Genomic DNA, 57,671 nt, shown 5'->3' with positions numbered 1-57,671 from the left:
CCGATATCAAAAATTGACACATCAATAACGTCAATTATGCCATTGTCATTGGCTTTTTGTTGTATGCCAATATATTCAATACCCTGTTTTCTTTTTGCAATTCTGAACTCATCCAGCATATCTTCAATCCCCTGAACCTGCTTAGTAAACGCCTCTTCACCGACTTTACCATAGCGAGGGTCTTTTGTGAGTATGCGTAGTTTATCGTTATAATTTTTTATCACTGAATCCATGTACTCAGGAGAGCCTTGCTGGGCACGCTCTGTTCCTGCCATTCTGCTGCCCCATGTTGCATTACCGCCTTTGGCTTCCATGATAAGGACTTTACCATTTTCGGTGACATACACTTGGTCAAACTCACCTTGTTTGCCGTTACCGGGTAATTTGGTGTTTAACGGTTTGGCGTTAGGGTAGTTTTGTTGTACATAAATACGGGCGGCTTCTTCACCTAAATCTTCGCTGGCTAGCCGCATGGCTTTTTGTGCATCTGTTAACGCATCAGCGTCTCCTGCAAGCAATGCGGCGTCACGTTGTGCAACGGCTTTATTACGCGCTGTTTCTAATGTTTTTAAACGTCTTCTTGCGGCTGAGTCTAAGTTGCTGTGTTTAATTTTTAATTTTTGTGACAGGATGTTAAACACATCGATTTGGTCAGATACTGTAACTAACGCGCCATTTTCATAACGCAGTTTAGGTGGTTTACTCCCATCTATGCGCTGTATGATGACTTTACCGTCTGCATTGGTGTATGCACGGTAGTTGCCACGGATATCATCACGTAGGTTTTGTAACAAATAGTCAGCATGGGCTTTGGCTGACACCTGCGTTGTTACGCCTCGGGTGGTACCTGGTTGTAATGTTGCATCGGGCTTAGCAATGTGCTCAATTAACTTAGGTTGTTCAGGCGATACGGTATGCGAGATGGTTTTGTTAAGTTGCTCTCGTTTGAGTATCTCGGCCGTTTCAACTAATGAGCGATGCGCATTGGCAAGGTGTTTTGATTTACTTGCTGCAGAAGCCGCCGCCCCTGTACCCCCTGTTAACAGCGCTAATAATATCTCAAACGCCATAACACCGGTTAAGCGTTCTTTATCAACGTAAGAATGGGCTTCAATATAATCATAAGGAAAGCGCGCCAGTGCACTGCGTGTTTCATCATCGCCCATTAAGGCAAGTAATAGCTCAAAGGCTTGTGATAATGCGTTGGTTGTTTTTTGGCTAAAGGCTAAAATGGTTTCAAGCTCGTGTTTAACCGCTTGTTTATCACCACTTGCAACGGCGTCAATCATTCTAAAGCAGGCCGAATACACACTGATATTGATATCAATGCCCAGGACGATTAAATCGGCGATACCCGTTACAAGGGATTTGGCGCCTTGGTACAGGCCCGTTGCCCTAGCGCCAGTTTCAATCATCCATTGGGTAAAAAAGTCTTCTTGCTCAAAAATGGCATCACCAATCGCGGCTTGCCTGCGAATTTCATCAAGCATGGAGGTAAGGTGTTGATTGAATTCTTTGCGCAATTGAATAAGGCGCTGCTCATCGGCTTGGGTGGTAGCTGATAATGTCACTTGGCTTTTACCTTGCGGTAAATTAGTCAAGGTTGCTACGCCGTTCGCCAGTGAGCCGGTGTGTTCAACGCCATCATTATCAATAATATGGTAGTCAATACCTTCAACGGCGGAGCCATCATCGTAAAAGTATTCAAGTTCAAGCTGAGCTAATGAGCCTGCAGATAGCGTATTGTCACTTAAATCAAACGCGGTGATTTGACTAATACTCGACGGCGTCGTGGCACTTGGACTACTGACGGTTTGTGGACTTTCAATGTCGTAATCAACCGGCCCATCAAAGGTGATGAGGTTACTGTCGAGGGTGAGTATGTTAGTGGCAATGATGGTGGCGTTGCCTTGGCTGTCGAGTTTAATTTCGCCACCGGCGTTATGAATAATTAAATCGCCATCCCCAGAGCCGGTAATGTTAATTGACTTGCTGGTTTGTAAAAAGGTGGAGCCTGCGGCGACATTAATGGTTAAATCGCTGTCTTCAGTTTTTAGTAAAATATCGCTTTGGGCGTTTATTTTAACTGCACGCCCTGACACGAGCGATATTTCTTGGTCGGCTTTTATTGTGGTGTTTTTACCTGAAAAAGTGTGAACCCCCGCACTTTGGTAATTGATATTAGCGCTGTTGGTTGTGTGTTTAAAGTCATTTTTAACATCAATAAATTGATTGTTTTTAATAACAAACTGTACGTTGTTGTTTTCGGTTTCTAGGCACAAGTCGCGACCAGCGTGTAAATTAATAGTCCCGAGTTGGCTGATCCATTCAATAAATTGGCGGCCTGATTGTTTGGCGTTTAGCTCTAGGTAATGCTCGCTGGCGAGTGTTTGTAAAATAACTTTGGGTTGTTGGTCGTCGTCATCAAAAAACAGTTCGTTGTGGGCTGCGCTCAATATTCGGTTATGAGTCGGGTTTGCAGCTGTGACTACGCTGGGTTGATTTGCGTTAAGGGCAAATCCCATAATATAAGTATTGTTAGGATCATTATTTATACAGCCAATCAGGACTTCTGAATCGCCAACTAGTGGAAAATGCCAACCGGTGGCTTGCGCTTGATTTTGGCACGCGTACAAGGCTAGTTTTTGTAGTGCCGGACTTGATTGGGCTGTTGGTCTGGCGGTTTTATCAAAGTCTGCGCGAGCGCGGTACTGCCCATTGTCATCAATAAATGCGCCACCGGTGAGTGATTCAACTTTCGCTGGGAACACCATGGGCTTGGGATCATGAACAGGTGGCAGTGGTTTAAACGCAGTACCACGTTCAATAAATTGGGCCGTGCAGCTGTATTTTGTAAGACCTTCGTGGCTATTTTCATCACTGGGTTGTTCGCTGTTGTGCTCAATAGCAATGCAGAGTAGATCACCACTGGCGGCAGTGCCTGTTTGATCGTCGAGTGAAATAGAGCTACCCGCAAATAAGTCGCATACATTGCCTGTTAGCGTGACCCGTTTTGCAAGGCTTGACAGTGCATTGCTAAAATTTTGCGCTTGCAATGTGGCTTGTGAGTGAGTGGGTGCACATGGCTCAAAAAAAGATTGGCTGTTACTTGCTACAGTTTCAAATTGGCCATAACTATTGCTTATTGCGGCATTATTATGTAGTGATTCACTCACTTGAGCATGCATAAAACCAACAAATTCATGCTGGTATTGATTATTCATACCGGCACTGTTTTTTACCTGCAACACGCCTCGCTCTAAATAAGGGCTATTTAAGTTGCTGTCACTGATCACGAGCGTTTCGCTGGTATTTTTACTTTCAAACCAATAAAACAAGCCATGTTGTGCCAGTAAGCGGTGTAAAAACTGCCAATTACTTTCCATTGCCTGCACGCACTGGGGCATATCAAGCAGTGAATAGCTTATTCTAAAGTCAATTTGTCCTAAGGAATATCCGGCTTGTAATGCTAAATGACACAGTACGTCTTTTAAGTTTGTATTAATAAAAACTTTACTGTTACAGGTGTTTTTTAATGTGCTCAACCGATCTTTTATTATGACGTGATAACGACGTTTTTTGTGCCCCTGATCTTGGTATAGACCTAAATCAGTACTTTGGGTTACAAGACCTGATTGGTGACGATAATAGTTGTCTTTATTTACAAATGTAATTAAAGCCGATTGCAGTAAAACATTATCAAGGGGAGTGTCTGAGAGTGTGTCGAAGATGAGCGAGAACTCAAAGCTGTTATTAAGGCACTCAAATCCTTTTACTTGTGTTACGTTCATTGTTTTATTGTTTAAATCTAACAATAATCGTGATCGAGACATTTCCTTGTCCTCTTCCTTGGTGGATCTATTATCGGGGTAAAATACATCGTTGTATTGTAATAATCAATTTTTAATTTTTCTATTGAAGCGTTTTTTTGAGTTTTAATGATTTTAAATTGTTTTTATAAACTAAATAATAATTTGTTATTATTTTTAACTGAAGTTATCAAATAGTTGTATTTTTGAACATTATTGAGTTGACAGAATAGGGGGTTACTTTGTATTATGCGCCCAATCTATGGACAGATGTACGGTTATGTTAGCAATAAATGGCTAACTGATTGGCAATCAAGGACGATTTATGACAAAAAAAGACTTTATAAATCAAGTTAATAGCCTTTACTCGCTGGCTTGGTCTTTGACGTGCAATATTTCTTCATTACTTGATCAAATGGGTATTCCGCCGCATCGTGTTTTTTCTGACTCCGTTATGGAGCAGTTTTTTTTCTTTCTTAATAATCCTCCTAAAAACGACGACAAACTTATTTTAATTGATGAAAGTATTTCTGATTATATTCAGGAGCTTTTTTTGTTGAATTCAAAAATAATATCCTCGGTAGATCATGTTGTAATAAAATCAATTACCATAGAAAATCAAGAAAAAAAATCTAATCGTTTTTTATCGAAAATCTTAAATAGGGCAAGCTGGTCTGACTGTGCATCCGTTAGATTTAATCGTGTTATTTGTCCTGTTTATGAAGAGATTCTTTGTAAAAATCAAATTAAAATTAATTAATATATAATATCGAATGAGGCATTAAATGCGTTGTGCAATACAAAAAATAATCTCTGTTTTGTTATTTGTTTCTCTTGCTGCGTGCATGAGTACTAAAGTTGAGTTAGATATAACTGCAACAGATAACTTAAATTTAAATCAGTTTGATGAAGCATTGCCTGTTGTTTTGAGAGTCTATCAATTGTCAGATATTCAAAGCTTCAAAACAGCCACCTTTGAGGAATTATGGAAGTCAGATAAGTCAGTACTAGCAAATTCTTTAATTACGCTTGAAGAGAAAACAATTAATCCTGCGGAAAAAACCACAATTGAATTTGAGCAAGCTGAAAGTGCCCGTTTTGTTGCAATAGTTGCGCTATTTAGAGATCGCCAGGGTGATAAGTGGAAAACCTTTTACCCGCTTGGAGATGGCCCTGTAAAACTATCTACTTCGTTAGATGTGTTAATTACTAATAACGAAGTACAACTGCCTGACGTTGATGAGGCGCAGTAAATGAATATAAAAACCCCTGCAAAACCTGTCTGGGCTGAAGGTGTTTTGTTAGCACAACAACATTTTCAGTTGTTTGATGAGTACCATGAGCAAAACCAAATCGTAAGGCAAAACCTGACTTCGTCGTTAGTGTATGGTTTGCAACATCTTGCACTTGATGAGTCTGCTTTGGCGCGTGGGTTATTAAAAATTACGAGCTTTAAACTGTTACTTGAGAATGGGCGTTTGCTTGAGTTTGATCGCCAACAACACGATGAACTAAAGCTTGAGTTAGATGCAAACACTGATGAAGTCGTTATTTATATTGCTATTGCGGCCAATAAGGTTGTTAGCAATATTGAGGGGTATGCTACCTCAGGCCAATTAAGTGCTTATCAAGCGGATTACATTGAGTTAGGTGATGATCACGATGCTGCGCGTAACCGCGAAGTGTTAATTGCACATCCTAAATATATTTTATTAACCGACAGTGATGTAAAAACGTACTTTGATACTCTGGCATGTTTAAAAATTGCAAGAGCAGAAGATGGTTCATTTGTAATAAATAAGCATTTTGTACCGCCATTATTAAATATCAGTGCGTCAAATTATTTAACCGAATTATTAAATCGTACTGCTAATTTAGTGAATGCAAAAGTTAATGTGTTACTTAGTCGGCGTAAAAACTTTGGCTCGGTTACTGATTTTGGCCCAAATGAGATGAATAGCTTTTTATTACTTAATGCAATGGCGCCTTCAGCTAAACGATTAGATCATTTAAAAAGTTTGGCTATTGTGCACCCTGAGCGTTTGTATTGTGAATTGGTGGATTTAATTAGTTCTGTGTCTATGTTTGAACACAGTGATTTAGTCAACCAAGTACCGCCTTATCAACATAAACAACTTAGCCACGTATTTGGCAAGCTAGATGAGTTATTGACCAAACTACTCGAAGGCGTGGTACCTAAAAAAATGGCTGGGCTTAAACTTGAGAAAGTATCTAATGCGATTTATCAAGTTGCGACCATTGATTCGGCTATTTTTGAAAGCAATGATTTTTACTTAGCCGTATATTTTGAAGCTGAAGATACTAAGTGGATAGAAACTTTTAGTGATCAAGTAAAAGTAGGGGCGACTGAAAAGTTAGACATTATGATTTCTTCAGCACTGGCTGGTGTTCAGTTAACGCATTGCCAACGTCCGCCTAATAAGCTAGCAATAAAAAGTGGTTATGAATATTTCCGTCTTGAATCACATGGCTATATTTGGCAACAAATTATTGAAGAACAATCGTTAAGTTTGTTCATTCCATATGGTTTGCAGGCTGCGCAAATTGAAATAGTTACTGTCGCACGTAATTAACAAGGCTTGATGATGCAACAACAAACAAATGAACAAGATTTAATCGCCAGCATATCGCCAGTTATTAATGCGTTGTCTCCGCTGAAGTTAAAGCAGTCAACTGATCTTGAATTAAATGATTTTCGCGAGTTATTAATCAATAGTTTTGATGAGTTTGAGCGTAATTGCTATGCACAACAGGTAACTACCAGTGTTATGCAAGAGGTCAAATTTGCGTTAACCGCAATGTGTGATGAGTTTGTGATGAGTTCAGGTGCACACTTTCGAATGGATTGGATGTCGCGTCCATTACAGCTGGAATTTTTTGGCAATAACCGCGCTGGTGAAGAGTTTTTTGAGCGCTTAGCCAAGTTACGTACCGGCGGCGAAAATAAGTTTGCAGCGCTCGAAGTGTATTACATTTGTTTGCAACTGGGTTTTGAGGGTATTTATAAAGTCAAAGGTATTGAGCAGCTCAAAGCATTAATTGTGGATGTACGTGCACAAATTGAAGATGTTAAAGGTATTCCTAACACTCAGTTAGCAGATAACGCTGTACCTGCTGAGGGCTTTGTAATGAAAGTAGGCCGTAATATTCCATATTGGGTTATTTTATCTATTTGTTTAGGTTCTATCGCCGCTTTATTTGCGGGCTTTCATTTTGTGATCAACAAGCATGCAACGCAAAGTACGCAAACGATTAATAATCAACTGGAAGTACTCACTCAGTTAAATAAAACCAACGAGACGAGATAAGGTATTACGATGCAAGGAAGAGTAAATAAAGCTGGTATGGTGCATTTTTTACTGGGCTTAGTATCATCGCGAGCGACAGGGCAATTTATTGGCTTAATCGCTGTGCTAACTATTGTATGGTTTGCAGGGCGTGTTGTTGGTTTAGATACAACAGATAAAAGACTTATCGCCATGGGTGCAGTAACCGCTGTATTTATTTTGTTTGTTTTTATTCGTTGGTTATGGACAAAACGCTCTGGTGATAAGCTGGCCTCAGAACTGGCTAGTCATAATGCCGGCTCAAGTGCTGAACTTGATGAAATAAAAGACAAAATGCAAGAAGCATTAGGCTCACTAAAAGCATCGCATTTAGGCGCAGGCTATCGTGGTAATACCGCGTTGTATGCGCTGCCTTGGTATATGATTATTGGCCCTTCAGCCACGGGTAAAAGCACGTTATTTGCCAACTCAGGCTTACATTTTCCGTATTCAAATTCAAGCGAATTACATATTCAAGGTTTTGGCGGCACGCGTAACTGTGATTGGTGGTTCTCTGATCAAGCAATTTTAATTGATACCGCAGGGCGCTACACCACCGAACAATCAGAAAACAAAGAGTGGCTGTCATTTTTAAATTTACTCAAAAAATATCGTCCTAAGTTGCCTATTAATGGCGTAATGGTTGCAATTAGTGTTGCTGATGTATTGACCTCAGATAGCGAAGAGATTCGTCAACATGTGAAATTAATTCGTGAGCGTATTGAGGAGTTGATAACGCAGCTGGGCGTCATTTTTCCTGTTTATATTACGTTTACTAAAACGGACTTAATTAGCGGCTTTGAACCTTTTTTTAATGACTTGTCTGAAAAAGAACGCGAACAAGTGTGGGGTGCTTATTTACTCGACATCAGTGAAGATCAAAAAAATGATCCAGCTGAAATGTTTGAAGTCAGAATGGATGAGCTTTATGAACGTTTATGTCAACAACGTTTAGGCAAAGTTGCGCGTGAGCGTAATGAACACCGTAAACAACTCATTCTTGATTTTCCAAACCAGTTTAAATCTGCATCTACTAAGCTAACTGAATTTGTTAATTTACTATTTAAATCAAACCCATATCAAGAAGTTCCTTGGTTTGCCGGCGTATATTTTACCTCAGGGACGCAAGAGGGCACGCCTATAGAGCGTATTGCCAATGGCGTACGCGATCAGTTTGGTGCAGTTGCTGTTGATCAAAAGCAAGAGAGTATTACGCAAAGCTATTTTATTAATCGTGTATTTAATGATGTGATCTTTAAATTGCAAGATCTAACGCGTGGCAACCGTAAAAAGCGTTTAATAGGTCGTTGGCTAAAAGGGTTAACAGTAACCACCAGTTTAGCGTCAATTGCGGCGATAACAGCACTTTTGATCACTTCTTATACGAGCAATCAATTGCTATTAAATCAGGGTGAAACACGCGTTAAAGCAGTTATAGAGGTCAATGTTAATAAAGCGAAAGATGATCAAAAATTAGCAGCAACTTTAGCTTTGTTTGATCATTATCAAGAACTTAATCGGTATGAAAAAGACTTACCGTGGTACTTTATATTTGGCATTTACGAAGGTGATGAAACCACGCAAAGCGTAGAGAACGTGTTATTTAACCAGCTTAATCAGCTGATTACTTTCCCCGCTGAAAAACACGTTTTAGCGCAATTAAAGTTACATGAAAACCAATGGGATACAGATGATGTTGATGCGCGTGCGAGTATCCGTCAGCCTTATTACGATGCACTTAAATTACACCTTATGTTAGGTGCTCACTCTGAGCATAAAGATGACGAATTTGCCAAAGCGCAGTTGCTCGAGTTTATAAGTGGTCATTTTAATATTGATTTATCAGCGCAAGAAGAAACGCCGATCTACATGCAATTGACTGCATTACTAGATTTATACTTAAATAATATTAGTGCTGATATTGAGCACCCAGGTGCCATTGTATTTTGGCAAGCAAACGAAACGGCCATTATCAATGCTCGAAACAACTTAAATACGCAGCCAGAAGCACAGCCACTTTACAAGCAGATAGTTGCCAGCTTTGCTGAGCGAAAAAAAGCATTGCAGTTAAATCAATTTATGTCGGCTAACAATCGAGATGTATTAAAAAGTAGTTACGCCATTCCTTATGTATATACCAACGCAGGGTGGCGCGAGTATGTTTACCCAGAAATAAAGCGCGTATCACGCTTGGTGTTCTCTGGCGATTGGGTTATGGGCACGAGCAATGAAGAAGGTAAAAATGCGGTTGATGAAGCACAAGCTGACACGCTTGCTAAAGCCATGCGCGCTTATTACTTTAAAGATTATGGCAATACGTGGTTTGAATTTTTAAAGAGTATTCAAGTGCCAGCGTTTAGAGATTTAAATGATGCCAGTATTGATTTTGCACGTTTATCTTCAAACGATGGTCCATTAATCGACTTAATGACGCTGGTAAATAATAACATTATCGTTGCTGATGAACCGTCAGTTGTGACGGCAAATAACGACAAAATAGCAACGTTGGTGGCTGGAGCTGCTGATGTTGCGCAGAAAAAAGCAGCTAAGGGCAAGTTAGCTAAACTTGATAGCCCAGATTTTTCAAAAATGAGCACAGTGAGAGCACCTGAACTTGAATCACGCTTTGCTGATTTACGCCGTTTTACGCAAAATGATGAGAATAAACGCAGCTCTGATTACATGGGGCAATATATTAGCTCGCTAAGCAGTATTCATTCAGACATTAAAGCAATGGCTGCCAGTAATGAAGACGATGGTCAAGCGATGATCTTTGTTCAAGATTTGCTCTCAGGTAATAATCAAACAAATGCACTGCAATCGTCGTGGATCATAATTGAAAGCCAAACACGTGCGCTAGACCCACAAACAAAAGAAACGCTAGATGCGTTATTTAAAGCACCTTTGCAAGCAGGTATCGCCACTATCATGGCTAAAGCGCGTAGCCAATTAAACGAAGAGTGGGAAAACCAAGTTTACACCATGTACAACAATAGTATTGCGGGTAAATACCCTTTTAATTTAACGGGACCTGATGCCGCAATTGCTGATGTATCTGAGTTTTTAAATAGCGAAACCGGCATTTTATGGAACTTTATAAATCATCAGTTAAAGCCGTTTATGAAAGTGCGCCGCGGTGTATGGGAAGAAAAACTATGGAATGGCGTGGGTATTGGCTTAAATAAAGAGTTACTAGATGGTTTAACAAGAGCGAATAAGGTAACTCGTTCATTATTTACCAGTGGCTCTGATGCAGCAGGTTTTAATTTCCAAATGATGCCCGTGCCGCAAAAAGGTATTCGCGAAACCTATCTTGGGTTTTCAGCACAAGGTTATCGTTATCGTAATGAGCCTGAAGAGTGGCGTAACTTTTCTTGGCCAGGACGTGGCGCTGCCGAAAAAGCAGTGTTGTACGGGTTAGACAATAAAGGTAACCGAATTAGCATTGAGCAAGAAGGTCCCTGGGCATTACTTAAAGTACTCAATAACGCGGATGTTAAGTGGGTAAAAGGCACTGAGTTTATCGCTACTTGGGATTTAAAAGATAAATCAGATAACGCTTTAACTGTGCAGTTTTCTTTGAAATCGGGGCGTAACAGCGGTGTGTTTTCTAAATATATGCTGACATCTTTTGCCTTACCAAATTCTTTATTTGTGCAGTCACCGCAATTTGCACAAGCTAATAAGCACTCGGTTCAGTAGGGGGAGGGATGTTTAATTTATTTTCTAAAAAGAAGACCCCTACGCTTGTAAAGCAGTATAACTATGGATACATGGGCAAAACTCCCGTGCGCCCTGATTTTGTAAAACTCAATATCTCATCGCGTGAATCCGTGGCGCTTGATCATTGGTTACAAGAAGGTTTTGCGCATCTAAATCGCGGCAGAAAGGTGAATAACATCTCACCACTCAATGGTGTTAAGTCGCTGTTTTTTATATCAGGTAATAGTGATGATGGTAGTTTATTGGGGGTGTTGCAGCCAAGTAAAGATAGCAGTGGTCGCTTTTATCCATTTAGTTCGTTTATTCACAGTGGATTAGACACTTATAAGCGTCATCCTGCATTTTTGTTTTTATATGCAAGCCATGTGATAGAGCATGTAATCGGTGTCAATGAACGCATAAAAGAGGCACCTTCAATTGATGCGATGACTACGCAAGCAAAAGCGTATGAAGCGGTGGCAGAAGCATTAAAACAACAGCCTAATCTAAATCAAGAACTCGATAAATTACGCCTGATCCCAATGAGTGTGTTTTGGCAGCATTTAGGCATGAATGATATACATCAGCGTGCGGTGTTAATTGAGTCACTCTCTGCAGTATTAAAATCGATAGCAAACAGGGGGTGTTTACGTAGCCAGTTTGGTATTCGTCTGCCAATGCCGCATTTTAGCCATGAGAGCTCTCTTGTAGCAGGGTTTTGGCTACATTTAGTTGCATCAGTTGTGGCAGATCATAATTGGCAACCTTGGTTTTTTTATCAACTTGGTTGCGAGCAATATGCACCCAGCTTGACCATTTATTGTAGGCCTATTCCGGCATCGTATTTTAGTTCAGTGTGGCTAAACGATAATAAATCACAAGACGTGATTGATTTAGTAAATTTACCACTTGATAAAATGCCAAGCGATTACAGCCTTAATTTTGCTGATATGGATAATGTAAGTGTTTACGACGCGCTAAGACGATGGTGCAAAGCATGAATATGACTCATCCACACACGCACTCTAGTTGGCAACTTTGGTTTGAAGAATTATCAGCCCCATTAACAGGCGGCTTGATTTGTGGCGAAGATTTAAAATACGAAGAAACGTTTAAAAGCTTAAAGGCGTCATCTTCTGGTGTGGGTGAAGTTGATTTTAAAGTCATGTTTATTCAAGCCACTGATTTATTGCAAACCCAAAGTAAAGATTTGCGACTGGTCAGCTATTTATGTCTTGCTGCAACCAGCGAGTTTGGTGTTGTTGGCCTTACATATTCTATTAAATTATTTAATAAGATTTTGGGCGATTTTGCTGAACAAGCTCACCCGATAAAAGCACGTATGCGAAGCGCGGTGAACACTTGGTTTTTGCAACAACAAGATCGTCTTAAAGGGATTGCGCAAGAGCATACAACAAGCCCTGAGCAATGGGTTGAATTGGCTAATGCGCTGGGGAATTATAATCAGCAATCGGTGCCTTTATTAGATAGCGAGTCTGGCCCATTATCTACTTTAAATGAGTGGAATAATGAGCAAATAAAACGTAATCCAGTTGCTGAGCCTGAAATCAAAGCACCACCTAAAGTCAGTGACTCTGTAGCTCAAAGTACTATCGAACACATTAGTACGACTGATAAAGCAGCTACCGAACAAAGCACAACACGTGTAAGTAGTAACGCGACAATTAATGTTGCAGACATTGCGAATGACACCGCTTATTTAGCGGCAGTTCGTGAATTGCTTAATTTTGACAAAGAGCAAAACAATATTGAGCGAGTGATTAAATTATCACGCGCTGCGCGTTGGTCAGGTTTAAAAATACCAGCAAATGATAACGGAAAAACGCGCCTACCTGCGCCAAGAGCTGCGGCGTTTGCACCAATAGAAAACGCCCTTGCGAATGAGCAGCCTGATCAGGCTTTGCTCCTTGGCGAAGGATTATTTATGGAAGGTGCCATGCAGTTTAACCTTAATTTACAGCTACTTATTTTGAGTGCATTAAAGCAACTAAATAACGCTAAATTAAGTCACTGGTTAGAGCAGCAATTGCTCAACCTAACCAGTCAGTTTCCGTTATTAACGAGCTTACAATACGATGATGGCACAGGGTTATGCAGCCCAGCCAACAAAGAAACGTTATTAGAGCTAGCCAATGAGCAAAATCAGCAAACAAATACAGTGCAAGCAAATGTATTTGATGATGAATATTCTTTACTTGCAGATGAAGTAGCGCAAGGCCAATTAAGCCAAGCACTTAGCAAGGTTGAGCAATTAAGCACCCCTACTGGGTTTGATCAAGCACAAAGTCAGCTTCTAAAAGCAAAGTTGTTACTCAAAGCTGAGCATTATGATCATGCATTGGCAATTTTAACCGAATTACTTGCGCAAATTGAAACCTTTCAATTAGCAAAATGGCAACAGCATTTTTGCATGGAAGTATGGCGTTTTGCCAAGCAATGTTACGCCAATCTGTCTTTGGCAGAGAGTGATGAAATGAGTTTAGCTGCTAAGCAAATTAGTCAGCGAATGATGGTAACAAATCCGGCAAAAGCAATTACCTGGATTTAGTTACAAAGGCCTGACTAATGCGTCGAGGCTAATTGGAATTTAGCAAACAAACTGCAAAGGAAAAAACATGACAGATACATTTCAAAAAGAGATCCCACGCGCTCGGATCAATATCTCGCTTGAGCTTGATACTGATGGCGCATCTCAAAAAAGTGAATTGCCATTAAAAATGTTGGTAATTGGTGATTATTCTAATGGCCAAAATACCCAAGAACTTGCTGAGCGTGAACGCGTTACAATCAATAAAAATAATATTGAGCAAGTACTTAAAGACATGGCCCCTAAAGCCAACTTTCAAGTATCGAACAAAATCAAAGGCGATGGCGAAATTAACGTTAATCTGAAGTTCGATTCATTTAAATCGTTTGACCCAGAACAAGTTGCATCACAAGTGCCTGAGCTAAATAAAATGATGGCAATGCGTAACTTATTGCGTGATTTAAAATCAAACCTGCTTGATAACTCATCATTGCGAAAAGAACTTGAGCGTGTGTTACAAAATCAACCTGAGCTTGACGAGTTAAAAGCCAAGCTTGATGAGATTGCACCGCTTGCCTCAGAAGACGAAAAACAACCACTGGCTCAATAAGGACGTTATCATGTCAATGCAAGAACAATTAAATGTGGCAGCTCATAACGTTGAGCAAGCGCCAACGTCAACCTATGAAAACCTATGTAGTATGGTTGATATTGCCCCTGTTGCAGATGAAATAAAATTAGATGCTTTTCGTGATGCCAGTAACTTGGCTGAAACACGCGCCAATGAGCGTTTAACAGCGGCTATTAACGTTTTTTTAGATATGGCTGGTAACAGTGGTCAAGATGTGACACGCATCGATAAGCTCTTATTAGATGACTACATTGCGACAGTTGATACGATCATATCAAAGCAGTTAGACCAAATATTACATCATCCAAACTTTCAAAAAATGGAGTCTGCATGGCGTTCATTGCGTTATTTAATTAACCGTACACCTAATAACGCCAATATCAAAATTGAAATGCTTGATGTAGATAAAGAAACACTGCGTGATGATTTTGAAGAAGCCCCTGATACGACTCAATCAGCACTTTATAAACATGTTTATACATCTGATTACGACACGCCAGGTGGTGAGCCCGTATCAACGATGGTGTCTAACTTTGAGTTTGATTGCTCTGCGCCTGATGTATCATTACTACAAGAGATTTCGCGCGTATCAGCCGCAGCACATTGCCCATTTATGGGCAGCGTAGGGCCTAAATTTTTCTTAAAAGAATCATTAGACGAAGTATCTAAAATTCAAGATATTGGCTCGTACATGGAGCGTGCAGAATTCTTACGTTGGAAAAATTTCCGCGAATCAGAAGACTCACGTTACATCGGTTTAGCTTTCCCACGCTTTCTATTGCGTTTACCGTATGGTGAAACTAACCCATTGCGTAACTTCAACTACCAAGAAGATGTTAACAGCCAACACCATGAACGCTATTTATGGGGTAACGCCACGTTTGCATTTGCTGCCAACATAATTCGCAGCTTCCATGACAATGGCTGGGCGGTCAATATTCGCGGCCCACAATCGGGCGGTAAAGTTGAGAACTTACCACTGCATTCATTCGAAGCAGGAAAAGGCTCTGAAACTAAAATACCCACTGAAGTGCTTATTTCAGAAACCAAAGAGTTAGAGTTTGCAAACCAAGGTTTTATTCCACTTAGTTATTATAAAAACTCAGACTTTGCTTGTTTTTTCTCAGCAAACAGTGCGCAAAAGCCACAAGTGCTAGAAACGCCAGAAGCGACATCAAACGCGCGTATTAACTCACGCTTACCTTATATTTTCTTGGTATCGCGTATTGCGCATTACTTAAAAGTATTACAGCGCGAGAACATTGGTTCTAGCAAACCGCGTCATGAATTAGAGCAACAGCTTAATGACTGGTTAGGTGCATTAGTGACTAAAATGAACAACCCTGATGAGTCGTTAATTGCAACGCACCCATTAAAAGACGCCAAAGTGACCGTTGCTGAAATTCCAGGCAACCCTGGTTATTACCGCGTAAGTACATACATTGTGCCGCATTTCCAAGTGGAAGGTATTGATGTGCGTTTAGCGCTTGTAGGGCAGATGCCTGGCGAAAAATGAACTGCCAAGCCGCCGATGAAACGAATTTAATGCAGGCTGTTTAAATACGTCAATTTGGTGAGTAGCTGGTTGGTGTACAAAATGATAGGCCGTGCGGCCAAAAAATTGCCCCAAGTTGGTTGCACCCAACTTGGGACATGTTCCCCAGTGGCATGAAGCAGAGGGCTTTTTGGGGGGCATAAACAAGCTTGTTTATGCCAATGCCAACTAACAGGAAACACTTCATTCTAAAAGGAGAATAATGAAATGGCAATTCCAGCGTATATGTGGTTAAAGGATGACCAAGGTAATGACATCAAAGGTTCTGTAACTGTTGCAGAGCGTGAAGGTTCAATTGAGATCCTACACTTTGATCATGAACTTCGCATTCCTACAGATAACGACACGGGTGAACTTACAGGTACTCGTAAGCACGAACCGTTTGTAATTACTAAAGCGGTAGATGCATCTACACCATACTTGTATAAAGCGTGCTCGAACGGTCAAACACTTAAGCAACTTGAGCTTAAATGGTACCGTATCGATGACACAGGGACTGAGCGTGAGTATTTCTGCCACAAGTTGGAAGATGTAAAAATTACGTCTATCTGCCCTACAATGCACAACGTGAAAGACTTGGACAAGGAGCGTTACCCGCACCTTGAAACAGTATGTTTACGTTACAAGCGCATTACTTGGACATACCTTGATGGCAACATCGAGTTCTCTGACTCTTGGACCGAAGGTCGATAAGTTAGGTTTTCAAAGGATATGCGCAAGCATATCCTTTTCTCGAGGTAATTCATGGCGTTGTTCGATTTTTTAACTCAACCTGTTATACGTAATGGTCATCAGGGCTTTCAAACTGATGAACAAAATAGTGTCTGTAATCATTTAAATGAATTGTTAAATGCACGGCGTGGTGTATTAAAGCACCTTGCTGATTATGGTTTGCCTGATGTTGAAGATATCTATGAAGGCTTACCTTACTCGCAGCACACATTAGCGTTTGAAGTTAAAAAATTGATTGAAAAATATGAGCCAAGAGTCCGTTATGCCAATGTTATACCAATGGAAATACGTGAAGAAAATTGCGTTATTAGGTTAGACATACAGGCATTTTTGACCTCTGGACACAGTATTAAATTAAACACTCGGTTTGAATCTGGCGGTAAGGCTGACGTAATTCAACATGCTAGAAACAGCGATTAACCGCTTTTTAAAAGGATATTTTAATGCAGCAGTATTTTGATGCACAAATGCGTTTACTCACGCAGGCAGGCAAACAATTTGCACAGTACTATCCTGAGCATGCTGGGATGCTTAACATTGACGCATTAAAAGATCGCGACCCGCATATTGAGCGTTTGCTCGAAGGGATGGCGTACTTAACTGCACACACGCAAAAACGTTTAGATGAATCAGTCCCCGAAGTCTCAGAACAAGTGTTGCGCCAATTATGCCCTATTTTATTAAGTTATTATCCGTCAAGCACCGTGGTTAAATTTAGCCCAAAACTGGCTATGCAAAAAACGCATTTGATTGAGAAAGGGCTAACATTAAAAGCCGATAACACAGCGGTAGACCATAAAAACATTACCTTCACCACAACTCACGACTTAACTATTGCGCCACTTGATGTGGAGCATGTGCGGTATCAAGAGTCGCATTTAGGGGCTGAATTACGGATTGGTTTTAGGTTTGTTTGCCAAGGCGAGCGTAAAAACTATGAGCTGGACAATTTACAGTTTTATTTACGCGGCGATACACCGCTTTGCAGTTCATTGTTTAAGTTGCTGCAAACCGCCGATAAGTACGCGGAGCTAGACTTTGGTCCGTCTCACTTTGAGCACAATAAAAAACTTAAAGTCAAAGGGTGTAGTGCTACTTATTTAAATATTGATGGGGCGTATTTACCCAGTGCCAATCAAAGTCACCCAGGATACGCATTACTACTTGATTACTTTAACGCAAAAGATCGATTTTACTTTTTAACTTTTAATGGCTTAAAAGGTATAGAGCTTCCTGAGAATATTGACCGATTTGAAATTGTTTTTCGGGGGGAAAGTAAATTACCGCCCGGGCATCAATTATCCCGTGAAAATATTTTACTAAATTGCGTACCCGCAGTTAATTTATTTTATCAAGCTGCTGAGCCTATAAGAATAGAGTCTAATCGAACAGATTATATGATCACTGCGGATCAAAATCGCACTGATCATATTTTTAGTTATACCGTTGATTCTGTTATGGGGCGTAACTCTCTAAGTGGTAAAACATATGACTATACGCCGCGTTATCAAAGTGTATTTGAAGACGAAAAAAAGCTATTTACAGTTTTAACAAAAGATGTAGGCGCTGCGGCACCGACTCATTACTTACAACTGCCATTTAACCTAAATGACGAAAAAGAAACGCTATCAGTTGATTTAACCGTGTTTAATGCTGGTTGGCCAAGACAATTGTTGCAAGAGGGCGACTTAAATATAGGCGGGCGCGATATGCCAAGTATCGCTGATGTTGAAAATGTGATTAGGCCTACAAATTATTTACCAAGCCCTGAGCAGCCAAAGCATTGGCAACTGATCAGTTTGTTGAACGTAAAGTTTTCTCAAATCACTCAAGTAACGGAGCTTAAACGCTTATTAGTACTTTTTGATTGGTCACAAAAAGCTGAAAATAGACTGCGCATAGAAAGCATTCAAAAAATAACAGCAAAACCCATTAGCCAAATAAAGCGTGGCATATTTATCAAAGGTGTTGATGTACTTATTGATATTGATGAAAGTAAGTTTGTGTGTGATGCCGACTTATATCATTTTTGTAATATGTTGCATCAATTCTTTTTAATGTATGCCCCTATCAACGAAAGCGTACAAACCCGTGTTAATGCAATCCCAAGTTATAAAACATGGTGTTGGGATATAGAGCCAGGTAAGAGTTACCAGCTATGAGTATGCACGAACGCGCAATTAATCACCCTGTGTGGGCAAAATTACCAAAGCCCATAGAGCAATTGATTGCACAACCATGGCAGTTTAATTTATTTAAAGCCATGAGCTTAATAGAAAAACACTGGGCAACTCCTAAGGAGCTTGAAAAAGGTATTAGCGAACGCGTTATGTTCAAGCCTTTTAAAGAGCTTGGTTTTCCAGCAACAGATGTACGTGATTGCACTTTAGATAATCAAGGCCGAGGGCGGTTAAGCCTGTCTACTTCTTTTTTAGGTTTATACGGTGTAGATGCGCCTATGCCACATTATTTGCTTGAGCAAGCGGCAAGTGATGAGGAAAGTGGTGATCGGGTAAGGCAATTTTTGGATATGTTTAATCATATTTTGTATTGCCAACTATTCCAAGCATGGAAAAAGTCACAAATTAACGTTGCAGGGCGCGGCGCAGAGCAATTTGACCACCTTGTGAAGTCTATTTTATCTGGTGAAACCGATCAAAAAGTACAATGCGGCATTGCCAGTTTAAAACAAACCAGTGCAGCAGGATTGGCACAACTACTCAAGCACACGTTATCAGTTAATGAGTTACAAGTGGATGACACTCGCGCTAATTGGCAAACGGTTGATACTCCAAGCACCTTTGGGAAAGATTCGCAAATGGTGTTAGGTGGCTCTGCGGTACTTGGAAGTAAAGTATTGGTCAGTGGCAGTATTTTAACTATTGCAATTGGCCCCGTAGACAGTGCCACCGCAATGAGTTTAAACCCATTGAATGAACAAGGTAAAAAAATGGCAATGTTACTAAGTACTCATTTACCTAATAATGTGCAGTGGCTTTGCCAAATAAAAGTAATTAACGATGCTGTAGAGCAACAAGCGATTGGTGTATCGACATTAATTTTGGCGCATAACACATACCTAGGCAGTGCAGAGGCCAATATTACCACGCACAGCTATACCCATCTTCAATATCAACATTAGTAAAAACAGGATTTAAGGATAAAACAATGGATGCAAAAGGCATTAAACAACTCATAGATAAACTCAATGGCCACACTGCAACAGCGCTTGAATCAGCCGCAGGGTTTGCCAGCAGCCGTAGTCATTTTGAAGTGCTACCTGAGCATTTACTAATTAAATTGATGGAAGAAGGCAGTAATGGTGATTTAGAACACATTTTTCATTTTTTCAATATTAACCAAGACGCGGTATGGCATGAGTTACTTGATTTTTTAAATCGCCAACCATCAGGAAACCAAAGTAAACCGGTGTTTTCTCGTCGTTTATATGAATGGCTTGAACGAGCTTGGTTAAGTGCAAATGTGCAACATAAAAGCGATTGGATCAACGGCGCTGCATTACTTGACTCATTGACCGAGCTACTACCTTATAGCCCTGTTTTACAATTACCTGCATTGCTAGATAAAATAGATTCGCGTTTTTTAGCCGAGAATCTTGACAAAATTTGCCAGAACTCCAGCGAGCGTCTAAACCCACAGGCTAAACCACAGCAGCAAGCAAGCGGTAAAACGCAAAGCGAAGGCGGCAGTGCGCTTGATGAATACTGTGAAGACCTAACAGAAAAAGCCAAGCAAGGTAAAATTGACCCCGTGCTTGGGCGCAACGACGAAATCCGCATGATGGTCGATGTATTGTGTCGCCGTCGTAAAAACAACCCTATTTTAGTAGGTGATCCTGGTGTAGGGAAAACGGCGGTTGTTGAAGGGTTTGCGCAGCGTATTATTGATGGCCAAGTACCCGATGAACTAAAAGGCGTACGCTTATTAGTGCTTGATATGGGCTTATTGCAAGCAGGCGCAGGTGTAAAAGGCGAGTTTGAACGCCGCTTAAAAACCGTTATCGACGAAGTTAAAAATTCAACCACGCCAATAATTACATTCATAGATGAAGCGCACACGTTAATTGGTGCAGGTGGCGATGCAGGCATGAGTGATGCCGCTAATTTACTTAAACCCGCGCTTGCCCGTGGTGAGTTACGTACCGTTGCAGCCACAACCTGGAGTGAGTATAAAAAGTACTTTGAGCGCGATGCAGCGCTTGAACGCCGTTTTCAATTAATTAAAGTTGATGAACCAACAGAGCAAGCCGCACAATTAATGCTTGCCGGTTTAAAAGACAAGTATCAGCAACATCATAATATTCAAATTACCGATGACGCCATTGAAGCTGCCGTTGTATTGTCAGCACGTTATATTACAGGCCGCCAACTGCCTGATAAAGCGATTGATGTACTTGATACCGCCGCAGCGCGAGTAAGAATGTCGTTTGCAACCGATCCGGCTGCCATTGAAGCTGAGCGCGAACATATTAATTACCTTGAAACACGCATAGCCAGCCTAGCGGATGAAAGTGAGCAAGGGTTAGCGGTCGATATGGATAAGCTGCTTTATTTACAGCAAGAGCTAAATACAGCACAACAAAAACTAGCCGAATTGACCCAAGCCCGTGAGACACAAATTTCGACGCTTAGCCAAATTAACGAACATAAACAGGCAACCAACAGCGAAGGCCAAGATAACACCGCGTTATTGAGCCTGCGCCAATCGCTAAAAGAGCAAAACACCCAAGACAATGGTTTGTTCAGTGAAGTAGATGCCGATGCCGTGGCACAAATAATCTCGCAGTGGACGGGCGTGCCAGTAGGCGCGATGGTAAAAGATCAAATTACTAACTTGATCACCCTTGAAGATGTTATTGGCCAAGAAGTGATAGGCCAATATGCAGGTATTGCAAAAATAGCGCAAAGCCTAAGAGTAAGCAAAGCGGGGATCAGTAACGAGCAAGGCCCGCTTGGAGTCTTTTTACTGGCAGGTCCTTCAGGTGTCGGCAAAACAGAAACTGCCCGCTGTTTAGCTAAGCAATTATTTGGCGGCGAGAAGTTTTTAACCACCATTAATATGAGTGAATACCAAGAAGCCCACACAGTTTCACAGCTTAAAGGCTCACCACCGGGCTATGTAGGCTATGGCGAAGGTGGCGTATTAACCGAAGCGGTGAGACAACGTCCGTATTCAGTGATTTTGCTCGATGAAGTTGAAAAAGCACATAAAGACGTGTTGAACATGTTTTATCAAGTGTTTGAACGCGGCAATATGCGCGACGGTGAAGGGCGTGAAATTGACTTTAAAAATACCGTGATCATCATGACTTCAAACTTGGGCTCTGCTGAGCTAATTGATGCCTGCACGCCACCAACAGTGATTGATTTAAGCCCGCAAGACGAGCAGCCTGAAGGTGATCAACAAGCTGAAAACCAGCAAACTGAAAATCAACAAGCAATTAATGATGCATTAAACCCAACCGATGCACCCATTAATGAAGACGGCAGCCCATGGAAAGTGCCAAGCATTACCGCCTTAAGTGAGTTGATCAAACCGCAATTACTGCAATTTTTTGCACCCGCGCTATTAGCACGCATGCAAGTTATACCTTATTTAGCGCTTGATAAAGACGCCTTGCAATCAATTGTGAGTCTCAAGCTTGAAGCAATCGCAAATCGACTGGCAACAAATCATAAAATGCAATTACGCGTTGATGCCAGCGTACTGGAGAAGTTAACCCAGCAATGCCAGCTGTCAGACAGCGGTGCGCGCATGGTTAATGCCGTGATCGAGCAGCAAATTTTGCCGGGTATTGCCAAGTCTATTTTAGAATTTATGGCGCAAGAAGATATGCCCGATATTTTAACGTTAGCGGTTGACGAGCAAGACGAAATTACAGCTACGTTTGCCGATCACGCTTAATATCAATAAGTAAGGATAAAGTAATGGGACTCATGGACATCTTTAGCGAGCACAAAGCAAATACCAGTCATTTTAGTGTAACCGTACAAGGGTTACCTGATGGCATGGTGCAAGTAACTGATTTTGCATCAACTAATGACAGCTTATGTGAAGACTTTGCGTTTAACATTCAAGTGTTGAGTCAGGAGCATTTAACATCGCAAATGTTGCTTGGTAAAGATGCCAGCTTAGTTTTGGTGTGGTCGATGACTGATCGTACTATTTCTGGCGTGATCAGCGGTTTTACCGCACATGGCAAAAGCCACCAAGGTTATCATTATACGTTAGTGTTGAGTTCCTATTTAACCTTACTTAAGCACCAGCATTCTAATCGTGTGTTTACCGCGATGGATCCCGCAGCAATAATTAGAAGCGTATTTACTAAAGCGGGCTTTCCGATGCAAAAATTCAGCATGCAGGCAAGTGGCCCAAGTTTAGATATGACTGTGCAATATAACGAAACGGATTACGAGTTTGTCACCCGACTTATGCGTAAATATGGTTTTGTTTATGGGTTTGTTGAACAAACCAATAGTGATTGCACCTTTACTATTTGTAACCAAAGCAGTGATATTGCCTCTCGATTTAGCGACATAAACTTAAGCTATGTACCGCCCTCAGGGCAAGTACGCACCAGTGAAAGTATTTTTGCAATTAGTAGGCAAGCACAGCTGCATCCGCAAAGTGTATCGTTAAACGATTATAACTACACAGCCCCGGGTAATTTACAGGTATCGAGCCAAAATACTGCACCACAAGTCGGATTTGGTGAAGACAGCCATTATGGTGATAACTATGCAAATTCAGGCGCGGGTAATTCGCTGGCAAAAATTCGCCAACACGCATTTGACTGCCAACGTGAGCAGCTAATAATCGACACTGATTGCAGAGCAATTCGCCCAGGGGTCATTGTTACCATATTTGATCATAACGACCATAACGGCCAATATTTAGTGGTACGTGTTGATCATAAAGGTAGCCAGCAATCAGGTGTAGAATATGGCGCGAATGTGAAGGGCTTAACGTATAAAAATCAGGTCTATTTAATTCCTTCATCACAGCAGTTTAAAGCGCCTTTACTCCCTGCAAGGCGTGTTTTTTCGACCTTTAATGCCCTAGTTGAACAAGAAATTGATGATGACGGCAATTACATTGTAAAGCTGCCATTTAATCAAGATGGCGAAGGCCAGCAAAGCCGACCAACCCGTTTAATGCAGCCTTATGGAGGCAGTGGCCATGGTATGCATTTTCCGCTAACTCAAGGAACTGAAGTGCTGGTTTGCGGTGAAAATGGCGATCTCGATAGGCCAATTATTTTAGGGGCGTTATACAATCAAAATGCGCCGAACCCGGTAACAAGTCAAAACCCAACCGAGAACAAATTAGTGACCAAAGCAGGGCACAGCTTGATTATGGACGACAAACAAGGTGAAGAAAAAATTAGCCTTGCCAATAAAAATAGCAAAAACCAATTATTACTCGATGCCACTAATGGCGCACATCAGGCAACTTTAAAATCAGCAGATGGCGATGTAAAAATTTCGGCCAAGGAAAACCTGCAATTTGTGGCAGAAAATGACGCAACGTTTACGGTTGCTAACGATTTTACCACCCGTGTTGAAAACAACCTGCAAATACAAACCCGCGAAGGCGATATAACGGTTAACTCAGCAGGAGATTTAACCCTAAAAGCCGACTCGAACACACGCATTGAAGCCACCGATGGCAGCTTAGAGCTCAAAGCCGAGCAAGCGCTTAAACTACAAGGTGAGCAAGATGTAAGCGTATACGCAGTTGATGGAAACCTTGAATTACAAGCGCCAAAAGGCGATTTAGAGATCAGCAGTGGTGCAAATATTACCATTAAAGCCGATGGTCAAGGATCAATTCAACTAAGCCAAGGTGGTGCGAGTATTGAAATAGACGCGGGTGGCAATTTAACCATAGATGCCACCAGTATTACTTTAACTGCAAACAATATTGCCGTTAAAGGCAGTGCAATTAGTAATAACTAGGGTCAAGGAATAACCATGAGTGCACATATTCAAAGTATTTTTAATCACCATCAGCATGTAGCTTCAGTAAGCCGTGTTGACAGTTTTGGCCGTGTTAAAACAGTATTAATGAACGATATTGAACACCCAGTTATTGCCCAAGGTGCACATGTGAGTTGTGCAAGCGTAGGGGCTGATGTATTGCTGGTGCATACGGCGCAAGGATTTATTGTCACTGCGTTACTTGCTGAGGCTGAGCAAGCGCCCGCAGCGCAAATTAATAATGCACAAGGGCATATTGTTATTGAAGCGCAGCAAAGTGTTAGTTTGCAAACGGCCAAAGGCAGTGTAGAAGTGTTTGCCGATGGAACTATCGTACTCGATGGACAAAATATTACTGCCAATAGCGAACAAGACTTAACTTTGGCTGGTTGGCCAATTAGGCTTAATTAACACCATGTTTGCACTCGTCAATAAAGTAAACCTGCATAAGCAGCGTTTAAGTACCTTATTTAAGCACAGACAAAAGTTGCTACAACAAGGCGCGTTTTCGCATGCCCGATTTAGTGTCATAGATAGCCAATTGCTTAACCATTTATACACATTAAGTGACTTAAAAGCGGATGCACCGACAGATCACTTCTCAGGGCAAAGTTTAGCCCAAGTAACTACACTCACGTGGCAGGAATTAGGTGAACTTGCACAGAAAAATAGCGATCACAGTGATATATATCGTTTAATTGCGGCTGATTTATTCACCACCCCCATTGATAATTTTACGGTGTACTTTAATACGTTAAGGGCAAACGAGCAGCTATCAGAGTGTGAATTACTGCAATACAACTTGAATCATTGGCAATTAAATGACCTAAAAGCACTGCGTACCAGTGTGCTTGAGGGTAAAGAAAAACCGCCCAAAGTCGTTAAAACCTTATTGTTTTCGCAGCCACTCACAGCCGGCGAGTTACAGGTTGCCACCTTACATGATGATTTTGATATTGCCTTTGCAGCACTGGTAAATAGTTATTGTGCAGGCCACGACGGTGTTAGCGATAAACTTTTTAAAGTATTTGCCAAAACTAATGATGAACAACATAAAGCGCAATTACTTGCTTTAGCGGGAATGACCAATGACACTCGTTGGTATGAGCCATGTTCGCTGTTTTGCCAAGCAAGCCCTGAACACTGCCAATTTGTGTTAAGTCATTTTATTTATAAACAAGCACTTCCTCTAGTTATCGATTTAATGGCCATTGCAGTCACCCAACAAGGCGCGTACTCGGCTTGGTTAATATTAACTGATAGGCCACTGGCTAAAGCGGCAAAAATGTCAATGGTTAATACAAACAGCGCAATTAAGCCGCAAAGCGGTATTAACCTTGATGACGCTGAGCATGCAAGGCAAGCATTTGCATTACACGCGGGTGAGCAACTACTCATGGGCATCAGCTTTAGTAAAGCCAATAGCAAAGAAAAATTACGTAAGTTTGCAGGTACGCTTGTACAACGAATTAATGCACCACAATTTGAATTATCAACGGCTTGCGGTTTATTTCATGTACAACAAAGTGCGTCTCAATGGCAGTTACTACTAAATGAAAGCCAAAGGGGCGAGCATGATTAATAACTTCTCCCCTTGGCAAGCAAGTACTTTTACAGGCTGGCTTGAAGACAGCAACGAAGGCCAAATTGTACTTGTTAAACAAAGCTATGAATTTGATGAACAAGGTAAAGTGACCGCAATTGAGCCAGGCCCTGAGATTATTATTGCCGATGATTATCAAGATGAACCAAGTAATTCACCGATTTGTGAAGTAAACGAACAGGTTGCATTTAAGCACGGCTTTGAAGTATACGGAAACTGCACCGCGTACCCACCCAAGGGTAAAAATGCACGCGTAATAGAGGTTGAATTAGGCCTTGACTCGCCTTCGCAACCTTTGTTTAAAAAGCGTTTGCGCGTTACTGGCGCACGGTTTTGGCGCCGCTCGTTGCTTGGACCCGTCGCCACTGATCCAGACATTATTGCACCACTGGCACTTAATTATATGCATGCCTTTGGCGGTAAAGAGCTTAATAACGAGAGCAATTATTTACTAGAAAACCCAATAGGGCGTGGTTTTAAACTTAAGAATAAGCATGCCGTTGGCCAACAATTACCCCGTGTAGAATACGCTACCTCATTGCTTAGAAAGCCCAGCCACAACACACCGGTTGCAAGCTTTACGGCCATACCAAGTCATTGGTCACCGCGGGTTGAACTTATTCCCGAAATAGATGAAACCGCACTCATGGCGAGCGAATACCCATTTAAAACACCGCAACCAAAAGACTTATACAACACAGCCCCAAGCGATCAATGCGTTGAAGCTGAATTTGCCAACGGGTGGGCATTACAATTAACTGGGCTTTATCCGTTACAGCAATACGGTCAACAACAACGTATAGCATTGCCATATCAGCCGCCCATTGTTGAAGTGGTCAATACACTGGCGCGCCATCGCCTTGACATGCGCTGCGACACCTTAGTTATCGACTCCGACGCTCAAAGCTTTTCGTTACTTTGGCGCGGTCATATCAGTATTGAAAAAATAGGTGCAAATAGCCAAATTTTGGTAGCCGCCGAGCCAAACAGCAGTAAAGAAAACTAATATGCAACAATTTAACTTCGACAGTCTTTATCACGTTAATGCCGCAGGTTGTATGCTCAGCAGCTTATACACGGCAGTGGCCAATAAAATGCTGTTTTCTAAACCAAGCAAAGCATTAGTAAGGTGCGACATAAGCTTAGATGCGCCGTATATTTTTGTTGAAATAGACGAACTCGCGCAACTCGATAGAGTCACGCGCTGTTTATTAATGCTCTCGCACTTACTTGAGCAAGTTGATATAGCGACGTTAAGGCAAACAAACCGCATTAGCCAAATTGTATTTATACTGCCCGTTGATGAAATTGAACAGCCACTGATAAGCGATGAAACACTCGCTGAGCTACTCCAAGAGTGTATTGCAGAACAAATACCCGCCTATTCACAAATGCCAACCTGTGACTTAACCACCATAAACAACGACACCTTAGTGATCGCGGTGGATTCGTGTAATAGCTATCAATATGTGAGCGACCAAGCTAAGCGCTGCACCGTGCAAGTATTAAACGGCCCACCGGGCGTTATATATGGCGAAGGCGGGTATGCACTGTTAATACATCCGCAAGGCAAGCTTACCGCGCAATTATATGACGGCCAAATGACGGCACAATTAGCGCAGGCCAATTGCACCAGCCAAGACAGTTACTTATTTGCGGGCGAGCAATCACTCAAGTGGCAAAAAAAATGGTTTGCTTACACACAAAAATTGTACAAAAAAGGCCAACCTCTTATTGAACTTGCAGAGTTAGCAACCACCATAGGTCATCAAGGGGTAGCCAATTCAGTCGCAGGATTAACACTGGCACAGAGCTATTTATGCAATCCACTTACACGCTCACTTGAGCAGGTGTTTGTTATTTATAATGCACCCAACAAGCAGTTAGTCAAAATTTCAAGGAGTGAAAACTAATGCCTTACATTAATGCCGCAGCGGGCAAACAAACAGGCAGCGTGCAATATGATACAGATGCACTGACTGCCGATGTACGCACGGGTGGCTCAGTCACATGGCGACACAACAACCCAACTTTAATAGGGTTAAATAACAGCGCCCGAAGCAATAACGCATTGGGTAAAGCCAATGGCATTGCTATTTTTGAAGATAAAGCCAACGGCGAAGCCGCTTTTTTAGCCGAAATAGCTAGGCCAAAATACCGCGAAAAAACACTCGGTGAAATGGTGAGTATTTTTATACCGGATTACATTATTCCACCACCGCAGTGGGATAGCCAAAAAAATGAACCGGTTCTACCGTGGAATGAGCCGCAATCGAATATGGATGTGAATAAGCCGATTAGCAACGCGCAAGATTTTTTAGACTTAGTGTCTACGCATTTAGGTTGGGAGCAAGGTAATCAAGAGCAATTAACCAAAGATACCCAATCACAAGCAGCGCAAGTGGCTACGGTATCAGGGCAAAATGTGCTGATAAATGGTCGCACCGCAGTACACCAAGATAGCGGCGGTAAGCTGATGACCATTGATGTATGCCTAACCACGGTAGGCCCAAGTGTTATACCCATCCCTTATCCAAATAAAGCACAAGTGAGTGATATAACCGACGTTTCAAGCTCAGTCAAAGTAAACGGCAACGGCGCCGCAAATGTAAAAAGCACGTTTACTCAAAGCTCCGGCGATACGCCAGGTGATAAAAAAGGCATTATCAGCAGTGATAATGATGGCGAAGCCGAGTTTATTTTGGGCTCCTTTAACGTACTAATAGAGGGCAAACCCGCCGTACGCCAAGGGGATTTAATGATCTCAAACTCTAAAAACACCCCCCCCATGGCATTAATGCAATCCGGCGGCCCCGCCCCAAGAGGATTGAGCGTGCAAGTGAGGGATTTAGATACACAAAGTGAAGACCCAGCACAGGCTGCTTTTATCGTAGAAACAAACGCAAATAATAATTTAATTGGTCAAGGAAAATTCACTGTTACTCAAGGTGCATTTAATAATAATCAAGTTTTTGATGAGGGAGTTTAAATGACAACACAATATGTATACGCCCCTAGGATTGTTGATGAAGCTAAAGATTGTAGCTTAAACCTGTTTTTGCAGAGTTTCTCTGGCCCAGAGTTATGCATTCCTTTTGGTAAAGCCGCTAAAAAGTTAAAGTCACAAGACTTAGCAGCTGATCAAAAGCCAACATTTGTAACAGTAACGCCACTCGTATTTAAAGACTACACACTAGATAAAAGTAAAGCGGGTGCGCCTGATTTTATCCCGATGGATAAGTTTAGACCTTTACCTGAGGAAAATGCTGCATACGGTTATTACTATATCTATATCAATGGTTTTTTGTGGCGTGAGATTGCAGCGTTAGCCGATAAGCAATTGAGTGATGTTGATTTATCCTTATATCACAGTCAGGATTTCAGGCCACATACTAGTGTATTTAATCAAGATATTTTATTACCACGTAAAATAATAGGGTTATTTGGCTCAGCAGCAGCGGCGCAGGCACCAGATGTTCAAATTGCTTTTTCTCGAGTGCAATGGTCTTGGGAATATATCACTGCATTAGGTGGCATGTATGAAAGTGATTCTCGTCTTAGCAAAAAGCCCTTGCTGAGCAAGTGTGATGATACTCAAACAGCGAGCCGTTACCGCACTAAAAGAATGCAATCATTGGATTTAAATAATGCCCCAAACTGGGGCTCTATTAAAAATATGGATGTTTTAGGCGGCAAAGTAAACGTCTTCATACATGATGTTTTAGGTATCGCACAAGCGCAAAAAGTAACAGCAGATTATTACGCTAAAATATTAAAAGATAAACAATCCAAATTAGAATCTAATGGTTATTACAAATCTGCAATGCTTGCGCATCAATTATATTTTAATGATGAGCTGTGGCAACGTCAGGCGCTTAGTACACCTAAATCAATGTATAAACCTCATGAAAAAAACGATAACCAAAGCAGTAATACGCGAAAAGCTGCCGAAGAGGTTTCAGAGCGGGAACTAGAAAAGTATTTAATTGGAACTAATCCGACCTCAGTTACCGATGCTGTTGAAGGCTACTTAGATGCGCGAGAAAAACTCTACGATTTATATTATTTAGATTGCCAAGCTCAACAGTTAACGTTACATGAAATCAGTCAACAAATTAATATTGACCCACCAGCAGAGTGGGAAGATTTGGTGAAAGATTTCACCACCGCTGGCGTATTAAGTTATGGTCTTGCTGCTGAATTTATTTGTGAGCAATTAATCACACTTATCTTACCCAAAACAACGCTATCAGCTTATTTGCCTGCGCTATGCGATAAAGCTAAAAAGAAAAAACTGATTGACCGTTTAGACCAGCAGTTTGAAGACAATAAAGCGCTGGTGCTTGAGATAACACAAACTAGAGATAACTGGTTTAGTAAGCAGTTTTGTGTGCATCCTGACGCTTATGGCGATAACTTAGTTAACGCAGATTATGATGAAGATTTAATAGCCAATACGGTTGAAGGGTTTAATCCTAAAAAGTTTGAGCATGACAAAATTAAAGAAGAGCTTTCATTACCGTTTATACCCGCTTATTTATCAAACAAAAGTGTACTTGATGTTGTTTCAAAAGGACTAAATGAGTGGTTGGGCTTACAAGAACGCGTGTTTTCTACTTTTGGCAAAGAGCTGACAGAAAAGGGAATAAAGTATCACCATTTAATTGGTGGCTTTAGTAAGTCACGCAATATTGCACAGTTTAAAAACCTACAAATACACCCAGCAAATGCAGTACCCGAAGGGCGTTTTGCATTGAATATGGATATTGTAAGTCATCCGCTATTAAATGACTTAAAAACTAAAAAGCAACGTAGCGCATTTAGAAATATTATCAAAGCCATTGAAGAAAAAGGGAAAATTACGTCTACCAATACAAACCAAGTTATTACAGTCGCAAAAGCTTTAAAGCAGCCTCTTTTTGCAAATGGTATTAATGCCAGTAACCAACGGTTATTTAAACAAACAATTGCTTTAGTGACACAAATGGCAAAAATGGTATTAGAGCAAAAAACGCTAGCTGCTCTCATGTCTGGCAGTCAATCTTATGTACTAACATTACCTGAAAATGATATTCCCGCCAAAGTATTATTCGACAGCCCCGCGAGAAGTCTTGGTGATGAGTTTCATTATCGAGGCTTAGATAAAATTATGCTTAAACGCATAACACTTTCCGCAGGGCGGTTTGTGTCAATCCCTCTACTATTTTTGACCGGCTATAGCAGTTATGTTGCTTATGGGGATTATGAAAAAGAGTTCAAAAAAGGTACTCCCTATGAAATTTCTAAGAACATAGCATTGTTAGGTGGTACCTTAGCTGCAATTGGGAGTGTATGGGAGGCATATGCAAAGAATATAGGTGAAAGGTATTTGACTAAAACAAGACTCTCATTCAAGGCTTTTGGCTCTACCTCAAGTTTAAATATTCTGAGGGGATTTTCAGGTGCTATGGGAATTTTAATGGGAGTGATTCAAGCCGTTGATGGATATCAACTAATCAGTAAAAGTGACACTGATGCAGGTATTGCTATGTTTGCAGCAGCAGGTTTCAGTATTGGGCTTGGTATACACACTATACTATTCGCAAGTCTTGGGCCATGGGGGTGGGCATTATTATTAGGATCTATTGTATTTAGTTTACTTGCTGTGTGGTTAACTGACAGTAAATTAGAAATATGGGCAAAGTTTGGGCCGTTTGCCAAAAATAAGCGGGGGGTATTTGCTGGTGAAGAGGATGCTATTTACAATACTTTTTCAGATCCAAATCAATATTTTAAATATATCCAAAGCGTATTGTTTTCGCCTAAAGTGACTATTAATGAACCCAGTTTCTTTCAATCCACATCATATTATACAGTAAAAGTTGAATTATCAATGTTTATAGTAGGTAAATCCGAGTTGCTTTTAGATGTAAAATACTCATGGCGGCATCCAACAACGTTAAATGTTTATAAAAAAGCAACCTGGGTTGAAGGCACTAAAGAGTATTTAGCTGAATTTGATGAAAATAGCCTGAGCTTAAATGCAGCCACCTATGAGTTTGAAATTGAATCACCGAACATTAGTGTGTTTGATGTTGAAATAACATCAACACTTATTTACAACGAAAGTCTAACTTTACCGATAGATTTTGATGCGTTTGAAAAGCCAATTGAAAATGCCTCACTTGAATTAGCAATTGCATAAGGAAAGTAATGCAAAATAATGACTACCTAGCCGTTGATATCATGCCTAAAAAAACGCGATTTAATTGTTTTTTTTACCCTGAGAGATTAAATAGCCTCAAGGACAAATTCAAAGGCTTATGCTATTTATATAATCTACCTGCAAGAAAACAAAAAATAATACAAAAATATCCTGAACGATATAAAGTAGAAATGTGTGGGAATAGCCCTGCTAGAGCTTTACTTTTTGGTCCTATGGCTATTGGTGGTGTTCTGAGCTTTGTTACTTTTATAAGCATTTTATCTCTACCTATTTACGAAGAGGGGGAAAAATTTCAATGGTGGATCCCAATGTTTAGCTTTTCTTGGAACCTGTTTTTTCTTAACTTATTACCAATAACAGAAAGTTACATCCCTAAAAAGCAAATATATTTTGACAGAAAAAAACAGTTAGTCGGCTTTACCTATGAGATACCCGGTTGTGAAGAGCGTGATGAGCTGGGTAATTGTTGTTTAAAATGGGCTGATATTGTATGCCACCTTGATATAGTGGCAACACGCCCGGGTGTAATGGGGTTTGTGCCTTTTATTAGTCATATTGATGAGGATAAATACCCCGAGACTAAAATAGCTGTTCAAGTGCCTGATAACTCAAATAACCCGATGAACTGCTATTTATATTGGGAACGAGTAGTGCGGTTTATGGATAACAATCAACCACTGCCTGATGTGCCTGAGTATGAAAACTGCCGCCACCTTGATGAACTCACCGCTGAATTTGATAAGCAAAATGACAGACCCAATAATTTTTGGAGCGACTTTTCGCTTGCTCAACAAGTCGAAATTTGGCAAAAATTCAATAAAGAGGCTGCGCATTTTAATTGGCTCAGAGCGACACCGAACGAAGAAATAACCAAACCTTGGCTGAATTTTAAAGGTGAGCCTGAGCGTATCGAAAAACTAACATGGAAATACAAAGCAAAGCGTTTAGCACTGCAGTTGTTTATGGGAATACCTTAAAAGATGATTTTATCTATAGCATGCAACTAGGCGACTGATAGTAATCAAAAAAGGTATATGGCAGGGTGAACGCGATGCTGAGTATAATGATTTTTCAAACCCAGAGACTTACCATAAATTTATTATGGCTGTGCTGTTCTCACCCAAAGCGGACTATACCGAGGTTGCTAAAAATCAATACACCGTGGAGGTGAGCATCCCTAACTTTATTAAGGGTGAGTCAGAGCTGGCACTTAAATTTGGCTATAAATTAGAGGATGTATTAGCGCCTTATAATGTTGAGAGTAAAAATTATAGTTATAAAGGCGTTACAGGCATAAAAGAATACCAACCAGTTTATGATGAAAAGGGCCAACTAATAAAAGCGCTATACACCATTAATATTGCCTTTGCTAACCCAAATCACGTGCTCAAAATAGATAAAGTAAGGCCATTCCCAGAGTTAAGGTATGATAAAAACCTCACATTACCGCTCGATTTTTCAGCGATAGCCAAACCAATTGCGAATCCAAGCTACCCAAGTCCGTGGATATTATAAAGGAATACTATGAGTATATTGAAATATTTGGGTGGAGCTCTGCCTAGGAAAACAATTTTTAACCAATTTTTCAAAAAATAACTCGACTTCGAATTAGAAAAGAAATTTAAAGGTGTGTGTTTATTACACCACTGGTTATTTGAAGAAAAAAAATATATTTAAATGATTCACAGCGTTTTCAGGTACATTCATGTGGTAACGATGGGTGGCGTGCGTTAACTTTAGGGCCCATGTTTTTAGGATTTTGTGGTAGTTTGGTTGTTGCTTTAGATATTCTGCTAATCCCATTTCATGGAGAGGACGACGCTTTTCATTGGTGGATACTATACTTAGTACTTGGATGGAACTTATTATTTTTAAATCTTATGCCTATATGGGGGAGAATAAGAACACCTAATTTAGCCTATTTTGACCGCCAAACAGGTAAAGTCGGGTACACCTTTGATATTCCTGGTTGTGAGGAACGGGATGAATTTGGTAATTGCTGCTTTGATTGGCGTGATATGAAATGTGTATTGGTAAACCAAAGCACTGACCAAGGAGGCTCTCGGGCTTTTTTCCCGGTGATATCGCACAAAGACATTGATAAATATCCACAAACCAAAATGACCATTGTTGTCACTGAACTTGCACAAGACCCTATTTATTGTTTGTTGTTTTGGGAGCGCTTGGTGCGCTTTATGGATAACACCAAGCCATTGCCCGATATTCCTGAGTACGAAGGCTACAGATACCTTGACCCAATCACCGCTGAGTTTGATACACACAATCACCGCCCAGAAATGTATTGGCGTGATATGAGCTTTAAACAACAAACCGAAATTTATGATGAGCTGTACAAAGAAGCCTGCGAAATAGACTGGTATAACGATGCGCCGCAGCCAGAAATCACCAAACCATGGCAACGCTGGACCCCTGAACCTGAAAGAAAAGAAACCTTAAATTGGAAATACAAAGCCAAGCAGTTATTTCTCCAGCTAACCTGCGGTATACCGTAAGTACTGCATTTTAATATTTACCTTTTACCGTTCTTTAACAATTAGAAAAGGAATTCATACCTAGGCGGCGCAACGACTGCCTAGGTTTATTGTCACGTTGCTGGCTAACATAGCGACATAATAAACGGTGAAGAAAACAGCCCCTTTAAATACAAGCGTTTTTGGTGATGAAGTAGAATAAAAATAAACCATGCGCGAGGTAAACTCCCGCCTACAGGCGATATAATACAGCCATTTAAATTTGCGTAGGCGGGGCTTTACGCCGCGCAAATTTAAAAATAAAAAGTGAACACTGTAAAAGAATAATTAAGATGGGTGTCATCTTAATTATGCTAATTTAATTGTTTTTTTTACCCTGAGAGGTTAAATAGCCTCAAGGATAAATTCAAAGGCTTATGCTATTTATGGTTTACCTGCAAGAAATTCTTTTACAGTGTTCAACCCCTGAATATAAAGGGTCAATAACAGCCATGGTTGCTATTGACAATTCAATTGGTTGATAGAGACACTTTATTTTCATAGCTACTAATAATGCGCTTGTTGTTATTAAGTTTCCGGTGGGTTGTTAACAAATTTAAAATAGTGCCGTGCTTTGCGAAGGTTACGAATTGCGAATATTCCCCATAAAGTACCAAAAGGAATTAATAGCAAAGCAATAAAAGCAATAGGCCAAACACAGTTAAACGCTAATTTATTATTTTGACAGAGCTTGAAACACAAGATGAACTGGCTTATTACGAGCATGAAGTTATGAAAAGTAGAAGAACGAAATAGCAAGCCGTCTAGTGTTGTAAGCAAAGAGACACAGAAAACAACTAATAAGACAAGACACCACATAATAAACAACGCTTTTAAGGTAAATAAGCTTGATTTAGCCGTTTCGTAAATTGCGATTTCGTCTGTAGAATAGCGGTTTAGAACACTAATACCACCTTGCACAGCAGCTAGAGGTTTATTGTTAGGAGTTTCATTATCAATGTATTCCAAAATTGAGTCTAATACGTCCGAATGTACAAACGCTTTTAGTGTTTCTTGCTCTTTTTGCCATAAAAATGTATTGTTTAACAACACTATCGATTGAGTGCCCAGCCCTAAAATTGAGTGTTTTTCATGGCGTTTACCATCAGCGACAGCATTGATTAAAGAGTAGATTGCATTAATCAAATACAAGCTCACTTTGAAGTGAATTTCTTTTTCAAGGAGTGTTTGTTCTTGGCTTAGTTGACTCCACCGCTGAAATTGAATATGCGGATTGTCTTCAGATAAAATATTGTCGCACTCTTGTAATATGCCATTTAAGTTTTCAATTGTAACTTGCTGGTTAGCTGACAGGTCAGGGGGGAGTGTTTCTTCTACAGCGTTTTGTTCGTTTTCGTTAACTAGACTGTGAAAGGAGTTTTCAATAAGCACTTCATGAGGTTGCTGGCAATTAGTATTTGATTTATTCGCGGCTTGTTGATCTGCAAGGTATTCGTTTTTATTAAAAGATGGGGGGTGCTCGTCAGATAAATGAACTTGCTCCTGTTGTTCAGATAAAAACGTTTGCTCTTCGCAAGTGACTATTGTCTGACTCATAGTATTCTTTGCGTGCTGAATAGCACTTTTGTATGCATTGTGAAGTGCAGAAAACTCCGTGGCCTTTTCGTCAGGGCGAATGACTTTGACACGAGCAGCATAAGCCTTTTTTATTAAGCCAATATCGCTTGTTGGCTCTATTTGTAGTAGTTCCCAGTCAATCATTAGAACCAACTTTCGCTATCAAACGAGTCTAAAGCTTCACTAAAAACCACCTGAGCTTGTTGGATCTCTCTGGGGTTTTGGTTATCTAGTATATGTTCAAAACGAGAGATCAATTGACCAACGTCTTCTCTTTGAGAACCAAGGGAGCTACTGTAAATACGTTCAGCTCTTGCCACTAAGGCTCGATTTTTTTCGCTGTCTCTAGGGTGAAATTTTAGCTTTTTTAGCGTTTCTTTAGCACGACTGATTTGCTCATCGGTTAATGCGCCGGGGGCGTTATGAATCACTTTATTGTAGGCTTTTCCGGTACTTTTTACTTTTACGTCGACCTCTAGTAGTCCGCTCATATCGTAGCTGTAACGAACTGTAACAGGTTGTTTTCCTACCTTATCTTTGGGCACACTTATATTTAATTCACCTAAACAGATATTTTTATTTACTTGTCTGTGTTCGCCTTGATATATATCAATTCTCATTGCCGTTTGATAATCTTTAGATGTGTATAAGTCTCGTTCAACACTAATAGGTACAATAGAATTGCGTTCAATAATAGGAAGCATTTGGCCTGGGTTATCAAAATCATCAAGTATCTCAGTGCCCAGAGTAAAGGGGCATACATCGGTTAAAACAATATCATCCAACGCTGCGTTTTTTTCTACCAGTCCAGCTTGAACACCAGCTCCTATTGATACCACTAGATCGGGATCTAAATTGCAGGAAGGTAAACGACCAAAAAGTTTGCTCACCATCGAACGCAGCGCTTTAAGTTTTGTGGAGCCACCAACTAAAATAATGTCATCAATTTCATTCGGGGGTAAGTTGGCATCTCGTAGTGCTTGATTTATAGGGTGTTGCACCCTGATTAGTAAAGGGTTTATTACACGATAAAACCAATTTTGTTCTATCGTAAGGTTGTATCTTTCATTTTGATACGTTAGTTGGAATTGATGAACTAAATTTTTGTCAATAGTGCACTTTATGATTTCTAACTTCATGAATGCTTGTTGTCGTTCTTCGCGAGAAAACTGTTCTTTGTCAAAATTGTTATCGAAACATAGTTGTTCAAACATGGCTGAAACGAAGTCTTCACCGCCTAGGTAGTTATCTCCGGCACTAGCATGAACCTCCATAACGCCTTCAAAATACTCTAATATTGATACATCAAATGTTCCGCCACCCATATCTAAAATCATAAAAGTGCCTTGCTGACGATCATTTAAACTATAAGCCATAGCTGCTGCTGTTGGCTCGTTTATTAGCCTTCTAACGTTAAGCCCTGCCAGCTCACCTGCCAATTTAGTTGCATATCGTTGGTTTTCGTTAAAATAAGCAGGAACACTAATTATTGCTTCTGTCACTTTCTCGCTTAAAAACGCTTCTGCGTCTTCGATAAGTGAGCGCAAAATAAAAGAAGATAGCTCGGGGGCAGTAAACGAATGATCACCAATTTCTATCGAATGTTCAGTGCCCATAATGCGTTTGAACACTGCAACGGTATTGTTAGGGTGACTGATCAACCGCTGTTTGGCAGTGGTACCAACGATGATATTGTTGCCATCGTCAATGGTGACGACTGAAGGGGTCAAAAATTTATTTAAGCGGTTGGGAATTTGTATTAACTCTGTGCCTTTCCAAACGCAACACGCGCTATTAGTTGTGCCTAAATCAATCCCTATAATGGCCAAGGTCGAGCTCCTTTTGAATTATTTAAAGTCCAATTTTTAAACGCCGATGTTAACAGCATAAAAAGAGCTGTCAACTAGTGCGTATTGACCTTTGTGGATTGAAATTTGTTCAATCTAGGGGTGATTTAATCGCGGTGCGAGGTTTGGAATCGAATGGGCTCGATAACTGCTCCTGCGTTATTCTACTTGCTCACATCCATGTGAGAATAAGTAAAAATCGAGCAAAGCTTGTGCGTCCTGCTCACGCCCTTACCTACATCCGTGTAGGTCTGTCTCTTCTGTTTCAGTTGCCTTTTGACTATGTTGGTTTAGCTAAACGCTGAGCTGTGGTCGTTTGGCATAAAATGCCAACGTTAAACTTATGCGATTGCAATTAAACAAGGCACCCATCTTAATTTTTGTTGGTTACTAAAAATAGATAAAGTAAGGTCATTCCCAGAGCTGAGGTATAATAAAAACCTCACATTACCGTTTTTTTAGGCGATACCCCATTAAATAACTACCTCAAAAGTTTGATTAAATTGCTTTAATGCGGCTTCTACGCGGGTTATGCCTAAATCGAATTCAGCCCGAGTTGCTGGGCCGCCTAGGGTGAGGCGTACACCATTTTGGCCACCAGCTTTGCTGGTGGGATCGTCGAGGACAAAAGCGTCTAATGTCCTTACTATTACTTTATGTGCTTTTAATACGCCGCAAAATTCAAACATATTCTGTGTCTGCGCTAGGGGGATATACACGTTTAAACTGGCAAAATGTGCGTCTATTTCGTAGGCTTTGAGTCGTTTTTTAGTTTCTTCAATACGATATCTGATTTCATCGGCAAGCTTGGTTTGATTATAAGCAAACTCGTTACTTTTAATAGCGCGCATTATTAACTCAAAGTTCATTGAGGACACCGCCCAACATTCACTATGTAGTTGTTTTAAAATTGGTTGTTCCCAAAGTCGTGGAGGTAATAAGTAACCCGCTCGTAGCCCGCCGGCAAAGTATTTTGAAAAACTTGAGATATAAAAAACGCGATCGGGAGCTTGTTGCCATAATGGTAATCGCCAATGCTCTGGCAAACAGTAATTTACGTCATCCTCAATAATGAAAAAATTATATCGGCGACTCAGCGCCAGTAGAGCATCTAAATTGTCACTGCTATAGCAAATATTTGTCGGGTTTTGACAGTTTGGCGTGATATACACTGCTTTGATTGTCCGTGACTTGCACAGAGCTTCTATTTGCGCAAGATCAATCCCTTTGCTATACACGTTTACTTGCGCTAATGAAAGTTTAAGCGAATGACACGCATGATAAAAACCGGGGTAACACATCGACTCTGCAATGACAGTATCGCCACTTTTACACAAGGTTGCTAACGTAGTGAATATTCCTTGCTGAGCGCCTTGGGTAAATATCAACGGATGGTTTAAGCAATCAATGCCCTTATCCGCTAGCCATTGCTTAAAAAAATGTTGATGTGAGGTAAGCCCGTTGAGTTTATAAATCATCACATCTTTTAATGCACTTTGATCCTTTGATAGCGATTGCAGGGCGTTGGTCATAACATGTTGTTGCCCCATCATAGGTTGCATGCTCGAAGCAAAGTCGGTGTCGCCCTCAAAGTGACTTAACTCAATAACTTTACTTACAAAGGTACCAGCCCCTAGTTTTGCAGTAACCAACCCTCGCTGCTCAAGTAAAGCGTATGCACGCGTTACCGTACCATGTGTAACACTTAGGCTGTCAGCGAGTAGTCGTTGGGCTGGTAACTTTTGCTCAAAGCCCAGCATTTTGTTGTCGATAGCATGCTCAATCAAAGCAGCTAATGCACGGTATTTGGGTTGTGTGTCACATAAGTTGCTAAACAGAGCCCGATCAGGTTTGTAAATTGTATCCATAACAATAAAAATATTGATGATTTTGTATAAGTATGACAATTAATAGTTATTAAACAACCACAATATTGTATCAATACAATTAACCATTATGAATACAGTTACTGTTTTTGAGCTTGCCCCGGCTCTCATTTTATTTTGTTTTGCGGCGTCAATTACGCCTGGGCCTAATAATATTTTGCTTACTCACTCAGGCACACATTTTGGCGTGATCAAAACCCTACCGCACTTATTAGGTATTCGTGTAGGCATGACGATAATGCATTTGGCAATGTTATTGGGGTTAGGGAAATTGTTTTTAATGCAGCCAAAACTGCATTTTTTTCTACAACTTTGTGCCAGTGGTTATATTTTATATCTGGCGTATAAAGTGGCTAATTCAACCCAAGTAGACGGCGTAAATGCCAAGGTGAAGCCTTTGAGTTTTTTTCAAGGCATGCTTTTTCAGTTGATTAATCCTAAGTCATATGCGGTGTTAATGACACTTTGTACTGCACTTACTTTACCTGAAGGTGCTTATTGGCCTTCTGCAATTTTGGGCGTGATTATTTTTAACCTTGTTGCGGCTTGCTCAGGCTTGTTTTGGGTGAATTTTGGTAAATACATGCGCCAATTTTTAAATAGGCCAAATACCTTTAAACGTTTTAATTGGATTATGTCACTGTTTCTTGCGGCATCAATTCCTTTAGTTTTTCTTTCCAATACAAGCATCCAGTAGGGGAATAAAATGAAATTTACTCACCAATTGTCACCACAACAATTTACCCAAGCGTTTGAGTTTTTATCTGAGCGAAGTTATTGGAGTCAAGGCATTAGTCGCGAACGGTTAGAAAAAGCGTTCGCACATTCGCTGTGCTTTGCATTAATTGAAAATAACCAGCTATTGGCATTTGCACGAGTGGTGACTGACCAAGCCACTTTTGCAAACTTACTGGATGTATTTGTGTTAGAGGCATTTAGAGGGCGAGGGCTGGGTAAAAAGCTGATGGATCATGTAATGAGTCACCCTGAATTGCAATCGTTGCGCCGTTTTACACTAGCAACAAAAGACGCTCATTCACTTTATCAACAATTTGGTTTTCAAAGCCAAGCAAACCCCAATCTTGCAATGGAAAAATGTTTAGCTGGCGGGTACTCAACAGTATTACAGCGGCAAAAATAAAACCAGGATTGAACGTTTTGACGCGTGCAGTTAGATATTAGTTAAATATTCTTATTATTTTTCAGCTCAACTCATTTTCTCTATTTATAGCCGTTTTATTAATAACATAAGTGCTCAGGGTAACAATAAACAATACGGCCTATAAAAATAGGCCGTGTTTTTACTCAATGGTTATTGCAAATTAGTAAGATGCGACAATGCTAACGCCAGAGAATGTATTATATCCTCTTAATGTAATGTAGTATTTACCGCCTTGCCCTGAGTTTAGGTTGCAGCTTTCATTATTACCGTTTGCATATGGACGACAGTCATACACGCTCGTTGTAGCTTGAGCGTCTTTACGAACATATAGATCAGCGTCGCCCGTGCCACCAGACATACTGACATTTAACGTGGCATTTGCGGGTACATCAATAGTGTAAACGAGTTCTTGATTACGTGCGCCAGAAAGCCCTGTGGCTGGTACACCATTTGTTAAGCAATTACTGCCACAACTAGTGCCGCCGCCAATAGTGCCAGTTAAACTTACTCCACTGTATTGGCTGTAGCCATTGAGCATCACCCACCAATCGCCAGCTTGTGGGTTGGTGAACGTGCAGTTTTCTGTGTTGCCATCTTTATATGGTCGACAGTTGTAGCTACTCGTTGAAGGTTTTTGCCCTACCTGTACATACATGTCAACATCGCCAGAACCACCATTTGTATCAAATGACAACGATTCAGAGCCCGCAGGTACAACTAGCTTATAAAAGGTGTTTGTACCTTGAGCACCTGATACGGTAACACTTTGTCCATTGGTGAGTTCATTTTCTTCTGGCGGTACAATAATGCCACCTTCTAATGTGTAAAGTAACTCATTTGGTGAGCCAGATTTTGCATCGGATACTTTGTTTTTAGTACTACGTTGGCTGAGCATGGTTTCGATTTGTGATGGGCTTAAAGAAGGTGTTTCATCAAGGTATAGTGCAACGGCACCAGCAACATGAGGTGAGGCCATTGATGTACCACTGATGGTATTTGTTGCTGTATTTGAGTTATACCACGCTGATTTAATACTTGAACCAGGTGCATAGATATCTAAACAGTTACCATAGTTTGAAAAACTTGAACGGCTATCGCCGCTGGTTGTTGAGCCAACCGTTATGGCATTAGCTGCGCGAGCTGGTGAATAATTACAGGCATTACTGTTGTCATTACCGGCAGCCACAACAAAACTAATTCCTGCGGCTACGGCATTATTTACAGCATCATCAGTTGCTTGCGAAGCTCCACCGCCTAAGCTCATATTGGCTACAGAAGGACCCGATGCATTATTTTTAACCCAGTTAATACCTGCAATAACCCCTGAGTTTGAGCCAGAACCATTACAGCCCAGTACACGCACGCCAACAATGTTTACATTTTTAGCAACCCCGTAAGCGCCACCACCAATCGTGCCTGCTACATGCGTACCATGTCCATTACAGTCTGTTGCATCTGAGTCATTATCGATAAAGTCATAACCATGAGATGCGCGATTGCCAAATTCATTGTGATTTATACGTACACCAGTATCAATGACATAGGCTGTTACCCCAGATCCATCAAAGTCATAATAGTAATTTGAATTGAGAGGAAGATCTTGCTGATCAATACGGTCTAAGCCCCAGATTGCATTTGGTTGATTTGCGTTTGTTTGTGCTAAAGGGTTAACCGACATCATTTGATCTTGCTCAATATAGTCAATATTCGGATTGCTAAGCATTTGTTGAATTGTTTTATCCGATGCATTGACAACAACACCATTTAAAACGCCGCCAAATTCCTGAGCCACGTCGATGTTGTATAGGTTACTTAAACTGGCCGATTGTGAACTGGCAAAGTCTGCTATTGCGTCACTACTTTGAATATTTAAAACCGAGGGAGTTTTAAATACAACGATATATTTACCTTCAATCGCACGGCTTGTGTCGACAGACATAAGTTCTGCGGCATGAACTTGCCCAGCTGATAAACCGACTAATACAGCAAAACTTAGAGTACTTAATTTACGCATTGTTTAATCCTTTTTGGATGGTTACTGTTTGAAACGCACTCCAAAAGATAGCCCTGAATAGCAATAAGTAAACATTCCATTAACTTTTATTTAACTTAAATGTAAAGATATGTAAACAAGTGTGACTGTTTTAGGTTTTTCTGTCGCTTTATCATGAGCCTAACGCGTGCTTGTTTTTTAGTGCAATTACGCGTGCTAGGTATTTTTAATATTGAGCGTATTGATGTTATTGGAGGAATTATTTTTGAGGGGTATTTAAAAGCACAGCACCGCTTTGTTCGTCGCCTAGATGATCATCTTTATTGTAAATTGGGCAGTTGTTCATTGATAAGCAACCGCAACCAATGCAGCCATCAACTTTATCGCGAAGACGCTGCATATAGGCAATTCGTTCATCAAGCTGAGCTTGCCATTTCTTAGACAGGGCAGACCAATCTTTTTTTGTAGGAGTACGTTGCTCTGGCAACGTGTCAAGTGTGCTTTTAATGTCATCAAGTGTAATGCCCATAGTTTGAGCTGCTTTGATCACCGCAACACGGCGTAATACATCTGGCTTGTAACGGCGTTGGTTGCCGTTATTACGCCAACTACGAATTAGCCCTTTCGATTCATAGAAATGTAGGGCTGAGACATTAACGCCGCTGCGTTTGGCAACAAAGCCAACGCTTAAATTGGCGTCGACGATTTTTTTTGTGGTGGTCGTTGTTGGCATCGTGTTTTTACTCATTATTGGTTCAAATTAAACACAGTGTATTGCTATTCGTGTGGCCTAATGGCTTTAATATCTTGCTCTGCCGCCCATGCCATAACATCTTCGCGCTTTAAGGCGGTGGCCATTAGATCAGGAAATTGATCTGGCGTACAGGCAAATACCGGGCTACCTAATGTTGCAAACTCGCTTGCCATGTCGCTATCGTACGCGGGCCGCCCGTCATCACTTAAGGCAAGTAGGGTGATGACATTAACATCTTGTTTTATTAATTGAGCAATACGTTGTTTTAATTGACTTGCGTCGCCGCCTTCATATAAATCAGAAATAAGCAGCAAATGCGTTTTACTGGGGTGTTCAATTTGTTTTTCGCAGTAAGCAATGGCTTGATTTATATCGGTCCCGCCGCCTAATTGCACACCAAATAATACGCTAACGGGATCGGCCAAGTCTTCAGTTAAATCTAAAATACTGGTATCAAAACAAATCAGTTTTGTTTTGACCGCAGGGATAGAGGCCATAACAGCGGCAAAAATTGAGCTGTACACCACAGACGTTGCCATAGAGCCTGATTGATCAACACATAAAATCACTTCATCAAGATCGGCTAAACGACGTTGTTGGCGCATAAATCCAATGAGTTTATCAGGGACTATAGTGTTGTATTTTGGTTGATAGTGACGCAAATTAGCGTTAATAGTGCGAGGCCAGTCTATGTCACTAAAACGAGGGCGAAAGCTGCGCTTGGATTTATTAACTGCACCACGAATAGCTTCGGTTGTTTTTTGTTCAAGCTTGGCGAGTAATTGATTAACCACTTTTTCGATCACGTGACGCGCTGTATCAAGGGTTTTTTCAGGCATGACTGAGCGTAAGCTTACTAAATCAGCCACTAAATGCACATCAGCTTCAATGGCGGCAAGAAACTCAGGCTCCATTAACATTTCTTTTAGGCCGAGTCGCTCAAATGCATCGCGTTGTACCACTTGGACTATGGGAACTGGGAAAAACTCACGAATATCCCCAAGCCATTTTGAAATTTTAGGGGCTGAGCGGCTTAAACTCCCGCGCCCACGCGCTGTACTTTGCTCTGCGTTATAAAGGGCTGAAAGTGCGCCAGATAAACGCTTATCTCTGTCGTTTAATGTGCCTTGTTGATCGTCATCAACCCCCAGTGCTAATTGCCAGCGGCGTGATTTTTCATCTATCAATGTAGTTGATGATTGTTCTGTCACTGAGTTTGGCTCGGTTAAGGTTGTTTTATCGTTCATGCCAACCAATCCTTATTGCGTTGAGCGAGTTTAGCCAGTTTTTCCATGTGTTGCTGCCAATATGTATGTTGATTTGTATCGATGTTTTGAACTATCTCGGCGTGTGCTTTGTTATTAAAAAGCGTATCGAACAAGCGTTTACGCTCCATTGCATCAAGGTTTGAAAATACCCGCCTAAACAAAGGCAAAAACTCAACAAAGGTGATTTCTTCTAATTGGAGTAACCAATTATTTATGGCGTTGAGTAACAGTGAGTCGTATAGCAGTTGGTCGACCGAATCTGTAAAAAAGCCATCAAAAAATCGTGCAGCTTGAGCCGGTGGCAACGCAGGGGAGAGCATTTTATCAAGCATGGTACTTAGTTGCTCACGGCTTAAACGCTCATTTTGATAAAGTAATCGTGCACATAAACCAATGAGTAAATAGCTGGATTGATCGCTGTGAGCAATAGCCTCTATTGCTTGCCACCATTTAGCTAAAATGTCGGTATCACCAAGGTGCAGCACTAAGGCACGATGTGCGCTGTTAATATTTTGCTGAACGTGCTGCGCTTCTTCATCATTTAAGTTACGGCACGCGTAAGGCAAAGCAAGCGCTGCTTGAATTGCTAAACGCTCGATCAGTGCATCTATTTGACTCAAAGAAAGCGTACGAGCGCTGCCATAACGGCTTATATCAATAAGGGGCGCAATGCTGGTAAGTAAATCATTGCAGTCACTGACTTGGCCGGCGCGCAGTGTTAACTGGGTTAAACCAAACTCAGTGGCTTGCGAAAGGTTGGCAGTTAAACAGTTAAGCACTGAGTCGGCGAGCACGGCTAAGTTTTGCTCTTTTGCTAGTGACGCCATCACTTTGTTATTGGCGGCTTGCTCTATGGTGCTGCCGTAAACAATATGTTCAACGAGTTTAATAGCAAATTCAGGCTGCCAGGTTAAGCGCCATTTTTCTCTAAACGTACCTCGGCTGCTACCTGAGTCAAGTAGCTCGCCCCATGGCACATTTAACAACTGCAGTTGATGTAATAAAATAGATTTGTTTTGGCCAATATCACTGCGCAAGTCGAGTGAATGTTCGCGTGCGAGGGCTTCGGGTTTGAGTTTGTATTTTTTTTGGCGCTTTTGTAAATCTTCAAGCAGTGGCACCAAATCAGTATCATCAGGAATTTGCCCAACCTGTTGACCCAGTAAAACAGTGTTATGTATTTGTTCCCACAAGGCGTGTTCACCAAAACACATGCAGCTTATAACCGCATCAGTGATTTCTTCAAAACTTGGTTGTGGCCTGTCTCTTACTGCGGCTAAGCTTAGGCAAAGTCGCTGGGCTTCAATGACTGATGCAGTTGAAATAACCGCCCCTTGCTCTCGTAAATTTTGTGCAATAAACACTAACCAAGGCGCAATATGATCATCCTGTTGGCGATGTTGCCATAAATGCTGATACCACATAGGTGCAGCAACACCTGCGCCGTAGCCTGTTTGCGTGGCTAAACGTGCTGAAGTCCACGGGATCCAGGTGGATTTATGTTTACTGGCTGCAAGCTTTTTAGGGAGGGCTTTTATTAATGCCCGATCATCTTTAGCGCTATGCTTGGCTTTAAGTGCGGGTACATGCCAAGCACCACAAATTACGGCAATAGGGCCGTCGCATAGTTTAGCTATTTTGGCTATTTCTAAGCGCATAAATGCTTCGCGTTGATGATCATGTGCCAGCTCTGGCGAATCTTGTTCGACAGGCTGCCTTAGTGCAGTCATTGCATGTTCAACTTGTTCAAAAATAGCTAAGCTGTCATCGCGATTTTGCTCGATAAGGTCATTCCACCAAGCCTCTGCATCTTGATAGCCTGCAATGTTTGCCAATACACCAATGGGATCGCGTAAGAGTGCGGTTAACTGTGGTGTATTTTCTTGGTTATTGCTTTGATCATCGCTTTTGCCATCGCTTTGATTATTATTTGGTGTGAGTTGCTCAGCGTTGGTATGTTCTTCATCTTCATTATGTAGTTGCTCAGCTTGCATTTGTGCTAAGCGCACTGCAATGGGTAAATCAATAAACGCGCTGGGTATTTGCTGTTGCTTTGCCCAGACACTGGCTTGGTATTCAGGGGAATACTCAGCAAAGGGATAAAAAATGCTGCTTTGTGCATGCTCTACCGCATAGCTTAGCAATGCCACGGGTGGTTTCATTTGCTGATGCGCTAATAATGGTAAAAGATCACTGCAATCAGCGGGGCCTTCTATCAATATATACTGCGGTTGCAGCTGCTCAAGGGCGGCAAGTAATCGTTTACTTGAGCCCGGACCATGATGTCGAATACCAAAATAATGAATATCAGAATGTGCCATTAGTTAACCTTATAGCACCTGATTTAAATGGTGGTAATAGTCTTCATAGCCTTTACGCTTTTTGAGCACAGTTTCAAGGTATTCCTCTAATACGGCGCGATCTTGAACGGGGTCTTTCACAATTGCACCAAGCATACTTTGGCTAATTTCGGCTGCGGTTAACTGGCCTTGGCTAAACCAGTTTGCTTGGCTGAGCCCGCCAACCATAACGGCAATAGCCTCTGCGGTTGATAGGTTCCCGGTTGGGGTTTTTAATGTGAGTTTACCGTCGAGCGTTTCGCCGCCACGTAACTCTCTAAAAATGGCAACAACCTTGGCAATTTCGTCAGCGGTGTTTTTCGGTACTGGTAAATCTAACGATTGGCCCATTTCAGCAACGCGCTTATTAATAATTTCGACTTCTTGATCAACCGAATCTGGCAGCGGCAGTACCACAACATTAAAGCGACGTTTTAACGCTGATGATAGTTCATTAACGCCTTTATCGCGGTTATTCGCGGTGGCAATAATATTAAAACCGCGCTGTGCAAATATGGCATCGTTTAGCTCTGGTACTGGGAGCATTTTTTCTGATAGTACGGTGATCAAGGTATCTTGAACGTCAGAGCCCATACGGGTTAGCTCTTCTAAGCGGCACAAGCTGCCATTTTCCATTGCACGCAATAGTGGCGTTGCAACGAGGGCTTCTTTACTCGGGCCATGTGCTAATAGCTGCGCATAGTTCCAGCCGTAGCGAATTTGGTTTTCGTCTGTGCCAGCGGTACATTGGATAACTTGGGTACTACAGCCACAGATGGCTGCGCTTAAATGTTCAGACACCCATGATTTGGCTGTACCAGGTACGCCCAAAAGTAATAATGCGCGATCGGTCGCCAACGTGGCAACGGCGGTTTCTATAATGCGGCGGTGGCCAATGTATTTTGCTGAAATATCAACGCCCGATGCAGTTTTACCACCCATTAAATAAGTAACCACTGCTTGTGGCGACATTGCCCAGTTATAGGGTTTATTACCGGTGTCGTCCGCTTTTAATGCATCTAATTCACTTTGGTATACTTGCTCAACGGGTAAACGAAGGATATCGCTCATTATAGTGTCCTTGAATAATGTGTGTTGCGCGTCCTGTTTATATTTAGGGCGGCTAATAAAGGGTTGTAAAATGACTGTGCGGCTTGGCTTTTATTAAATTTCATGGTGTTTGTGCCTTTACAGCGACTAAGCCAACATTAAGTTTAAGTGCGTCTAGCATGGGATCTGCAGGCATCACACCTAATGCAATCACGCCATCGTAAATTCGCTGTGCCAGTGCTTGGGGTAAAAATAGCCCAAGTGCTAATAACTCACTCATTATGGCGTAATGCTCAAGGTAATGTTTATCAGTGAGCTCCTGTTTAATATCTTGCTGTAATTGTGCCCAAGCTTGAGTGTGGCTTAGTTGTTGCCAAGTTAGCTCTGTTAATGGCGAATCAATGAGCGACAGCAAATTGCCAAAATTGAAGTGCATATGCTTTTTTTCAAGCAGCGTATAAATAACAGTGGCAACATGTTGCGGTGATAAACGAGATTTAACGCCACGCAGTACATACCATAACAAGCTGTGCGTGAAGAGTTCATCACAACTGCGGGTTATAAAGTCATTGAGTGTTGTTTCTGGCAGGGAATCAAACGCATTGTTAATAAAGCCAATATTATCTTGCTCACGGTATTGATCAAATTGCCAGCCGTTGCATAGCTGTGTAACCGAAATGTTAAGTGTTTTTGCTAATGCTGCTAATGAAACCTCAGCAATAAACTCGGTTCGCATGGCCTGTTGTGTTTTACTTTTGAGTTTTGCGGGCAATACTATGGTGGTTTTTTTAAACAAACCTTTGGTTTTTACTTCTAGCCAAGGTGCTAACTCTTGTGCGTGTTGATCACTTTGGGTATCGTCAACATCCACAGCTAAACGTGCGAGTAATTGTTTGGCAAAGGCCACCACCTTTTTTGATTTATCGGTCAAATATTCTTGTAATTGGGGTTGATCTTGATGGCTTAAATGAATGCTTAAAATGTGATACAAACGCAGCCGATTTTCTGCTAACTCAGTTTTCGCAACCTGATGAATATACTGCGCTGCTAGTTGTGGGTTTGTATGCCTAAGTTGGGTTAAGCGGGCACGTTTTTCTGCTGGGTAAAGGTCGTCCCACTGTAGTTGTTCAAGTGCTGTATTTTGCTGCGCTTGCCATTGGCATAATTGATCATTAGACCAATATACCCAAGGTAAATAAACACTGGGCACAGAGTCTGAGTGTTTTGTTGGCATCCAATCGGCTGGATGGGCACATACGCCACGACTAGCAAGTAAATTAAGTACGGCATCAAACCCTGAGCTTGTTTGTTGTTTACAAAATGTCATTACACGGCTAAATAGAGGCCGCAATGAGGTTGTAATACACGGGAGTGCAAGTGTCGGAATATCAGGTGCTGATACTAACTCCGTCTCGGGTGATGGGTAGTGCATAATCAATTGTTGTTGCTGAGAAAGTATCAGCGCATACATGTTTTGTTTACTCGGTGTGATCGCACTTAGTAATGTTTGCCAATCATCGGGGAGTTTAGCTAGGTTGATTTGATCATGCCCAACGAGCCATTTTTTCTCGAGCTTTTGAGCTGCTTGCAATGCGTAATTAAGCTGCTCATTACGCGCTTCGATTTCGTTAGCATGAGTGTCGATGATAGTTACTGACATAAAATAACGCCCCATGATGCTGTTTCAACACTTATTAACTCAGCAAATTGTCCATCGAGTAATACAAAGGCCGTATCAAGCTGGCTTCCCAATATTAAAGGGTCTAGCACTTCATTTATTAAAGGCAAATGCACTGTTTTAGTGTTATTTTGCCACCAGTATTGACCTGACTTGTCTTGGCTAATACGCCCTGCAGGGGTAATAAAAGGCATTTTTTCAAGCCATGGCAATTGAGCATGATGCTGGAAAAAATGTAGTCGCCAATCTTGAAGTGGTTCTTGTATATGGCTCATTTGCTGATTAGTTGGGCTTTGGGGTATGTATTCATGCTCACCTAAAATAGCCCTGTATGGCATACGACTAGCATAAAAAGTTACTTTACCTTTTAGGGTTTTCCCCAGCGCACTTTGCGTTTTACTACTGCCACTTTTTACAGGAATAAAATCGAGCAACATAGCAATCGCAGTTGCAGGAGTAGATGTTTGTTCATCGCTTGGCGAGAGTAACTTTAACCAGCGCATAGACGCTAGTAAGCCATTACGGCGCATTTGTGATTTTTCACCAATAACTTGCCACGTACCATTGATAGTGAGCGGTTGAGTGCTATTTTCATCAGTATTGGGGCTGAGTACTTGTTCACGATTTTCGCTGCTAACAACACCGCGATAGGCATCAATGTCTTGCGGGTTACTTAGCCATGCTTCGCTGAGTAACGCTAATTTAGCGAGCTCTTGGAGCGCCGCGCGGGGTTGATGTTGCACCGGGTGAGCCAGTATTTTTGCTGGTAATTCGTCAATTCTTGCTGCCAAGTTTGCTGCTTTGGCATCAACTAAACGCGCCGCTATTTGGCGGCACTTATCTCGGCTGTCTTTTAAAAACTGTACAATGCCACTGCTAAGTTGATCGTTTATCCACTGTTGTAACTCAGTCAGCCCTTGTGCCACTGAATCGAGAGTTTTGGCTCGATTTTGCGCTGCGCGTTTAGCTTTATCTTCTTCACGTTTAGCGAGTTCTTCATCGGTGAGTACTTTCTCAACATTGGTTTTATGCAATGAAAGGGGGGCGGCGGATTTACTTATTTTTGCTGCGTTGTCCTGCGCAGAGGCTTCGTCTGTTGTGCTGGTGGAGCGTCTGCGTCTGCCTAACCAGTCATTCACCCATTGTGGCGGCGCAGTTTTAGCGAAGTTATCAGGCAAATCAGAAAACTGCCAAAATAGCGCAAGCACATGTTTACACGGAAACTTACGCGACGGGCATGTACATTTATAGCCGTGATCGCTCACATCAGCCATAGTGTAGTAGGGTGTGGAGCCTGAGCCCTGACACTCTCCCCAAATTGTATTTACGTCTTGGGCTTGCCCAAGCACTGGCCACTTGGCGGGTTTGAGTAATTTTTTTGCGGCATTAATTGATGGCTGATCGGGTGCCAACTCTTGCACGAGCGTGTCGGATACTTCCATGATAAAACGCCTACTACATTACTAATGTGGAATAAGGTTAATAGCGCCAGTTTATCTATAATTCTCGTAAATACAATACGCTAATAGTTAATATAGGTACATCAAAGTAAAAAATTGATCACAAATAGCGCCTTAAAAAGGTAAAAAAATAGTTGTTGACCTTAACTTAGCTTGAGGTTTTATGCTTGGTTGCATCATTAAAAAGGAGTTAACCCAATGCAACAAAAATCAGTACATAATACAGCAATTATTTATTCAAGTGGCCGAAAAAATGGTAATACAACAGCGCAGGTGAACGCATACAGTAAACAAAAAAGCGGCATTGTTTTTTGTTTAGATGATTATGTTATTGCCCCTTACCGATATGATAAGCAATATAACAATGACGACTTTTATAACTTGTTCGAAGTGCTGTTACGTTATGAACATTGGGTATTTGCATCCCCCGTTTACTGGTACAACACGACCCCACAAATGAAAGCGTTTATGGATAGAATAACCGATTACATGGATGATGAGGCGCTAAAGCCAAAGTTAAGAACATTGCGCCAAAAGCATTACTCTTTACTCTCAAATGCAGCCTCAGCAGAGGCCCCATCTGCATTTATAGATATGTTTAAACATACCTTTAACTATTTAGGTATGACGTTTAAAGCACATTCACATATTCAAGCTAGTTAAACTGTTTTAAACAGGGTAGGCTAAAACAAAAAAGGGTAATTTATGAAAACGTTACTTATGGGTTTTAGCCTACTTTTAACAAGCCTCGCAGTATCAGCACAGGAACCCGAGCCTGTTATTAAAGATTTTGGCTTTTTTTATAATGTTCCAGAGCACACATCTGATCTAAAGCAGGCGCAGTTTAAAATAGCTTTTGATGTAGGTGAGGGAGCTGAAAAAGGTCAGCAAAACAACCATATAAATTCGTTGGCGCGTTTTATTAATATGCATGTGGCGCATGGCGTTAACCCTGACAATATCAAGCTTGCTTTGGTTGTTCATGGCAGTGCCAGTGTTGATGTGCTTGAAAACAGTTTTTACACGCAGCGTTTTGGTGTAGGTAACAAAAACCAATCACTTATAAAGCAATTACTTGCTAATAACACCGACATTTATGTATGCGGCCAGTCGGCAACGCATATGAAAGTAGCTAAAAAGCAGCTTATCCAAGGTGTTAAAATGTCGCTATCAGCAATGACCGCTCACGCAAAATTACAGCAGCAAGGTTATACCTTGAACCCGTTTTAAATGAATGTTTTGTGTTTTGGTGATTCAAATACCTTTGGGCTTTCAGCAATAGATGGCTCGCGTTTATCTGAAATTGAACGTTGGCCTACATTATTCAAACAAGCGATCGGGGACGAACATAAAGTAATTGAAGCAGGCCAACCTAACCGCACACTTGTAAATAACCCACCATTTACCGGGAACAAATCAGGGGTTACGTACTTAAAGCCTTATCTTGAAGCGCATCAGCTTGATGTAATCATCATACAACTGGGTACGAATGATCTAAAAGCACGCTTTGCGTTAACAGCAGAGAAAATTGCTGAAGGTTTAGCGCAATTTATTAATGAAATTGAGTTGTTTTATCAATCAACACCTCAACCGCGTTTAGTTATTATTAGCCCATTTACAGTGTTTGAAGTAGGCCAATACCAACGCATTTACGCAGGCGCACAGGCTAAAGCCGTGCAATTATCTCACGAGTGTAGGCGTATAGCACACGCACACAACTGCCTTTTTTTAGACGGTCACACATTAATAACACCCTGTAAAAACGAGGGAATTCATTTACCAGCCACAGAGCACAAAAAGCTAGCAAATGCTGTATTTGAGCTTATTTACCAATACTCAGGTTACTTAAGGCGGGCTGTTTTAATTAGTGACTAAATTAAAATAGTAGCAACGCGCCTTAGAGTTTATCGAACAATAAAGCTTTGCTCTGTTTGGCCTGATTCATACATCCATTGGTAAGTGAGAGGTTCCGTGCTGCCATCATAAAACCATATCAATGCGACTAACTCTGTTTCACTATTAGCGATTGTTACAGATTTTTTAATGCCTAAGCTGCTGATCGGGCTTCTATAAATACAGTTATTATAGTCTACAGGTTGCTCAAGTTGAGGTTTAACACATACATTTAAATACGCTCGTTGAGATATCTCAGTCAATTTAACGTCTATTAGTAATTCAAATTGCGTCGAAAAATCAAATTCGGGTGTTGCGACTAAATCAGCTGTTGAAACCGGCGTAACAACTGGTGGTGAAACTGGTGCAGGCGTTTCTCCTTGAATAGGAGTTGATGTATTTGTATCATCCGATCCACCACCACAGCCTTGTAACATAAACCCTGTTGCCGCCAAAATAGTCATGATTAAATTTTTCATATTAAACTCCTAATTATTGATGACTTTTGATTCACTAAAGGTATTAAACCACGTTGTTTTTTCTGATCCTGATGATTGTGTAAACTCGGCAAAATCAGGGTAAGCACTCAGTAGATCAACGCCCTCTTTAGGATGAGACCAGTTCACACCAATTTCTAATGCCCAAGGTAACCCTTGTGCTGTTTGATAATACATTTCTGAACCACTGTTATCATCGGCTTGACCATATGAGATTGCAAAAGCCTCTGTGGGAGGTTGGTTTTTAAGATGTACTTCCCAACCTCTAGCATTGTTAACATCGACAAATGGGCCATGATAAAAACCATTTACAGCAAAAATAAAGGGGTCAAATAATGCGGATGGAGCGCTTTCACTTGCCACAGGTGTAATTAAAGGCACTGTCACTTTAAAGCTAACTTTAGGGCTGTTTTCGCACCCGGATTGTGTTCTAAAATATGTGCATGACGCTGAGGTTTCAAACCAGTTCTTAGTATCAGCCATAACGATTATGATAGCCTCACTACGCCCTGGCTCGATCGCAGAGCTAGTTTGCTGCACACCGTTTATTTCATAACGAATTAAATCTTCATTGATGTTACTAGACAATATTGAATCTAAGCGCACAGCAAAACCGTTATGATAACTTGCCCCAACAGCATTTAACGTGCCCTCTACTGTAAATCTCACAACATCAGAACCCACTAAATCAGTGGTTGTACGGTAATTAACAACAACATCATTAAAGTCATAATCACCCTTTTCAGGCCATAAATCCTCATAAGCCAATGCAACCCAATCATTTGCCCCTGGATAGCTAATACTGGTAATTCCTGGATCTGATATGCTAATTGGGTAATCTTCAACCTCACCATCAGATACCCCGCCAATAGAGCCTATATCAGCTGTTTTTGATACTCTGAACCTTGACCATGTATCACCTACAAATGCATTACTTGGAATATCTACTAATATTGCATTTAACCCTTCAACCAATAAGTGCTGGCTTATCGCTTGCGTATCATCAAACTTGCCATTGTTATCCCAATCAAACCAAGCGTTTAAATAACCTTCTTTTGATGCTTTAACAATAATTAAACTATCAAGGCCAGCCTCTAAGGCTGTGACAAATTGAACGCCATCATCGCTATCATCTGTAGATTTAGGTACAGGTTCGCCATTGACAATATCACCTAGAAAAATGCCATTTTCATCAAATTCATGTCTTGCACCGTTATCAGCTAATGAAATGCCATAGCTAGTTGGCGCATCACCAAAATCAATTGTGGTGTCATCTTCATCTATGATCGGTGCTGTCGCACACCTTGCACCATCGTTATTAGAAGAGCTTGGCCCGTAAGCAAACAGCGTTGCATTAGGTGAGGCTGCTGAAACATCAATTCTGAAAACATGACCATCACTATTTCTGCTGATATAAAAATTACCATCAACATCAAAATAAACTGCACCAAATGTACCGGACACTCCCACATTACCTAAATTGGTTGATACTGCGGTTGAGCCATCTTTTTGGATAGTTATTTTATGTAAATTACCATTACTATCAACACTATAAGCACGGTCTGCGTTAGGGTTTGAGTCTGCATCAGGGTGAAATGCTAAATCAAAGATGTTTAAATTGAGTAAATCTCCAGAAACAACCAGATTCATAATTAAGTAGTCGCTACTACTTTCATCTAAATCAGTACGATAAAGGCCATAGCTAGCGCCTTTTCTATAGCTGTAGTAATAATTTTGTTGAACAGAAACGTCACCAACATAAAAGTTAGTGCTTGCGGGTGTGTTAGCAACTGCTAATGGAATCATTTGAAAGTCGTTGCCAATTTTTACTATGGTTGCTGCGTCGTATCCCCAGCCATATAAATATCGGTCATGTAGATTAAATCCCAACCCATTGATTTTGCCAGTAGTGCCTAAATTATCACTTAAAACAGCATTGCTACCAGTTGCTAAGTTAACACCATATAATTTAGCAACTGACTCTTGTACTAAAAAAGCTTTTGACGGACAAGTCGTAAAAGGATCTGCGTGTAAATCCAAACTCAATAGAGCCAAAGTGACAGCTACATAAAGTTGTTTAGTTTTCATATAAAGACTCCAATGGGTAAGCTACTTTGGAAGTGCATTACTCAAGCCAACTTTTTTTATTATATACTTCAAAGTGTTGTGGCATTGCTGATCAATGTTTTTGCAATTTGCGATACGAATTGCGACTCAATTACTCAACTAGGTTTGCTTTTATCCGCCTGATATTCCAGTTAGATAGCTCAACTCTGAGTAATACAGTTAACAGCGCGCAAGGGGTAATGTTATTCCTGATGAGTAATTAGCAGCTAAAAATATATGCTTGTCATTTTTATTTAAGTAAAACAATTGATTAAAAATGTTATTTTATAAAATCGCTTAAGCAGTGTAACCGGCGTAAGTGGTCGGCATGGCTCAATAGGCTATGATACCCGCGGAAATATTACTAACAACGGTGCATATAGTTTAGATTTTAATGCGGCAAACCAGCTTACTACAGCAAAAGGTAATAGCTATTTATATGATGGTCACAACCGCCGCGTAAAATAGACCGATGGTAATGGCACCAGCTATTCAATGCACAGCCAAGATGGTACATTACTGTACAGAGAAAAAGGCGATACCATAACAGGCAACGGCACTCACTATATTTACTTAGGTAAAAAGCTGATTGCCAAGTACGGTGACGTAACACCGCAAACAGTGAATGAAAGCCGTCAGCACAGCCGCTCATTTGGTGAATCGATAGAAGCACCCAAAGATGACGTAGGGTACACAGGACATAAATTCGACACCGACTTAGGGTTGAGTTATATGCAGGCACGATACTATGATCCAGTTATAGGCCGGTTTTACAGTAGTGATCCGGTTGGTACTTTAGAGCATTTATCTGGGTTAGGTGGTATTCACGGATTTAACAGATACGCATATGCAAATAATAACCCATACAAGTACGTAGATCCTGATGGGGAAGCTGTTATTTATGCTGGATTTACTGGAGGCGGAAATGCTGGGGTTAGCGGTGACAATGCCGGTGGTGTTTTCTTCGACGTTTCGTTTGACGGAATCAAATTTGGAACTTATACCTCGCATGAAATAGGTTCTTCTACTGGAACACCGTCAGCTGGCGCTGGTTTTGAAATGGGGGCAATGACAGGTGGATATGAAACCGCGTTAAATGGTGAGTATATGATTGCAGGAGGACAAGGTGGTGCTGGAGCTGTTGGTACAGTAGCTGGTAACACAACATTGGGGCCAACCCCTGAGGTTGGTGTGCAATTATCTCTCGAAGAAGGAACACCGCAAGCTAACGGGTTTATCCACACTGGTACAGGGCAAGCCACAGTGGTAGGTTCCTTAACTGGGCAAGATGTTAGTAATGGCTTGCAAAGCGCAGGTCAAGCAATACAGTCTACTATGGGTGCTATCGCCACCAATATTCAAGAAGGACTAGATATAGATATGGGGATGTAAATAACTTCGGTATGAATGATAAAGATACAAAAATATTAAAGGTTGTTGGAGCTTTGACTGTTGCAAGCTTAATTGGATATCAAACATTATCTAGTTCATTTGATA

At 41.0% G+C, this 57,671-nt stretch carries 43 protein-coding genes (1 of these 43 running past the window's edge); 30 read left to right on the top strand and 13 right to left on the bottom strand.

Annotated features, from left to right (window positions below; all coding sequences use genetic code 11):
- Window positions 1-3,833, bottom strand: the 5' portion of a protein-coding gene (locus HH219_RS12575) for a contractile injection system protein, VgrG/Pvc8 family (RefSeq protein WP_169327648.1). The gene continues 7 nt to the left of window position 1, outside the view; only the first 3,833 of its 3,840 coding nucleotides appear in the window; the start codon lies at window positions 3,831-3,833; its stop codon lies beyond the left edge, outside the window.
- 301 nt (window positions 3,834-4,134) lie between these two features.
- Here HH219_RS12575 and HH219_RS12570 point away from each other — a divergent pair, with 301 nt between their 5' ends.
- The 24 genes from HH219_RS12570 to HH219_RS12455 all read left to right on the top strand — a co-directional run bounded on the left by HH219_RS12570 (window position 4,135) and on the right by HH219_RS12455 (window position 34,645).
- On the top strand, window positions 4,135-4,569 hold the full coding sequence (locus HH219_RS12570) for a hypothetical protein (RefSeq protein WP_169327647.1): 435 nt from the start codon (window positions 4,135-4,137) through the stop codon (window positions 4,567-4,569).
- A gap of 25 nt (window positions 4,570-4,594) precedes the next feature.
- Complete coding sequence (tssJ, locus tag HH219_RS12565; RefSeq protein WP_169327646.1) at window positions 4,595-5,062, top strand: type VI secretion system lipoprotein TssJ; 468 nt, start codon at window positions 4,595-4,597, stop codon at window positions 5,060-5,062.
- Entirely contained in the window at window positions 5,063-6,403 is a 1,341-nt protein-coding gene (tssK, locus tag HH219_RS12560; protein ID WP_169327645.1) for a type VI secretion system baseplate subunit TssK, read from the top strand. It begins immediately after the preceding gene.
- A 9-nt stretch (window positions 6,404-6,412) separates the two neighbouring features.
- Complete coding sequence (icmH, locus tag HH219_RS12555; RefSeq protein WP_249118519.1) at window positions 6,413-7,138, top strand: type IVB secretion system protein IcmH/DotU; 726 nt, start codon at window positions 6,413-6,415, stop codon at window positions 7,136-7,138.
- A gap of 9 nt (window positions 7,139-7,147) precedes the next feature.
- Entirely contained in the window at window positions 7,148-10,858 is a 3,711-nt protein-coding gene (gene tssM, locus HH219_RS12550) for a type VI secretion system membrane subunit TssM (RefSeq protein ID WP_169327644.1), read from the top strand.
- Between the two features lie 8 nt (window positions 10,859-10,866).
- A complete protein-coding gene (tagF, locus tag HH219_RS12545) occupies window positions 10,867-11,859 on the top strand; it encodes a type VI secretion system-associated protein TagF (protein WP_169327643.1) in 993 nt (330 codons plus the stop codon).
- A complete protein-coding gene (locus HH219_RS12540; RefSeq protein WP_169327642.1) occupies window positions 11,856-13,427 on the top strand; it encodes a TssA family type VI secretion system protein in 1,572 nt (523 codons plus the stop codon). The genes tagF and HH219_RS12540 overlap by 4 nt, the downstream gene beginning before the upstream one ends.
- 67 nt (window positions 13,428-13,494) lie before the next feature.
- The gene (gene tssB / locus HH219_RS12535; RefSeq protein WP_169327641.1) at window positions 13,495-14,016 is read left to right on the top strand and encodes a type VI secretion system contractile sheath small subunit; all 522 of its coding nucleotides are present in this window, start codon (window positions 13,495-13,497) and stop codon (window positions 14,014-14,016) included.
- Between the two features lie 10 nt (window positions 14,017-14,026).
- Complete coding sequence (gene tssC / locus HH219_RS12530; RefSeq protein WP_169327640.1) at window positions 14,027-15,553, top strand: type VI secretion system contractile sheath large subunit; 1,527 nt, start codon at window positions 14,027-14,029, stop codon at window positions 15,551-15,553.
- A gap of 246 nt (window positions 15,554-15,799) precedes the next feature.
- Window positions 15,800-16,285: an Hcp family type VI secretion system effector gene (locus HH219_RS12525; RefSeq protein ID WP_169327639.1), complete on the top strand. Its 486-nt coding sequence runs from the start codon at window positions 15,800-15,802 to the stop codon at window positions 16,283-16,285.
- A gap of 51 nt (window positions 16,286-16,336) precedes the next feature.
- Window positions 16,337-16,744 (top strand): type VI secretion system baseplate subunit TssE, encoded by a 408-nt coding sequence (gene tssE / locus HH219_RS12520; protein ID WP_169327638.1) that lies wholly within the window; start codon window positions 16,337-16,339, stop codon window positions 16,742-16,744.
- A gap of 23 nt (window positions 16,745-16,767) precedes the next feature.
- Window positions 16,768-18,486 carry a type VI secretion system baseplate subunit TssF gene (tssF, locus tag HH219_RS12515; RefSeq protein ID WP_169327637.1) on the top strand — a complete coding sequence of 573 codons (1,719 nt, stop codon included), beginning with the start codon at window positions 16,768-16,770 and terminating at the stop codon, window positions 18,484-18,486.
- Entirely contained in the window at window positions 18,483-19,466 is a 984-nt protein-coding gene (gene tssG, locus HH219_RS12510) for a type VI secretion system baseplate subunit TssG (protein WP_169327636.1), read from the top strand. The genes tssF and tssG overlap by 4 nt, the downstream gene beginning before the upstream one ends.
- Before the next feature lie 26 nt (window positions 19,467-19,492).
- Entirely contained in the window at window positions 19,493-22,249 is a 2,757-nt protein-coding gene (gene tssH, locus HH219_RS12505; protein ID WP_169327635.1) for a type VI secretion system ATPase TssH, read from the top strand.
- 32 nt (window positions 22,250-22,281) lie between these two features.
- A complete protein-coding gene (gene tssI / locus HH219_RS12500; RefSeq protein WP_169327693.1) occupies window positions 22,282-24,303 on the top strand; it encodes a type VI secretion system tip protein TssI/VgrG in 2,022 nt (673 codons plus the stop codon).
- 15 nt (window positions 24,304-24,318) lie between these two features.
- The gene (locus tag HH219_RS12495; protein WP_169327634.1) at window positions 24,319-24,735 is read left to right on the top strand and encodes a hypothetical protein; all 417 of its coding nucleotides are present in this window, start codon (window positions 24,319-24,321) and stop codon (window positions 24,733-24,735) included.
- A gap of 4 nt (window positions 24,736-24,739) precedes the next feature.
- Window positions 24,740-25,906, top strand: a complete 1,167-nt coding sequence (locus HH219_RS12490) for a hypothetical protein (protein WP_169327633.1) — start codon at window positions 24,740-24,742, stop codon at window positions 25,904-25,906.
- Window positions 25,899-26,933 carry a DUF2169 domain-containing protein gene (locus HH219_RS12485; protein WP_169327632.1) on the top strand — a complete coding sequence of 345 codons (1,035 nt, stop codon included), beginning with the start codon at window positions 25,899-25,901 and terminating at the stop codon, window positions 26,931-26,933. The genes HH219_RS12490 and HH219_RS12485 overlap by 8 nt, the downstream gene beginning before the upstream one ends.
- 1 nt (window position 26,934) lies before the next feature.
- Complete coding sequence (locus HH219_RS12480; protein WP_169327631.1) at window positions 26,935-27,840, top strand: hypothetical protein; 906 nt, start codon at window positions 26,935-26,937, stop codon at window positions 27,838-27,840.
- Window positions 27,840-28,916 carry a DUF4150 domain-containing protein gene (locus tag HH219_RS12475; RefSeq protein ID WP_169327630.1) on the top strand — a complete coding sequence of 359 codons (1,077 nt, stop codon included), beginning with the start codon at window positions 27,840-27,842 and terminating at the stop codon, window positions 28,914-28,916. The genes HH219_RS12480 and HH219_RS12475 overlap by 1 nt, the downstream gene beginning before the upstream one ends.
- Entirely contained in the window at window positions 28,917-32,111 is a 3,195-nt protein-coding gene (locus HH219_RS12470; protein WP_169327629.1) for a hypothetical protein, read from the top strand.
- 8 nt (window positions 32,112-32,119) lie between these two features.
- Window positions 32,120-33,109 (top strand): hypothetical protein, encoded by a 990-nt coding sequence (locus HH219_RS12465; protein WP_169327628.1) that lies wholly within the window; start codon window positions 32,120-32,122, stop codon window positions 33,107-33,109.
- A gap of 124 nt (window positions 33,110-33,233) precedes the next feature.
- Entirely contained in the window at window positions 33,234-33,647 is a 414-nt protein-coding gene (locus HH219_RS12460; protein WP_249118517.1) for a hypothetical protein, read from the top strand.
- Window positions 33,648-33,877: 230 nt separating this feature from the next.
- On the top strand, window positions 33,878-34,645 hold the full coding sequence (locus tag HH219_RS12455) for a hypothetical protein (protein WP_249118516.1): 768 nt from the start codon (window positions 33,878-33,880) through the stop codon (window positions 34,643-34,645).
- A gap of 546 nt (window positions 34,646-35,191) precedes the next feature.
- Here the strand turns inward: HH219_RS12455 and HH219_RS12450 are convergent.
- The 3 genes from HH219_RS12450 to HH219_RS12440 form a co-directional block, all read right to left on the bottom strand.
- The gene (locus HH219_RS12450) at window positions 35,192-36,385 is read right to left on the bottom strand and encodes a hypothetical protein (RefSeq protein ID WP_169327627.1); all 1,194 of its coding nucleotides are present in this window, start codon (window positions 36,383-36,385) and stop codon (window positions 35,192-35,194) included.
- A complete protein-coding gene (locus HH219_RS12445) occupies window positions 36,385-38,070 on the bottom strand; it encodes a molecular chaperone HscC (protein WP_169327626.1) in 1,686 nt (561 codons plus the stop codon). The genes HH219_RS12450 and HH219_RS12445 overlap by 1 nt, the downstream gene beginning before the upstream one ends.
- Window positions 38,071-38,561: 491 nt before the next feature.
- Window positions 38,562-39,995, bottom strand: coding sequence for a PLP-dependent aminotransferase family protein (locus HH219_RS12440; protein WP_169327625.1), 1,434 nt, complete (start codon window positions 39,993-39,995; stop codon window positions 38,562-38,564).
- 49 nt (window positions 39,996-40,044) lie between these two features.
- On the opposite strand from HH219_RS12440, the gene HH219_RS12435 reads away from it, so the two are divergent.
- Both HH219_RS12435 and HH219_RS12430 read left to right on the top strand, forming a co-directional pair.
- The gene (locus HH219_RS12435; RefSeq protein WP_054204137.1) at window positions 40,045-40,671 is read left to right on the top strand and encodes a LysE family translocator; all 627 of its coding nucleotides are present in this window, start codon (window positions 40,045-40,047) and stop codon (window positions 40,669-40,671) included.
- A 9-nt stretch (window positions 40,672-40,680) separates the two neighbouring features.
- The gene (locus tag HH219_RS12430) at window positions 40,681-41,115 is read left to right on the top strand and encodes a GNAT family N-acetyltransferase (protein ID WP_054452251.1); all 435 of its coding nucleotides are present in this window, start codon (window positions 40,681-40,683) and stop codon (window positions 41,113-41,115) included.
- A 181-nt stretch (window positions 41,116-41,296) separates the two neighbouring features.
- Here the strand turns inward: HH219_RS12430 and HH219_RS12425 are convergent, their stop codons facing one another.
- The 7 genes from HH219_RS12425 to HH219_RS12395 all read right to left on the bottom strand — a co-directional run bounded on the left by HH219_RS12425 (window position 41,297) and on the right by HH219_RS12395 (window position 51,660).
- Window positions 41,297-43,150 (bottom strand): S8 family serine peptidase, encoded by a 1,854-nt coding sequence (locus HH219_RS12425; protein WP_054452247.1) that lies wholly within the window; start codon window positions 43,148-43,150, stop codon window positions 41,297-41,299.
- Window positions 43,151-43,388: 238 nt separating this feature from the next.
- On the bottom strand, window positions 43,389-43,877 hold the full coding sequence (soxR, locus tag HH219_RS12420) for a redox-sensitive transcriptional activator SoxR (RefSeq protein ID WP_231658988.1): 489 nt from the start codon (window positions 43,875-43,877) through the stop codon (window positions 43,389-43,391).
- Between the two features lie 29 nt (window positions 43,878-43,906).
- Window positions 43,907-45,130 (bottom strand): VWA domain-containing protein, encoded by a 1,224-nt coding sequence (locus tag HH219_RS12415; protein WP_054204141.1) that lies wholly within the window; start codon window positions 45,128-45,130, stop codon window positions 43,907-43,909.
- Window positions 45,127-47,472, bottom strand: coding sequence for a DUF5682 family protein (locus HH219_RS12410; protein ID WP_169327624.1), 2,346 nt, complete (start codon window positions 47,470-47,472; stop codon window positions 45,127-45,129). Before HH219_RS12410 ends, HH219_RS12415 begins: the two co-directional genes overlap by 4 nt.
- 9 nt (window positions 47,473-47,481) lie before the next feature.
- Complete coding sequence (locus tag HH219_RS12405; RefSeq protein WP_054452242.1) at window positions 47,482-48,561, bottom strand: AAA family ATPase; 1,080 nt, start codon at window positions 48,559-48,561, stop codon at window positions 47,482-47,484.
- A 100-nt stretch (window positions 48,562-48,661) separates the two neighbouring features.
- The gene (locus HH219_RS12400; protein WP_169327623.1) at window positions 48,662-50,200 is read right to left on the bottom strand and encodes a DUF5691 domain-containing protein; all 1,539 of its coding nucleotides are present in this window, start codon (window positions 50,198-50,200) and stop codon (window positions 48,662-48,664) included.
- The gene (locus HH219_RS12395) at window positions 50,191-51,660 is read right to left on the bottom strand and encodes an SWIM zinc finger family protein (protein ID WP_169327622.1); all 1,470 of its coding nucleotides are present in this window, start codon (window positions 51,658-51,660) and stop codon (window positions 50,191-50,193) included. Before HH219_RS12395 ends, HH219_RS12400 begins: the two co-directional genes overlap by 10 nt.
- A 216-nt stretch (window positions 51,661-51,876) precedes the next feature.
- On the opposite strand from HH219_RS12395, the gene HH219_RS12390 reads away from it, so the two are divergent.
- Genes HH219_RS12390 through HH219_RS12380 form a run of 3 tightly spaced genes read left to right on the top strand, consistent with a single transcriptional unit; the run spans window position 51,877 to window position 53,553 of the window.
- On the top strand, window positions 51,877-52,341 hold the full coding sequence (locus HH219_RS12390) for an NAD(P)H-dependent oxidoreductase (RefSeq protein WP_054204146.1): 465 nt from the start codon (window positions 51,877-51,879) through the stop codon (window positions 52,339-52,341).
- Window positions 52,342-52,383: 42 nt separating this feature from the next.
- Window positions 52,384-52,908, top strand: a complete 525-nt coding sequence (locus HH219_RS12385) for a DsrE family protein (RefSeq protein ID WP_169327621.1) — start codon at window positions 52,384-52,386, stop codon at window positions 52,906-52,908.
- Window positions 52,909-53,553, top strand: a complete 645-nt coding sequence (locus tag HH219_RS12380; protein ID WP_054204148.1) for a GDSL-type esterase/lipase family protein — start codon at window positions 52,909-52,911, stop codon at window positions 53,551-53,553.
- A gap of 29 nt (window positions 53,554-53,582) precedes the next feature.
- Here HH219_RS12380 and HH219_RS12375 read toward each other — a convergent pair whose 3' ends face one another.
- A complete protein-coding gene (locus HH219_RS12375) occupies window positions 53,583-54,050 on the bottom strand; it encodes a hypothetical protein (RefSeq protein WP_054204149.1) in 468 nt (155 codons plus the stop codon).
- 9 nt (window positions 54,051-54,059) lie between these two features.
- Window positions 54,060-56,156, bottom strand: a complete 2,097-nt coding sequence (locus HH219_RS12370) for an LruC domain-containing protein (protein ID WP_169327620.1) — start codon at window positions 56,154-56,156, stop codon at window positions 54,060-54,062.
- Window positions 56,157-56,669: 513 nt separating this feature from the next.
- Between HH219_RS12370 and HH219_RS22020 the strand changes: the two genes are divergently transcribed.
- A complete protein-coding gene (locus HH219_RS22020; RefSeq protein ID WP_169327619.1) occupies window positions 56,670-57,566 on the top strand; it encodes an RHS repeat-associated core domain-containing protein in 897 nt (298 codons plus the stop codon).
- Window positions 57,567-57,671: the final 105 nt, after the last annotated feature.

Source organism: Pseudoalteromonas sp. NEC-BIFX-2020_015, from assembly GCF_012952265.1.
Classification (GTDB): Bacteria; Pseudomonadota; Gammaproteobacteria; order Enterobacterales; family Alteromonadaceae; genus Pseudoalteromonas; species Pseudoalteromonas neustonica.
The sequence above is the reverse complement of the archived record's forward strand: the minus strand, read 5'-3'. Positions and strand labels throughout refer to the sequence as shown.

What these genes read in the sequence shown, in the direction of transcription:
- HH219_RS12405 (WP_054452242.1), bottom strand. Translation starts at nt 48,561, where the DNA reads ATGAGCGATATCCTTCGTTTACCCGTTGAGCAAGTATACCAAAGTGAA.
- tssM (WP_169327644.1), top strand. Translation starts at nt 7,148, where the DNA reads ATGCAAGGAAGAGTAAATAAAGCTGGTATGGTGCATTTTTTACTGGGC.
- soxR (WP_231658988.1), bottom strand. Translation starts at nt 43,877, where the DNA reads ATGAGTAAAAACACGATGCCAACAACGACCACCACAAAAAAAATCGTC.
- icmH (WP_249118519.1), top strand. Translation starts at nt 6,413, where the DNA reads ATGATGCAACAACAAACAAATGAACAAGATTTAATCGCCAGCATATCG.
- HH219_RS12415 (WP_054204141.1), bottom strand. Translation starts at nt 45,130, where the DNA reads ATGAACGATAAAACAACCTTAACCGAGCCAAACTCAGTGACAGAACAA.
- HH219_RS12450 (WP_169327627.1), bottom strand. Translation starts at nt 36,385, where the DNA reads ATGATTGACTGGGAACTACTACAAATAGAGCCAACAAGCGATATTGGC.
- HH219_RS12480 (WP_169327631.1), top strand. Translation starts at nt 26,935, where the DNA reads ATGCAACAATTTAACTTCGACAGTCTTTATCACGTTAATGCCGCAGGT.
- HH219_RS12385 (WP_169327621.1), top strand. Translation starts at nt 52,384, where the DNA reads ATGAAAACGTTACTTATGGGTTTTAGCCTACTTTTAACAAGCCTCGCA.
- HH219_RS12495 (WP_169327634.1), top strand. Translation starts at nt 24,319, where the DNA reads ATGAGTGCACATATTCAAAGTATTTTTAATCACCATCAGCATGTAGCT.
- tssK (WP_169327645.1), top strand. Translation starts at nt 5,063, where the DNA reads ATGAATATAAAAACCCCTGCAAAACCTGTCTGGGCTGAAGGTGTTTTG.
- HH219_RS12380 (WP_054204148.1), top strand. Translation starts at nt 52,909, where the DNA reads ATGAATGTTTTGTGTTTTGGTGATTCAAATACCTTTGGGCTTTCAGCA.
- HH219_RS12485 (WP_169327632.1), top strand. Translation starts at nt 25,899, where the DNA reads ATGATTAATAACTTCTCCCCTTGGCAAGCAAGTACTTTTACAGGCTGG.
- tssF (WP_169327637.1), top strand. Translation starts at nt 16,768, where the DNA reads ATGCAGCAGTATTTTGATGCACAAATGCGTTTACTCACGCAGGCAGGC.
- HH219_RS12525 (WP_169327639.1), top strand. Translation starts at nt 15,800, where the DNA reads ATGGCAATTCCAGCGTATATGTGGTTAAAGGATGACCAAGGTAATGAC.
- tssH (WP_169327635.1), top strand. Translation starts at nt 19,493, where the DNA reads ATGGATGCAAAAGGCATTAAACAACTCATAGATAAACTCAATGGCCAC.
- HH219_RS12425 (WP_054452247.1), bottom strand. Translation starts at nt 43,150, where the DNA reads ATGCGTAAATTAAGTACTCTAAGTTTTGCTGTATTAGTCGGTTTATCA.
- tssE (WP_169327638.1), top strand. Translation starts at nt 16,337, where the DNA reads ATGGCGTTGTTCGATTTTTTAACTCAACCTGTTATACGTAATGGTCAT.
- HH219_RS12375 (WP_054204149.1), bottom strand. Translation starts at nt 54,050, where the DNA reads ATGAAAAATTTAATCATGACTATTTTGGCGGCAACAGGGTTTATGTTA.
- HH219_RS12435 (WP_054204137.1), top strand. Translation starts at nt 40,045, where the DNA reads ATGAATACAGTTACTGTTTTTGAGCTTGCCCCGGCTCTCATTTTATTT.
- HH219_RS12470 (WP_169327629.1), top strand. Translation starts at nt 28,917, where the DNA reads ATGACAACACAATATGTATACGCCCCTAGGATTGTTGATGAAGCTAAA.
- HH219_RS12490 (WP_169327633.1), top strand. Translation starts at nt 24,740, where the DNA reads ATGTTTGCACTCGTCAATAAAGTAAACCTGCATAAGCAGCGTTTAAGT.
- HH219_RS12570 (WP_169327647.1), top strand. Translation starts at nt 4,135, where the DNA reads ATGACAAAAAAAGACTTTATAAATCAAGTTAATAGCCTTTACTCGCTG.
- HH219_RS12465 (WP_169327628.1), top strand. Translation starts at nt 32,120, where the DNA reads ATGCAAAATAATGACTACCTAGCCGTTGATATCATGCCTAAAAAAACG.
- tssJ (WP_169327646.1), top strand. Translation starts at nt 4,595, where the DNA reads ATGCGTTGTGCAATACAAAAAATAATCTCTGTTTTGTTATTTGTTTCT.
- HH219_RS12460 (WP_249118517.1), top strand. Translation starts at nt 33,234, where the DNA reads ATGGCTGTGCTGTTCTCACCCAAAGCGGACTATACCGAGGTTGCTAAA.
- HH219_RS12400 (WP_169327623.1), bottom strand. Translation starts at nt 50,200, where the DNA reads ATGTCAGTAACTATCATCGACACTCATGCTAACGAAATCGAAGCGCGT.
- HH219_RS12455 (WP_249118516.1), top strand. Translation starts at nt 33,878, where the DNA reads ATGTTTTTAGGATTTTGTGGTAGTTTGGTTGTTGCTTTAGATATTCTG.
- HH219_RS12390 (WP_054204146.1), top strand. Translation starts at nt 51,877, where the DNA reads ATGCAACAAAAATCAGTACATAATACAGCAATTATTTATTCAAGTGGC.
- tssI (WP_169327693.1), top strand. Translation starts at nt 22,282, where the DNA reads ATGGACATCTTTAGCGAGCACAAAGCAAATACCAGTCATTTTAGTGTA.
- HH219_RS12475 (WP_169327630.1), top strand. Translation starts at nt 27,840, where the DNA reads ATGCCTTACATTAATGCCGCAGCGGGCAAACAAACAGGCAGCGTGCAA.
- tssC (WP_169327640.1), top strand. Translation starts at nt 14,027, where the DNA reads ATGTCAATGCAAGAACAATTAAATGTGGCAGCTCATAACGTTGAGCAA.
- HH219_RS12410 (WP_169327624.1), bottom strand. Translation starts at nt 47,472, where the DNA reads ATGGCACATTCTGATATTCATTATTTTGGTATTCGACATCATGGTCCG.
- HH219_RS12430 (WP_054452251.1), top strand. Translation starts at nt 40,681, where the DNA reads ATGAAATTTACTCACCAATTGTCACCACAACAATTTACCCAAGCGTTT.
- tssG (WP_169327636.1), top strand. Translation starts at nt 18,483, where the DNA reads ATGAGTATGCACGAACGCGCAATTAATCACCCTGTGTGGGCAAAATTA.
- HH219_RS12370 (WP_169327620.1), bottom strand. Translation starts at nt 56,156, where the DNA reads ATGAAAACTAAACAACTTTATGTAGCTGTCACTTTGGCTCTATTGAGT.
- tagF (WP_169327643.1), top strand. Translation starts at nt 10,867, where the DNA reads ATGTTTAATTTATTTTCTAAAAAGAAGACCCCTACGCTTGTAAAGCAG.
- tssB (WP_169327641.1), top strand. Translation starts at nt 13,495, where the DNA reads ATGACAGATACATTTCAAAAAGAGATCCCACGCGCTCGGATCAATATC.
- HH219_RS22020 (WP_169327619.1), top strand. Translation starts at nt 56,670, where the DNA reads ATGCACAGCCAAGATGGTACATTACTGTACAGAGAAAAAGGCGATACC.
- HH219_RS12395 (WP_169327622.1), bottom strand. Translation starts at nt 51,660, where the DNA reads ATGGAAGTATCCGACACGCTCGTGCAAGAGTTGGCACCCGATCAGCCA.
- HH219_RS12540 (WP_169327642.1), top strand. Translation starts at nt 11,856, where the DNA reads ATGAATATGACTCATCCACACACGCACTCTAGTTGGCAACTTTGGTTT.